This is a genomic window from Micromonospora sp. KC606, from assembly GCF_004348675.1.
In the GTDB taxonomy this organism is placed as follows: domain Bacteria; phylum Actinomycetota; class Actinomycetes; order Mycobacteriales; family Micromonosporaceae; genus Micromonospora.
In genome coordinates this window covers 1-55,485 of sequence record NZ_SMKN01000011.1, presented here as the reverse complement: position 1 = coordinate 55,485, position 55,485 = coordinate 1, and the positions used below count along the sequence as shown (strand labels likewise).

Genomic DNA, 55,485 nt, shown 5'->3' with positions numbered 1-55,485 from the left:
TCGCCCACGTCGCCCCCCCACGTTCCGACTGCACCGCTGTGACCCATCTTGGCGGACGGTGAACCAGTCGGCCCGGCGAGCGCCCGGATCACGACTCGGGCGGGCGTCCGCTCAACGACCCCGGGGCGTGATCCGGGCCAGTGGAATGTCCATCTCCCACGGCTCGGGCAGCAGGATGCCGTCGGTCATCCGCGCCTGCTCGACGTAGACCTGCTTGACCGGGTCGAGCTTGTGGGCGTGCACGACGATGCCCGCCTCGGTCTCGATCCGCCAGAAGTACGGGATGTCCGCCTCGGCGTACAGCGCGGGCTTGAGCACCCGGTCGATGCTGCGCGAGCCCTCGGAGACGATCTCGACCACCAGCAGGACCTCGTTCGGCCGATACTGCGACGGGTTGCGCACGGACGCGTCCAGCTCGGTGACCAGCAGATCGGGGATGAAGGACCGCCGTCGGGAGATCCGTACCTCGACGCCCTGGGTGACGTCGAGGTCGGCGGGGCAGGTCTCCTCCAGAGCGGCCATCAGGCGGCCGGCGATGGACTGGTGGAGTCGCGTGGGGGAGGGCGACATGAGCAGGTTTCCGTCCAGGAGCTCGGGGCGACGACGGCCGTCGTCGGGCAGGCGGTCCAGGTCGTCGGTCGTCCACTCACCCGGCGGCGGAAACTCGTCGTGCATAGCGGCGGTCATCGACGGGTCCTTTCCGGTGCGTCGTTCTCCCCGCCTGTCACCGTACCGCCGGGAAGAGCCGGGTGGTGGTCGCGCACGCCGCGGGCACAGGGCAGGATGAGCGGCATGAGCGAGCGCAGCGGTCTTCCCGGCACCGGGCTGGTGAAGGGCCTGGCGGTCACCTTGAAGACGATGACCAGCCGGTCGACCACCCAGCAGTACCCGGACGTCGCCCCCGAGCTGCCACCGCGTTCCCGGGGCGTGATCGCGCTGCTGGCGGAGAACTGCACGGTCTGCATGCTCTGCGCCCGGGAGTGCCCGGACTGGTGCATCTACATCGACTCGCACAAGGAGGAGGTGGCGGTGCCCGGCGCCGCCCGCCCCCGCCAGCGCAACGTGCTCGACCGGTTCGACATCGACTTCTCGCTCTGCATGTACTGCGGCATCTGCGTCGAGGTCTGCCCGTTCGACGCGCTCTACTGGTCACCCGAGTTCGAGTACGCCGAGTACGACATCAAGGACCTGCTGCACGACAAGGACCACCTCGGCCAGTGGATGGGCAGCGTCCCGCCGCCGCCCGCGCACGACCGCAACGGCGAGCCGGCCAAGGAGGAGGCCACCGCCGCGCGGAAGGCCGCGGCCCCCACCAGCTCCGCCGTGGCACGCCCCGGGCCCGGCCCCGCCGCTGACGGGAGTGCCACCTGATGACCGGGGCGGACGTGCTGCTGCTCGCCCTCGGCGCGGTGGCGGTCGGTGCCGGGGTGCTCGTGGTCGCCACGAAGCACCTGGTCCGGGCCGGCCTGTACCTGGTGCTATGCCTGGGCGCGCTGGCCGGCGACTACCTGGTACTCACCGCCGAACTGGTGGCCTGGGTGCAGGTGCTGATCTACGTCGGCGCGGTGGTGGTGCTGCTGCTGTTCGCGGTGATGCTGACCCGCGCCCCGATCGGCGCCTCCGACGACCTGGACCGGCCCGGTTGGCCGGCCGCCCTGATCGGTGGGGGTTCCGGGTTGGGGCTGGCCGTGCTGCTGGTGGACGCGTACCGCTGGTCCCGGGTGGAGTTGCCCGCCGCCGGCACCGCCGAGCGCCTCGGCGAGCAGGTCTTCCGCGCCTGGGTGCTGCCGTTCGAGGTGCTGTCGGTGTTGCTGCTGGCCGCCCTGGTGGGGGCGATCGTGCTCTCCCGTCCCGAGATCGGCCGCCGCCCCGACGCCGCGACGCCCGCCGGCCCGGTCGCGGGTGCCGCCGTCGACGAGGGCGGTCGCGGGTGAGGCCGGTCATCCCGTACCTCACCGCCGCGTTCCTGTTCGGCCTCGGCGTGTACGGCGTGCTGCGCCGGCGCAACGCCGTGCTGGTGCTGATGGCGGTCGAGCTGATGCTCAACGCGGTCAACCTGGTGCTGGTCACCGCCGACACCACCGCCCGGGCCGCGTTGCCGCACGGCGGGCAGGTCTTCGCGCTGTTCGTGATCGTGCTGGCCGCCGCCGAGATCGGTGTCGGGCTTGCCATCGTGCTCCAGCTCTACCGGATGCGGGCCAGTGTGGCCGTCGACGAGGTGCCGCTGGCCGAGCCGCCGGCGCCGGTCCTCGCCGGCACCGGCGCTGACCGTCCGGGCCCGGACACCGGGGCCGCCGACCGGACGGAGGGGCAACGGTGACCGGGCTGCTCGGGGTCGCGCTGCCGGCCGTACCGCTGGTCGCGGGCCTGGTCGGGCTGCTGCTGCCGCCGTCGCCGAAGGGCACGAGCACCGGGGAGGACCGGGCCCGGCGGGCAGCGATCGGCCTCGGTGTCGTCGGAGCTGCCGGTGCGTTGGTCGTCGCGCTGGCCCTGCTGGCCCGGGTCGGTGACCCGGTGGAGACCTCGACCACCTGGATCGACCTGGGTGGCCTGCGGGTCACCCTGGGCGTCCGGCTGGACGGGGTGGCCGCGCTGGTCGCGGTGGCGGTGGCGGCGGTCGCCCTGGCCGTGCAGGTGTACTCGACCGCCTACCTGCGGCGGGGCCCGCACGACGACGTCGAGATGGATCACCGTTACCCGCCGTACGCGGCGCAGATCAGCCTCTTCACCGCCGCGATGCTGTTGGTGGTGGTCGCCGGCGACCTGATTCTGCTGCTGGTCGGCTGGGAGGTGATGGGGCTCTGCTCCTACCTGCTCATCGCGCACGACCGGCGGCTGCCCGAGGCGCCGGCCGCCGCGATGAAGGCGTTCCTGGTGACCCGGGTGGGTGACGTCGGTTTCCTGCTCGGCATCGCGCTGCTCGGCGTCTCGGCGGGCAGTTTCCGGATCGCCGACGTGCTCGCCCACGACCACACCACCGGCCTGCTCACCACCGCCTGCCTGCTGTTGCTCGCCGGGGTGGCCGGCAAGAGCGCCCAGTTCCCGCTGCACACCTGGCTGCCCGACGCGATGGCCGGTCCCACTCCCATCTCCGCCCTGATCCACGCGGCCACCATGGTCGCCGCCGGGGTGTACGCGGTGACGCGGCTCTTCCCGCTGTTCGAGGCGGCCCCGGCGGCGCTGGCCGTGCTCGGCGTGCTGGGCTCGACGACCCTGCTGCTCGGCGCGCTCGCGGCCACCGCGCAGGACGACCTCAAGCGGGTGCTCGCCTGGTCGACGGTGTCCCAACTCGGCTACATGACCGGGGCCCTCGCCGTCGGGGCACCCGCCGCCGCGTTGTTCCACCTGCTCACCCACGCCGCCTTCAAGGCGCTGCTCTTCCTCGCCGCCGGCGCGGTGATCCACGCCGTGGGCACCACGCTGATGTCCCGGATGGGCGGGTTGCGCCGGGACATGCCCGTCACCTTCTGGTGCACGGTGGTCGGGCTCGGCGCGCTGGCCGGGGTGCCGCCGCTGTCCGGCTTCTGGAGCAAGGACGCCGTGCTCGCGGTCGCCCAGGCCGCCGCGCTGGACGGCACCGGGCCCGCCCCGGCCTGGGTGGGCTGGCTGGTCTGGCTGGCCGGGCTGCTCGGCGTGGTGCTCACCGCCTGGTACGCCACCCGGCTGCTGCTGCGTGCCTTCCTCGGCGAGCGCCGGCTGCCGCTGCTGCACCCGCACGACCCGCCGGCCGCGATGCGCTGGCCGGTGCTGCTGCTGGCCGTACCGGCGGCGCTGCTGGGGCTGGCCGGGTTCGTCCGGCCCTTCGCCGACCGGCTGCTCTTCCCGGTCGTGCCGGCGTTGCCACCGGGGGAGGCGCTGCTCGTGCACGTCGGGCCGGAGCTGCTGCTGCCGGCGGTGCTGCTGCTGGTCGGAGCTGCCCTGGCCTGGGCCGGCTGGCGGCGGGAGCCCGCCGCCGACCCGGCGGACGCTCTGGGTCCGCTGCGGCCGGTGTTCGCCGGTGGGTTCCGGCTCGACGACGTCCAGCACGCCCTGGTCGTACGACCGGCGACCGCGCTGGCCCGAACGGTGCGTACCGGTGACGAGGCCGGGGTGGACGGCCTGGTGGAGGGGAGCGGACGCGCGGTGCGCGGCCTCGGCGGCGCACTGGCCACGCTGCACCGGGCGGCGCTGCCCCGCGCGGCGGGCGCGGTGCTCGCCGGAGCCCTGCTGATCGGGCTGGCGGCTGTCCTGATCGGAGGGTCGCCGTGAGCGGTTTGCGAGCCCCGCAGTCGCGAACTGAGGTGGTGCCCGTGAGCGTGAGGAGTGAGCCGGGTTTGCGAGCCCCGCAGTCGCGAACTGAGGTGGTGCCCGTGAGCGTGAGGAGTGAGCCGGGTTTGCGAGCCCCGCAGTCGCGAACTGAGGTGGCACCGTGAGTCTCGGAGAGTTCCTGCTGGTCGCGGTGCTGGCGACGCCGGCGGTCGGGGCGGTGCTGGTGGCGGTGACACCCCGGGACCGGGCCGCCCGGCTGGTCGGCACGGCGGTCGCCGGGCTGACCCTGGTCGCCGCGGTGCTGCTGGTGTCCGGCGACCGCGGCTGGTCCGCCTTCGGCCCGGCGCCGGCGGTGCTGCCCTGGCACCGGCTCGACCTGCCCTGGGTGCCGGGCCTCGACCTGCGCTTCCACCTCGGCGTGGACGGTCTCTCCTGGCCGCTGGTGGTGCTGACCGCGCTGCTGACCGTGCTCTGCTGCGGCTACACGGTCTGGCGGGTGCCGGCGGGCGGCACCGGCCGGGCCCTGGTGGCGTTGTTGCTGGTGGTCGAGGTCGGCATCCTCGGCACGTTCCTCGCCCTGGACCTGGTGCTGTTCTTCGTCTTCTTCGAGGTCGTCCTGCTGCCGATGTACGCGATCATCGCCGGTTGGGGCGGCGAGGACCGGCGGCGAGCGGCCCGCAAGTTCGCCCTCTACACCCTCCTCGGCTCGGTGCTGTTGCTCGTCGGTGTCTACGTGGTGGTCGCCGAGGCCGGGACCGCCGACGTGGCCGCCCTCACCGGTGGTACGGGCCTGTCCCGGGGCACCCAACTGGCCGCGTTCACTTTGTTGGCGTTCGCGTTCGCGGTGAAGAGTCCGCTCTGGCCGCTGCATTCCTGGTTGCCCGACGCGCACACCCAGGCCCCCACCGTGGGCAGTGTCATCCTCGCCGGGGTGTTGCTGAAGATGGGCACGTACGGCCTGGTCCGGATGGCGGTCGGGGTGGCGCCGGAGGGGGCACGTTGGGCCGCCCCGGCGCTCGGCGTGCTCGCCGTCGCCGCGATCATCGTCGGTTCGCTGGTCTGCCTCGCCCAGGACGACCTGAAACGGCTCATCGCGTACTCGAGCGTCGGGCACATGGGCTTCGTGCTGCTCGGGGTGGCCACCCTGACCGCCACCGGCATCCAGGCCGCGCTGATCGGCAACATCGCGCACGGTGTGATCACCGGCCTGCTCTTCTTCCTCGCCGGGGCGATCAAGGATCGCACCGGCACCGGCGCGCTGGCGGAGCTGTCCGGGCTGCGGGAGACGGCGCCCCGGCTCGCCGGGCTGCTCGGCTTCGCTGCGGTCGCCTCGCTGGGCCTGCCCGGGCTGGCCGGCTTCTGGGGGGAGGCGTTCGCCGTGGTCGCCGCCGTCGGGCGGGGCGGTGGGCTGTGGACCACGCTGGCCGTCCTGGCCGCGATCGGCGGCGCGCTCACCGCCGCGTACTTCCTGCGGCTGTTGCGGCAGGTCACCCACGGGCGGCCCACCCCGGCGGTGGCCCGGGTCGCCCCCGGCCTGGCCGGCGCGGAGCTGGCCGCCTGGACGCCGCTGATGCTGCTGGCCCTGGCGGTGGGACTGGTGCCGGCGCTGGTGCTCGGCTTCGCCGCCGGCCCGGTGGACGCCCTGGTCGGGGTGCTGCGGTGAGCGTGAGGAGTGAGCCGGGTTTGCGAGCCCCGCAGTCGCGAGCTGGGGTGTCGCGGGTGAGCGTGAGGAGTGAGCCGGGTTTGCGAGCCCCGCAGTCGCGAGCTGGGGTGTCGCGGGTGAGCGTGAGGAGTGAGCCGGGTTTGCGAGCCCCGCAGTCGCGAGCTGGGGTGACGCGGGTGAGCGTGAGGAGGTCGGTCGCGGGCGGACCGGTGGAGGTACGGCGGAGGTGGGCGGCATGAGTCTGGTGCAGAGCGTCGACAACGTGGCGCTGCTGCCGGCGTACCTGGCGGCCGGCACCGCCGTCCTGGTGCTCCTGGCCGACCTGCTGTTGGCCCGCGCCGGCGCGACCGTGGCCGTGGCCGCCGTGGGGGCGGTCGCCACCGTGGCCGGCGCGGTGGCGGTGGGCGCGGGAGAAACCCGCCGCACCTTCTGCGTCGGGGCCGACTGCTCCTGGGTCTTCGACGGGCGGTCGGCCCTGGTCGCCGCCGTCTTCGCGCTGCTCACCCTCGGGGTGCTCGGGCTCTCCGGGCCGCTGCTGGGCAGCGGTCCGACCCCGGTGGGGGAGTACTGCTTCCTGCTCGCCTGCTCGATGACCGGCGGCGTGGTGCTCGGCGCGGCCGGTGACCTGATCACCCTGATCGTCGCGTTGGAGACCCTCACCCTCCCGTTGTACGTCCTGGTCGGGCTGCGTCGGGGCAGCCTCGCCAGCGCCGAGGCGGCGGTCACCTTCTTCGTGGTCAGCGTGGTGGCGACCACCCTCACCCTTCTCGGCGCGGCGCTGCTGTACGCGGTCACCGGTGGGCTGCACCTCGACCGGCTCGGCGCGCTCCTCGCTGACGCCCGAGACCTGCCGTTGACCACCGCAGCGGTCACGCTGGTGGTGGTCGGGCTCGCCTTCAAGGTGGCGGCGGTGCCGTTCCACGCCTGGGCCCCGGCCACCTACGACGGCGCGCCGGTGCCGGTGGCGGCGTACCTCTCCACCGCCTCGAAGCTCGGCGGGGTGGTCGCCCTGCTCGCCGTGGTGCAGCGGGCGTTGCCGGCCGACGTCACCGGCCCGGTGCTCGCCGCGCTCGCCGTGCTCACCATGACGGTCGGCAACCTGGTGGCGCTGCGCCAGCGGCGTACCGTCCGGCTGCTGGCCTGGTCGTCGGTGGCCCAGGCCGGTTACATCCTGGCGCCGCTGGGCGCGCTGGCGCTGGCCGCCGGCCGCACCGGGGACGCCCGCGCCACCGCCTTCGCGGCCGTCGTCGGGTACGCGGTCTTCTTCGTGACGTTGGAACTCGTCGCGTTCGCGGCGCTGGTGGCGTTGCGCCCGGTCGGCGCGGACGGCGGCAGCGTCGACGACCTGCGCGGCGCTGCCCGCCGGCACCCGTGGGTCGGCGCGGCGTTCGCGCTGGCGCTGACCGGTCTGGCCGGGCTGCCGCCGGGCCTGGCCGGCCTCTTCGCCAAGGTGACGGTGGTCCGCTCGGTGCTGGACGGCGGGGCGGGCTGGCTGGCCCTGGTGGTGGCGGTCAACGCGGTGGTCGGCCTCGCCTACTACCTGCGCCTCACCGCCACCCTCTACGCCTCTCCCGGCCCGGCTGCTTCGGTCCGCCAACCGGCCTGGACGGTGACGGTGACGTTGGCGCTCGCGGCCGCCTCGACCGTGGTGATCGGCTTCGCTCCCCAACTGGTCCTGGACCTCGCCGTCCGTTGACCGTGCCGGCGCGGGTTGCCGCCCTGCGCCGGGGGCGTTCAGCGGGCGCACAGCCTGCTCCAGGCAATTCCCAGTCATGAACGGGACGGTTGCGGGGTACCGGTGATGTTGTACGGGTCGGCGGGTCCCGCGCGGCCCGCGCACCGAAGGAGTGACCGTGCACCACAACCGTTTCAAGACCGCCGCGCTGCTCGGCCTGCTCACCTCGCTGATCCTGGCGGTGGGCTACTGGTTCGGCGGCAGTGGTGGCCTGGTCGTCGCCGTCGTCGCCTCGCTGCTGATGAACGGCGTCACCTACTTCTACTCCGACAAGCTCGCGCTGCGGTCGATGCGGGCGCAACCGGTCAGCGAGGCGGAATTCCCCGAGCTGTACCGGATGGTCCGGGAGTTGGCCACCGAGGCGCGGCAGCCGATGCCCCGGCTGTACGTCAGCCCGACCTCGCAACCCAACGCGTTCGCCACCGGGCGCAACCCGCAGAACGCGGCGGTCTGCGTGACCCAGGGGATCACCGAGATCCTGGACTACCGCGAGTTGCGTGGCGTGATCGGCCATGAACTGTCGCACGTCTACAACCGGGACATCCTGATCTCCAGTGTGGCCGCCGGTCTGGCCGGCATCATCACCATGCTCGCCAACATCGCCTGGTTCATCCCGTTGGGGGGCGGCGACGACGAGGACGCCCCGAACCCGGCGGTGCTGCTGCTCACGCTGATCCTCGGGCCGATCGCGGCAACCGTGATCCAGTTGGCGATCAGCCGGAGCCGGGAGTTCCAGGCCGACGCCTCCGGCGCCCAGCTCACCCGCGACCCGCTGGCCCTGGCAAGTGCCCTGAAGAAGATCCACATGGGTACGCAGGCCCGTCCGTTGCCGGCGCAGGGCCAGCTGACCAGCACCGCCCACCTGATGATCGACAACCCGTTCAAGCGGGGTGGCGGCATCGCGGCGCTCTTCTCCACCCACCCACGGATGGAGGAGCGGGTGGCCCGGCTGGAGCAGATGGCCGCCACTGGTGGACCGGTGCGGTTCCAGCGCTGACGTCCGCACGACCCGAACCCGCCCGGGACCGGTCCGCCGGTTCCGGGCGGACCAGTGTCGCGGGGATGCTCACGCCGGCCATAACCGCTTTCCGCCAGGGGTGCCCGCCGTTAGGGTCGGGAAAGCTCTCACCCATTACACCTCCGGAGGCCGACCGTGGTCGCACTGCGCCAGTATCTGGGCGTCTGGCGGATTCCCGGCGCACCGGTGCTGTTGCTCCTCGGCATCCTCGGGCGGCTCGGGATCGGCATGACGCCGCTGGCGCTACTGCTGGTGGTGGAGCAGGTGACGGGGCGATACTCGCTGGCCGCCGTCGCCGGCGGCACCTACGCACTCTCCGGCGCCGCGCTCAGCCCGGTCGCCGGGCGGATCTCCGACCGGCTCGGCCCGACCCCGGTCCTGCTGGCCACCGCCGTGGCCCACCCGCTCGCCCTGTTCGGCCTGCTGTGGGCCAGCCGCAGCGACATCGGTGACCTCGGGCTGATCTACCTCGCCGCCGGCCTGGCCGGCGCCACCTATCCGCCGTTGACCGCGGCACTTCGAGGCGCCTGGAACGACCTCACCGGCCCCGCCTCCGGTCGGTACCACCTGCGCAACACGGCTCTCGCCGCCGAGACCACGCTCTTCGAGATCGTTTTCGTGCTCGGCCCGCTGCTGGTGGCCGTTTTCGTGCTCGTCGCCAGCGCCGCGGCCGCGCTCGTCGGCGCCGCCGTGGTAACCCTGGTCGGCACCACGGCGGTGGCGCTCGGACGGGTCATGCGCGGCTGGCGGCCACACGCGCGCGAGCACCATGCCCGAGGACTCGGCCCGCTGCGGGCGGGCGGTTTCCCCGCCCTGCTGGTCTGCGTCGCGAGCCTCGGCATCGCGTTCGGGGCGGCCGGCGTGACCGTGCCGGCCTTCGCGGATGACCGGTCCATCGGCGGCGACCCGGAGAGCCTCGCCGGCCTGCTGCTGGCCGTCTGGGGCGTGGGCAGCGCCCTCGGCGGCTTCTGGTTCGGCCTGCGCAAGCCGTCAGCCGCCATGACCCGGCAGTTCGCGTGGCTGCTCGGCGCGGTCGCCAGCAGCTTCGCGGTCTTCGCGGTCATGCCCACCCCGCTGGCGCTCGGCATCGCCCTGGTGGTCGGCGGGGCCACCATCGCGCCCGCGCTCACCCTGGAGAACACCCTGGTCGGGCGAATCGCCCCGGCGAGCATGCTGAACGAGGCGTACACCTGGGTCGTCACGATGTCGGTCGCGGCGAGCGCCGTGGGCGCGGCGGTCGCGGGTCTGATCATCGACCACGGCGGCGGAGTTACCTGGGCCTTCCTGTTCGCCGGGGCGGCGGTCGCCGTCGGGGCCGGGGTCGCCGCGCTGCCAGCCGGGCCGATCGCTCGCGCAGAAGCCACCGCGGTACGCGTCGAGCAGCCGGTACCCGCCTGACAGACAGGCCGACAGGGTGTGCGGGCCGGGGTGACGGGTACCCCGGCAGGCATGTTTCTCTTCTTCTCGAACCGGATCGGCTGCCTCGGTTCGATCCTGGTCAGCGCCATCCTGACCGTGGTGCTGCTGCTGATCTTCTCGCGCTGAGCGGGCACCGCCGGCGCGCCTGCCGGCCAGCGCCGCGCCGGCCGGCAGGCGGCAGCGACACCGCCCAGCAGCGAGGCGACAGCCCGACCCACGTAGCAGCGTCGTCGACGTCGACCGCACCGCTGAGCTGACCGAACGTGACGTCCGAGTCGTCGAAGATCCGCACATCGAGCTGCACGCGACAATCCGCTGCGCCGCCCGCCAACGACCGAAGCTGGGCCAAGGTCCGTTTGACGTGTCGAGCCGAGGCGGCGGCCCGCTCTTGCTGGAGGGCGGGCCGGTGGCGTACAGGATGGCGAATCGTCTGGCAACGCGGTCGAGGCGCCGGTGCGGGTCACACGGTCCGTGTTCTGACAGGGGGGTGGACATGGAGGAGTTCCGACGGCACGCACGGTGGTGTTCCAAGGGGCTACCGCCAGGCGGCTACCGCTTGGATGTGTTCCCTGAGCATTCTGCCTTTCCGGTTTGGGAGCCGGCTGGTATGTCCTCGCCGCAGCGACTTGGGATTTCCGGGGAGCTGGCTCACAACTTGTGGGCTTGGCGCGAATGGTGGGAACGGCACAGCGAGTACGGGGGCGGCGAGGACGCGACCGTTCAAGAGCGTGAGAGCTGGCGTGAAATGGGACCGGTCCTAGCGGCACGGCTTGCGCAGGAGACCGGCGCGGACGTTGTCTGTTTGTGGCCGAACGGGCCGGAGGACAACGACCCAAATTGCCTCACTTGCAGACCTGCCAGGCGGGCGCGGTAGTCGTTGGCAGCGGCTGGGCGACTCGCTGAGTGACGACCAGCGCAAGCCGGCACGGGCGTGCATGGACGGCGGCGGATCATCCAACCAGCTCGGACGAGCTGCGGGTGCAGCTTGTCGCCACGAGACTGTTCCTTCGGGACGAAGCGATCAAGCTTGGGAGCACGCCTTCAACCACTACGCTGCCCCTCATGATCCGGGACCGAACCGCGCGCCTGCCTGCGGCCCTCCTGCTCTTCGCCATCGCCGGCTGTGGGCCCAGCGTTGGCGGTACCAACCTGGGCAGCGTGGTCCCGGCGGGGCGTGATGGTGCGGCCAATGTGACGATCGACGTCGGCACCGTGAGCGGTGAGCGTCCGGTGTACGCGGTGGCGGTCGACCGTCGGGGCCGGCACAGTCCCATGACGCAAGGATTCTTCACGGTCTCCGTCATGTGGAGCCTCAGGGGCCAAGCGCTCGACATGACCACCTGGTTGCCGGTGGTAGGGGCGACGATCCGGCTGGAGCCGGTCGGGATCGAGGTTGTCACTGGCCCTGATGGCAGCTTTCGGTTCGCCGTTGACCCGGGCCTCTATACGCTTACCGGCACTTACGCCGGCCCGCCCAGCCTCTCGGGCAGCAGTCAGCAGCTGGAGGTCGACGGTCAGGGACTGTGGTTCGACCTGTACCTGTTCCCAGAGTCCGAAAGCTGATGACCAGCACCCATCGCGGTGAGATGGGGGCCCGCTCGATGGCCCCGGCGTTCGGCGCCGGGGCCATCGTCATGCCGGCTCCGGCCGAGGATAAAACCAGGCCGGCTCAGCCTTCTTACCTGTAGTTGGTGAACTGGAGGGCGACGCCGAAGTCCTCACCCTTGAGCAGGGCGATGACGGCCTGGAGGTCGTCCTTCTTCTTGCCGGTGACCCGCAGCTGGTCGCCCTGGATCTGGGCCTGTACGCCCTTGGGGCCTTCGTCGCGGATCTTCTTGCTGATCGCCTTGGCCTTGTCGGAGTCGATGCCCTGGATCACCTTGGCGTCGATCTTGAAGATCTTCCCAGAAGAGCGGGGATCGCCAGCGTCCAGCGACTTCAGCGAGATGTTCCGCTTCACCAGCTTCTCCTTGAAGACCTCCAGGGCGGCTCGGACCCGCTCCTCGGTCTCCGCCTGGAGGCTGATCGCCTCCTCGCCCGACCAGGAGATCTCGGCGCCGGTGCCCCGGAAGTCGAACCGCGTCGCGAGCTCCTTCTCCGCCTGGCGGAGGGCGTTGTCGACCTCCTGACGGTCGACCTTGCTCACGATGTCGAACGACGGGTTCGCTGCCATGTTCATGCTCCTGCTGTCCGGCGGTCTGTGCTCGTTTGTCTCCCGCTGACCAGCGGTACGACCCTCTGACGGTACCCGGTTGCGACGGCTCCGGGGGCAGCCGCTATTCTTGTCTCCGCTGCCGCGCGAGCGCGGTGGCACGCCCTGGCGGGTTGCCCGAGCGGCCAATGGGAGCGGACTGTAAATCCGTCGCGAAAGCTACAGAGGTTCGAATCCTCTACCCGCCACCAGGCAATGGTGAGGGCCCCCTGATCTGCGGAAGCGCTGGTCGGGGGCCTTTGTCGTCCCCTGCCGTTGTTGGCCCCCTTGCTCCTGGTCGACCTACCGGTCGTATCAGGCTGGCGGGAGGGCTGGCGGCGTAGGCGAGCCTGATCAGCTGGTGCTTGCGATCGCCCGGCACCTTGAACTCGGCGCAGCCAGGTCAAAACGCGTGGTCAGGGCTCCAGGGTTCGCTTACGCTGCGCCGAATGGACCAGCCGACACCCCACACCGTTCAGTCTCTGGCGTCCGACCTGCGCACAATCGGCGTTGCTTCGGGCGACGTCCTGTTGCTGCATTCCTCGAACCGGAGTCTCGGCTTCGTTGTCGGAGGCACCCAGGCAGTCGTACAGGCGTTGCTGGATGTGCTCGGCCCCGAAGGCACCCTCGTCGTGCCGACTCACACGCCCGACAACACAGACCCGGCCGGGTGGCGACATCCGCCTGTCCCAGAGGCGTGGTGGCCGGTGATCCGCGAGCAGACTCCCGGCTTCGACAGAGCGTGTACGCCGAGCCGGTGGATGGGGGTCATCGCCGAGACGGTACGCACGTGGCCGGGCGCTCAACGCAGCGATCATCCCCAGGTTTCCTTTGCCGCGCTCGGTATGAACGCCGCGGACATCGTGGGCGGGCACCAACTCGACGACGCTTTGGGCGAGAGCTCACCGCTCGGCGCGGTGTACCGGCTCAACGGCAAGGTGCTCCTGCTCGGATGTGGTCACAGCGCCAACACATCACTACACCTGGCGGAGTGGCGGCAGGTGTCGCCACTCCGGGCAGCCACAGGCTCGTCAGTCCAACAGTCAGACGGTACGAGCGGGTGGACCACGTGGGTTGACGTGGTCGCTGATGAGAGCGACTTCGACCGGCTGGGCGCCGCTTTCGAGGCCACCGGAGCCGCAGTAACCAGTCAAGTGGGCGGTGCGAGAGCCTGCCTGATGTCCCAGCCTGTGCTGGTCGACTTCGCCACTGCCTGGATGGCCGCCCACCGCCGCCTAGAGGGCAGCGCGGGCAAGGAAGCCCTTGCCTGACGGTCAGGGGTCGGTGCTCGCATCCTCGGCGTACGACAAGGACTGATCTTTCCGGCTGTGGGTCCGTGTGGTCTCGGGGCGGCGTGTCGATGGCGAACCATCGCGGGGATGCCGTTTCGCGGTCCGGGGGCGGGCGGCTGATGCCGGCGGCGGACTGAGCCCGCCGCCGGAGGAGGGCTGGACCGGGGTCGGGGTAGCTGGTCTGCCGGCCTGACCCGGGGTGGCGGGAGGAGGTATGGTGGTCGATGTGTCGGCGGGTGGTGATCAGGTGGCGCTGCGCACACTCGTCCTTCCGCGAGGCGAGTCGTGTCGCTATGCTCGGTACCACCGGTTTGTGACCTTGGTCGTTTCTGCGGGTCCGGAGGGCTGACCGTGCCGGGATGACCTGGCCACATGGCCCATTGTCGGCAACCGGACGGCCCGCTCTCACCACGCGGGCGGTCCGACCTCGCCTGTCACGACTTCTCACGCCCGACGTGCCTGTGGCACCATCGTGGAATCTCCATCGTCCTCCCCCTGCCGACAGGAGCGCACTGATGTCTGGTCGTAGGCCCGGCCGTCTGCTCGGCATGACCCTCGCGACGCTCACCCTGGCCGCTCTCGTTGTCGGGATCAATCCCCTCGGCGGCGAGCCGATGCTGGACTACGACTGGTCGGCCGCCGTGACGCAGGCCGTCGTCAGGTGACCGTTCGTCCCTGAAGCTCCGCCCGACTCCTGCGTGGGCGGCCCGGGCGAGCCTGCGAAGGAGCGGGATGACTCGGCGTCAACCCCCGGCGCGTAGGCCGACCGATTCGGCCTGGCTGATCACGGGTCCGCTGGCCCTGATCACCGTCGCCTGTTGCGCCGTGCTTCTCGCCTTCCGGCCACCTGGCCCGGACGACGTGCTACCGGGAGCGCTTCTCCTGGTCGCGATGGTCGCCGCCGGGACCCAGGTCCTGCACTTCGTCGTACGGCGTCAGGCGTTCTCGGTCACCCTCACCGAGATTCCGCTCGTCCTCGTCTTCTACTACCTAGAGCCGGCGTCGGTCATCCTCGTCGTGACCCTCGCGGCGGGGATCGGGCACCTGCGTCGGCGGATCAACGCCGCGAAGACCTGGTTCAACGTCGCCAAGGCGGGGGCGGCGGGTTCCTTGGCCAGCCTCGTTCTGCTCGCCATGCCCCCGATCGACGGGGTGGGGCCGGTCACGTGGGGCGCGCTCTTCGTGGCGGTCGGCACCTACACCCTTTTCGCCCTGGCGGCGGTCAGCGGGGTGATCAGTCTGATCCAGGGCTGGCAGGCTGGCTGGGACATGGTCCGCACGGCGGCCCCGACGCTGCTCGCCCCGGCGGTCAACGTCGCCATCGGGATCGTCGTCCTGATCGTGCTGGACAGCAACGCGTGGGCGAGCCTGCTGCTCGCGGCGGTGGCCGTCGCGGTGACCCTGGTCTACCGTTCGTACTCGCGGTTCTTCCGCCAGCACCGGACGTTGAGCGACCTGTACGACCTGACCCGGGCGATGACCCAGAGCGGCCAGGACGGCACCCTGGTCGACGCCCTGCTCGGCCGGGTCCGCGGCCTGATGCAGGCGGAGTTCGCCACACTCTGGCTCCCGCCGCAGGGCCGGCACCCGGAGGTGCTGCTCACCGCCAGGGTGGACGACCCGGGGCTGTTGGATTTCGCGCCCGCGCCGATGGAGATCCGGGAACGGGTGCGCCAGACGGGGGAGACGGCGACCGCGGGCCGCCGGTTCGGCACCGAGGTCGACCAGCGGACGGTCGTCGGCGACAATCGCGTCAAGGAGTTGATCGTCGTTCCGCTGCGTTCGGGGCAGGCGGTGATCGGCACTCTGGAGGTGGTCAACCGACTCAGCGATACCAACCACTTCACGTCCGCCGACATCCCCGTCTTCGAGACGGTCGCCGCCCACGCCGCGGTCGCGCTGGAGAACTCCCGCCTGGTCGACCGGTTGCGGCACGACGCCTACCACGACGCGCTCACCAAGCTGCCGAACCGGCGGCGGATCACCGCGGCGCTGGCCGAGGCGGTCAAGATCAGGGCGCCCGGCGAGGTGGTGGCGCTGCTGCTGTTTGACGTGGATCGGCTGCGCCGGGTCAACGAGTCGCTCGGGCACGCCGCCGGGGACAAGATCCTCGTCGAGGTCGCCGACCGGTTGCGCGCGTTCGCGCCCGCCGGCGCCCTGGTCGGCCGGGCCGGCGGGGACGAGTTCCTGCTCACCCTCCGGCTGGAGAGCGCCGAGGCGGCCCTGGGCCTCGCCGAGCAGATCCGTGAGCAGATCCGGGACGAGATGGTCTTCGACGCGCTCACCCTGGACGTCGACACGGCCGTCGGCGTGGCGGTCCATCCGGAGCACGGCACCGACGCAGCGACGCTGCTGCAGCGGGTGGATCTGGCAGCGACGGCGGCCAAGTCGGTGCCGGGCAGCGTGCAGCTGTTCAACCCGGCGCTGGAGTCCCGGTCGCTGCGCCGCCTGGGGCTCGCCGGCGACCTTCGTCGTGCGCTCGACGAGGGAGGGTTGGACGTCTACTTCCAGCCCAAGGTGACCCTGCGGGACCGCCGTCTGGTCGGGGTGGAGTGCCTGGCCCGGTGGGAGCATCCGACGCACGGCACCGTCGCCCCGGACGACTTCGTTCCGGTGGCCGAGCACACCGGCCAGTTGGGTCGGCTGACCGAGTTCGTGCTCCGCGAGGGGTTGCGCCGCAGCCGAAACTGGGGCCACGTCGACCAGGCGCTCGCCGTGGCGGTGAACATCTCCGCCCGTACGCTCACCGACCAGCACTTTCCGGCCCGCGTGCGGGGGTTGCTCGACGAGTACGGCGTGCCGCCGCAGCGACTCACTCTGGAGATCAAGGAGTCGGGGGTGCTGGACGGCACAGACCGCCGGATCCCCACTCTCCGCCGCCTGCGTGACCTCGGTGTTCGGCTCTCGGTCGACGATTTCGGCACTGGCGACTCGTCCCTGGCCCACCTGCGTCGACTGCCGGTGCACGAGGTGAAGGTGGACCGCTCGTTCGTGCAGGGCATGGCGACCGACCCGGGCGACCTGGCGATCGTCAACGCGGTGGTCACCCTCTCCCAGCAGTTCGGGTTGACCGTGGTTGCCGAGGGGGTGGAGAGCGAACTGACGCTGGAGTTGTTGCAGGATATCGGCTGTGAGATCGGCCAGGGCTTCCTGTTCAGCCGCCCGCTGCCGTACGAGCGGCTGGAGGCGTGGTTCGGCGCACAGGTGGACCCGGAGACGCTCTCCGGCGGCGAGTTGCCGCGTCTGCGGGCGGTGCCCTGACCAGGGTCGACGCCCTGAGGAGGGAGTCGATTTCGTGCCCGGCGCAGGGCCGTGTAATGTGTCTCCTGCGCGACGCCCTCCAGGGTGATCGGGTAGGCCCCCTTAGCTCAGTCGGCAGAGCGTCTCCATGGTAAGGAGAAGGTCTACGGTTCGATTCCGTAAGGGGGCTCAGAGGGTCCGGCTGGACCCGCCTGCGGCGGTGTAGCTCAGATGGCAGAGCAAGCGGCTCATAATCGCTGTGTCGCCGGTTCAAGTCCGGCCACCGCTACTCTCGTCCTCCGGGCACACCCCGGTGGTCGTGAAACGGGCGCCAGGGGCGCCCACTTTGCATGTCCGCGCATTGTCCGCGTAGGCTGATGCGCCGTAGCTGTTACCCGTTAGCGAGGAAGGCACTCCGCCGTGGCGAAGGCGACCGATGTCCGGCCGAAGATCACTTTGGCGTGTGTGGAGTGCAAGGAGCGCAACTACATCACGCGCAAGAACCGTCGTAACGACCCGGACCGCATCGAGCTGAAGAAGTTCTGCCCCAGGGACGGTAAGCACACGGTCCACCGCGAGACCCGCTGACACTCGGCCGTCTGGCCCGGTCCCGCAACGACACCCGAACGCCGACCCGTACGGACGGCGTGGCGACAGCCGCGTCTCCCGGACGGGTCGGCGTTGGTGCTTGCGTGTAGGTTCGGCGGCATGTCCCTGGACCTGTCCTTCGCCGGCCGAATATATCCGCCGACCGCCCCTTACCAGGTGGGCCGAGAGAAGATCCGCGAGTTCGCCACCGCCATCGGCGCCACCGATGCCGCCCACCACGACCCGGCGGCGGCCCGGGCGCTGGGCCATCCGGACGTGGTCGCCCCGCCGACCTTTCCCGTGCTGATCACCATGGCCGCCTGTCGGCAGATCGTCGAGGACCCGGCGCTCGGTGTCGACTACAGCCGGGTCGTCCACGGCGACCAGCGCTTCGCGTACACCCGCCCGGTGGTGGCCGGGGACGAGCTGGTCTGCGTCAACACCATCGAGGAGGTCACCACCCGGGGCGGGCACGGCTTTCTGACCACCCGCACCGACGTGACCGACGCGGCCGGCGAGCCGGTCGTCGCCGTCTGGTCCAGGATCGTCGTGCGCGGGGAGGCCTGACATGGAGCTGCCCACTCAGACTTTCCGGGTCACCCGGGTGGACCTGATCCGCTACGCGGGCGCCTCGGGCGACTTCAACCCGATCCACTGGAGCGACCGGTTCGCCACCTCGGTGGGGCTGCCCGGGGTGATCGCGCACGGGATGTTCACCATGGCGCTGGTCGGCCGGGCCGTGACCACCTGGGCCGGCGCGCCCGACGCGGTGGTCGACCTCGGGGTCCGGTTCACCCGTCCGGTGGTGGTGCCCGACGACGACGAGGGCACCGAGATCGAGGTCACGGCAGTGGTGAAGGGGGTCACCGAGGACGGCCTGACCAGGCTCGACGTGACGGCGACCTGCCGGGGGGAGAAGGTCCTGTCGCAGGCCCGGGCAATCGTCCGGACGCCGCGCTGAGAGTGATGGGCAGGACCGGTTGGGAAAGTCGGGGCACTACCCGTACACTGGTCCGCCGTGGGGCAAGTGACCCCTGCCCGGCTGTGCAGGTCGGGCGGGGCGAGCGTTGCCGCACAGGGGTGTAGCTCAATTGGCAGAGCAGCGGTCTCCAAAACCGCAGGCTGCAGGTTCAAGTCCTGTCACCCCTGCGCCTCAGGCCTGACCGTTCCCGTGGGTCGCGCCGCCAGACGGCGGCGTCCGGCCCGTGGTGGTGGCATCGGCGGGGTGGCTCCGAGGCATCGGGCCCCCTACGTCCGGTCCGCCGGCCGCGGCCCGTCGCGGGACGGTTGGTCCGGCCGGCGTGACCAGCGCCGCGTACGCCGCACCGGCGTACGACCCGATACCCCGCGACGGAGGGCGAAGTGGCCGACAGCAAGCGGCGCGGCGAGGACGCCGGCGACGACGGTCTGCGCGACGAGGTCGTCGACGACGTGGTCGCCGACGACGTGGTCGCCGACGACGACGCCACCGGCGCGGACGAGCCGGTCTCCCGGGGCGGCACCGCGACCCGGGAGCGGGCGGCTGACAGCAGGCCGAAGACCCGCACCGACGACGACAGGGTGGGGCTCTTCGCCCGCATCGCGCGTTTCTTCCGCGAGGTGGTCGCCGAGCTGCGTAAGGTCATCTGGCCGACCCGCAAGGAGCTGCTGACCTACACGGCCGTGGTGGTGACGTTCGTCGCGGTGGTGCTGACGATCGTGGGCCTTCTCGACTTCGCGTTCGCGAAGGGCGTGCTGTGGGTCTTCGGCAACCCCAGCTGACCGGCCGACTGAGCCGATAGTGACGGAAGTGAGCGAGCGTGCCTGAGTACGACGAGACCGCCGAGACCACGGACGAGCAGTCCACGGTGGCGACGGCGGCCAGTGACGAGTCGGTCGAGGCCGCCAGCGAGCCGGAGTTCCCGACCTCCGAGCCGGCGCCGGAGGAGGACTACGACCCGGTCGCCGAGCTGCGCCAGAAGCTGCGCTACGCGCCCGGCGACTGGTACGTGGTGCACTCTTACGCCGGCTACGAGAACAAGGTCAAGACCAACCTCGAAACCCGGATCACGTCCCTCGACATGGAGGACTACATCTACCAGGTCGAGGTGCCGACCCGGGAAGAGGTCGAGGTCAAGAACGGCAAGCGCTCCCAGGTTCAGGCCAAGGTCTTCCCCGGCTACATCCTGGTCCGGATGGAGCTGACCGCCGAGTCCTACTCCTGCGTGCGCAACACTCCCGGGGTCACCGGCTTCGTGGGCGCGACGGACCGTGCCGACCGGCCCGCGCCGCTCAGCCTGGACGAGGTGCTGAAGTGGCTGGCCCCCTCGGTCGAGGCCGTGGAGAAGAAGGCCAAGCCCGAAATCAGGGTCCTCGACTTCGAGGTCGGCGACTCGGTCACCGTCACCGACGGCGCGTTCGCGTCGCTGCCGGCGTCGATCAGCGAGATCAACGCAGACCAGCAGAAGCTCAAGGTGCTGGTGTCGATCTTCGGCCGGGAGACCCCGGTCGAGCTGAACTTCAACCAGGTCACCAAGATCTGACGCGCTCGGTCGCCGGCGGTGGGCAGAGCCCTCCGCCGGCGTACTCGTTCCGGCCCCTGTCGGCGAGGCTGGACGGACCTCGACGGTCGGGGCGGTGGAGCGCTGCGCTACCCTAGAACGTCGCCGTTGTCGTACCGCGCTGACCGTGCGCGCCCGCGGCCGGTGAATATCCCAGTTCCAAGCCCCAGGAAGAGACATGCCTCCGAAGAAGAAGCTCGTCAAGACGTTCACGCTTCAACTGCCGGCGGGTCAGGCCACTCCGGCGCCGCCGGTCGGCCCCGCGCTCGGCCAGCACGGCGTGAACATCATGGAGTTCTGCAAGTCCTACAACGCGCAGACCGAGTCCCAGCGGGGCGACATCGTCCCCGCCGAGATCAGCGTGTACGAGGATCGCACCTTCACCTTCGTGCTGAAGACCCCGCCCGCCGCCCGGCTGCTGATCAAGGCCGCCGGCGTGCAGAAGGGCTCCGGCGTGCCGCACAAGGAGAAGGTCGGCTCCGTGACCCGCGCCCAGCTGCGGGAGATCGCCGAGAAGAAGATGGCCGATCTCAACGCCAACGACGTCGACCAGGCTGAGAAGATCATCGCCGGCACCGCCCGGTCGATGGGTCTCACCGTCGCCGACTGACCTCGGTCCCTGCTCTTTCCGATCAGTTCGTGGGAGGGCTCGCGGACGCCGCGGCCCGCCATAGACCACAGGAGTATTCAGAAATGCAGCGCAGCAAGAGCTACCGCAGGGCCGCCGAGGTCATCGACCGGTCGAAGCTCTACACCCCCGCCGAGGCCGTCAAGCTGGCCAAGGACACCACCAACGTCAAGTTCGACGCCACGGTCGAGGTCGCGATGCGCCTCGGCGTCGACCCCCGCAAGGCGGACCAGATGGTCCGCGGCACGGTCAACCTGCCGCACGGCACCGGTAAGACCGCCCGCGTGATCGTGTTCGCCGCCGGCGCGAAGGCCGAGGAGGCTGTCGCCGCCGGTGCGGACGAGGTGGGCACGGACGAGCTCGTCGCCCGGATCCAGGGCGGCTGGCTGGACTTCGACGCCGCGATCGCCACCCCGGACCAGATGGCCAAGATCGGCCGGATCGCGCGGATCCTGGGCCCGCGCGGCCTGATGCCGAACCCGAAGACGGGCACGGTGACCATGGACGTCACCAAGGCCGTTCAGGACATCAAGGGCGGTAAGATCACCTTCCGGGTGGACAAGCACTCCAACCTGCACCTGATCATCGGCAAGGCATCGTTCTCCGAGGCCCAGCTGATCGACAACTACGCCGCCGTCCTCGACGAGGTGCTGCGGGCCAAGCCGTCCGCGGCCAAGGGCAAGTACCTGAGGAAGGTCACCCTGACCACCACCATGGGCCCGGGCGTCCCGGTCGACCCGAACGTGGTGAAGAACCTCCAGGAGGCCGGCGCCGAGGGCTGACCAAGGCTCCCCGGAAGGGGCCCCGCCACGCTGTGGCGGGGCCCCTTCCGTCGTATCCCGTGCCGCAGGGGGCGTCGCCCTCTCGGATCGAGCGGGCTCGGGTCCGGGGTGGCGTGACCGGGGGCACGCGGAGTCGATTTGGTGCTCGCCGTCGCGTCGCGTAGCCTTATGGCGAAGTTCCACCCAGAGACCGCTGGTCACCGTGCTCCGGCACGGTCGAAGGTCCCGCGATGACGGGCGACCCGCGTAGGGCGGCAAGCGAAAATCGGCAGTGCGTGTGGTCCGCCGACCATGTTCACGTCGCCGGCCCTCGCCCCGTGCGCCCTGCGCCGGGGCTTTTCTCGTTCTCGCGTGCCTACGCCGCTGTCGGAGGGCCTGCCGGCCCGATGACGGCGACCAGCTCCGAGCAACGAGAGAGGAGGGACATGGCGGACAAGCCGATCCGGGCCGACAAGGCCACGGCCGTCGCTGAGCTGACCGAGAGCTTCCGCAACGCGGGCGCCGCGGTGCTCACCGAGTACCGTGGTCTGACGGTTTCCCAGCTCACCCAGCTGCGGCGCTCGCTCGGCAAGGAGACCACCTACACCGTCGCCAAGAACACGCTGGCGAAGCGTGCTGCGGCCGACGCGGGCATCTCCGGCCTCGACGAGCTGTTCACCGGTCCTACCGCGCTGACTTTCGTTTCGGGCGACGTCGTCGAGGCGGCGAAGGGCCTTCGCGACTTCGCGAAGGCCAACCCGAAGCTCGTCATCAAGGGCGGTGTCTTCGAGGGCAAGGCCATTTCCGCGGCCGAGGTCACGAAGCTCGCCGACCTGGAGTCCCGTGAGGTGCTGCTGGCCAAGCTGGCCGGCGCGATGAAGGGCAACCTGAGCAAGGCCGCGGCCCTGTTCCAGGCTCCGCTCTCCAAGACCGCCCGTCTGGCGGCCGCCCTGCAGGACAAGCGCGAGAAGGAGAGCGCCGAGGCGGCCTGAGGCCACCCGGCGCACCCACGTTCTTAGTTTTCACTTTCAGAAAGGACGCCAGACATGGCGAAGCTCAGCACCGACGAGCTGCTCGACGCGTTCAAGGAGATGACGCTGATCGAGCTCTCCGAGTTCGTGAAGCAGTTCGAGGAGACCTTCGAGGTCACCGCCGCGGCTCCGGTCGCGATGGCCGCCGCCGCCCCGGGTGCCGCTGGTGGCGCCGCCGAGGCCGAGCCGGAGAAGGACGAGTTCGACGTCATCCTCGAGGCTGACGGCGGCAAGAAGATCCAGGTCATCAAGGTCGTGCGCGAGCTGACCGGCCTGGGCCTCAAGGAGGCCAAGGACCTGGTCGAGGCCGCGCCGAAGGCGGTCCTGGAGAAGGCCAACAAGGAGACCGCCGAGAAGGCGAAGGCCAAGCTCGAGGGCGAGGGCGCGAAGGTCACCCTCAAGTGACCTGAGTCGGCCTCTGGTCGACTCTTGGCGCGCACCCGGCTCACGTGAGCCGGAGCACATCGCGTCGTGGCGGGCGGTGATCCGGGAACGGATCATCGCCCGCTGTGGTTGGTAGCTCACCCGGTGGCAGCGGCGTGAGCAGGACTTCCGACGCCCGGCGTGCGGTCCGAAAGAGCTGTCTGACGGTCGATCGTCGGTGGGAATGGCGACGGCGACCGCAGCCGGCCCTTGACGCGGCACCGGCCTGCCAGGCACGCTGGCACCAGCAAGACCTTCCGCGCTTGCGACGGCCTCCGTTCGGGCAATGGCAGCGGCAGCACCATCGGCCGTGGTGCCCGGGCGGTCCGGCAGGAACGACGCGTTCCGAGCGGCCCGGTGAGGCCCGGATTCCGGGTCCCGAGGCGCGTTCCGCGACGACCTGCGGGATGGGCTGGACAGCGGTTAGCCTCTCGGCTACACTGCTAGTTTGCGCTGCCTTCCGAATTGACCCCTGCTCGGAAATGTCCGTTTGTGGATATTTCTGGTGGGGTCATTGGAGTGCACGCGTACCAGCCGTTCTGCAGCACCGGTCCTCGGAAGGACGCATCTTGGCAGCTTCCCGCCCTGCGAAGACCAGTCGTACGTCGAGCGCTTTCGCGCCCCGCCGAGTTTCTTTCGGCAGGATCACCGAACACCTCGAGGTCCCCAACCTCCTCGCCATCCAGAACGAGTCCTTCGACTGGCTCGTCGGCAACGAGGCTTGGCAGGGCCGGTCGGCGGACGACCCGCACGCACGCTCGGGTCTCGCGGAGATCCTCGACGAGATCAGTCCCATTGAGGACTTCTCCGGCACCATGTCGCTCTCCTTCTCGGCTCCGCGCTTCGACGAGGTCAAGGCCTCGATCGAGGAGTGCAAGGAGAAGGACCTGACCTACTGCGCCCCGCTGTTCGTGACCGCGGAGTTCACCAACAACACCACCGGCGAGATCAAGAGCCAGACGGTGTTCATGGGTGACTTCCCGATGATGACGCCGAAGGGCACCTTCATCATCAACGGCACCGAGCGGGTCGTGGTCAGCCAGCTCGTCCGGTCCCCGGGCGTCTACTTCGACAAGCAGCCGGACAAGACCTCCGACCGCGACCTCTCCAGCGTCAAGGTCATCCCGAGTCGGGGTGCCTGGCTGGAGTTCGACATCGACAAGCGCGACACGGTCGGCGTCCGTATCGACCGCAAGCGTCGGCAGGCCGTCACCGTGCTGCTCAAGGCCATCGGATGGTCCGCGGAGCAGATCCGCGAGCGGTTCGGGTGGTCCGAGCTGATGATGACCACGCTCGAGAAGGACCACATCGCCGGTCAGGATGAGGCCCTGCTCGACATCTACCGCAAGCTCCGCCCTGGCGAGCCGCCGACCCGCGAGAACGCGCAGACCCTGCTCGACAACCTCTTCTTCAACCCGAAGCGGTATGACGTCGCCAAGGTCGGCCGGTACAAGTTCAACAAGAAGCTCCAGCTGCAGGTGCCGATCACCACCGGCACGCTCACCGAGGACGACATCGTCGCCACCGTGGAGTACCTCTGCCGGCTGCACGCCGGCGAGGAGAGCTACGAGGCCGACGACATCGACCACTTCGGCAACCGGCGCCTACGAACGGTCGGCGAGCTGATCCAGAACCAGGTCCGGGTCGGTCTGTCCCGGATGGAGCGGGTCGTCCGCGAGCGGATGACCACCCAGGACGTCGAGGCGATCACGCCGCAGACCCTGATCAACATCCGCCCGGTGGTGGCGGCGATCAAGGAGTTCTTCGGCACCTCGCAGCTGTCCCAGTTCATGGACCAGACCAACCCGCTGGCGGGCCTCACCCACCGGCGCCGGCTGAGCGCGCTCGGCCCGGGTGGTCTTTCCCGGGAACGGGCCGGCTTCGAGGTTCGCGACGTGCACCCGTCCCACTACGGCCGGATGTGCCCGATCGAGACGCCGGAAGGCCCGAACATCGGTCTGATCGGCGCGCTGTCCACCTTCGCCCGGGTCAACCCGTTCGGCTTCATCGAGACGCCGTACCGGAAGGTCGTCGAGGGTCGGGTCACCGACCAGATCGACTACCTGACCGCTGACGAGGAGGACCGGTTCGTCAAGGCGCAGGCCAACGCGCCGCTGAAGGCGGACGGCACCTTCGCCGAGGACCGCGTCCTGGTCCGTCGTAAGGGCGGCGAGACCGAGGACGTCGCGCCGGGCGCCGTGGACTACATGGACGTCTCGCCGCGGCAGATGACCTCCGTCGCGACCGCGATGATCCCGTTCCTCGAGCACGACGACGCCAACCGGGCGCTGATGGGCGCGAACATGCAGCGCCAGGCGGTGCCGCTGGTCAAGGCGGAGTCGCCGCTGGTCGGCACCGGCATGGAGTACCGGGCCGCCGTCGACGCCGGTGACGTGGTCGTCGCCGAGGTCGGCGGTGTCATCGAGGACCTCTGCGCCGACTACATCACCATCCACCAGGACGACGGCCACCGCCGGACGTACCTGCTGCACAAGTTCCGCCGCTCCAACGCCGGCTCCTGCGTCAACCAGAAGCCGGTCGTCTTCGAGGGCGACCGTGTCGAGGCCGGTCAGGTCATCGCCGACGGTCCGTGCACCGACGAGGGCGAGATGGCGCTCGGGCGCAACCTGCTCGTGGCGTTCATGACCTGGGAGGGCCACAACTACGAGGACGCGATCATCCTGTCGCAGCGCCTCGTGCAGCAGGACGTGCTCACCTCGATCCACATCGAGGAGCACGAGGTCGACGCGCGGGACACCAAGCTCGGTCCGGAGGAGATCACCCGGGACATCCCGAACGTCAGCGAGGAGATGCTCGCCGACCTCGACGAGCGCGGCATCATCCGGATCGGCGCCGAGGTCGTCCCCGGCGACATCCTGGTCGGCAAGGTCACCCCGAAGGGTGAGACCGAGCTGACGCCGGAGGAGCGGCTGCTCCGCGCGATCTTCGGCGAGAAGGCGCGCGAGGTCCGGGACACCTCGCTGAAGGTGCCGCACGGCGAGACCGGCACGGTTATCGGCGTGCGTACCTTCTCGCGGGAGGACGGCGACGAGCTGCCGCCGGGCGTCAACGAGCTGGTCCGGGTCTACGTCGCCCAGAAGCGCAAGATCCAGGACGGTGACAAGCTCGCCGGCCGGCACGGCAACAAGGGCGTCATCTCCAAGATCCTGCCGATCGAGGACATGCCGTTCCTGGAGGACGGCACCCCGGTCGACATCGTGCTGAACCCGCTGGGTGTGCCGTCCCGGATGAACATCGGCCAGGTCCTGGAGACCCACCTCGGGTGGGTGGCCAAGACCGGCTGGCAGGTCGACGGCGACGACGTCGAGTGGAAGCGCCAGCTCCGTTCGATCGAGGCGCACGAGTCCGAGCCGGACACCAACGTGGCCACCCCGGTCTTCGACGGTGCCCGCGAGGAGGAGATCTCCGGTCTGCTCGCGTCGACCCTGCCGAACCGGGACGGCAAGCAGCTGATCGGTTCCTCCGGCAAGGCGCAGCTGTTCGACGGCCGTTCCGGCGAGCCGCTGCCCGACCCGATCGCGGTCGGCTACATCTACATCCTGAAGCTTAACCACCTGGTCGACGACAAGATCCACGCTCGGTCGACCGGCCCGTACTCGATGATCACGCAGCAGCCGCTGGGTGGTAAGGCGCAGTTCGGTGGCCAGCGCTTCGGCGAGATGGAGTGCTGGGCGATGCAGGCGTACGGCGCCGCGTACGCCCTGCAGGAGCTGCTGACGATCAAGTCCGACGACGTCCTCGGCCGGGTGAAGGTCTACGAGGCGATCGTCAAGGGCGAGAACATCCCCGAGCCGGGCATCCCGGAGTCGTTCAAGGTGCTGCTCAAGGAGCTGCAGTCGCTGTGCCTCAACGTCGAGGTGCTCTCCAGCGACGGTGTGGCCCTGGAGATGCGCGAGACCGACGACGAGGTGTTCCGGGCCGCGGAGGAGCTGGGCATCGACCTGTCCCGGCGCGAGCCGAGCTCGGTCGAAGAGGTGTAGGTGGTGTGGGTTGGGGGCCAGCCGCCCCGCTCTGGGCGGTCAGGCTTGATCCCGACGCGGGTCGGCCGGCCCCCAACCCCGCCCATGATCTAGCTGTAAAGACGACGACATAGGGGACATAGTGCTCGACGTCAACTTCTTCGACGAGCTGCGCATTGGCCTCGCCACCGCCGACGACATCCGTCAGTGGTCGCACGGTGAGGTCAAGAAGCCTGAAACGATCAACTACCGCACCCTCAAGCCGGAAAAGGACGGGCTCTTCTGCGAGAAGATCTTCGGTCCGCAACGGGACTGGGAGTGCTACTGCGGTAAGTACAAGCGGGTCCGCTTCAAGGGCATCATCTGCGAGCGCTGTGGCGTCGAGGTGACCCGCTCCAAGGTCCGCCGTGAGCGGATGGGGCACATCGAGCTCGCCGCTCCGGTGACCCACATCTGGTACTTCAAGGGCGTGCCGAGCCGGCTGGGCTACCTGCTGGACCTCGCCCCCAAGGATCTCGAAAAGATCATTTACTTCGCCTCGTACGTCGTGACCAGCGTGGACGCCGAAGCGCGTCACCGTGACCTCTCGACCATCGAGAACGAGATCCTGGCCGAGAAGCGGCAGTCCGAGAACAGCCGCGACTCGGAGATCGAGAAGCGGGCCGCCAAGCTCGAGGCCGACCTGGCCGAGCTGGAGGCCGAGGGCGCGAAGGCGGACGTCCGGCGCAAGGTCAAGGAGGGCGGAGAGCGCGAGATGCGCCAGATCCGCGACCGGGCCCAGCGCGAGATCGACCGCCTCGACGAGGTGCTCGAGACCTTCCGCAAGCTCGACCCGAAGCAGCTGGTCACCGACGAGCTGCTCTACCGTGAGCTGCGGGACCGCTTCGGCGAGTACTTCACCGGCGGCATGGGCGCCGAGGCCATCAAGGCCCTGGTCCAGAACATGGACCTCGCCGCCGAGGCCGAGAGTCTGCGCGAGACGATCCGCTCCGGCAAGGGCCAGCGGAAGATCCGTGCTCTCAAGCGGCTGAAGGTCGTCGCGGCGTTCCAGAACACCCGCAACTCGCCGCTCGGAATGGTCCTCGACTGCGTCCCGGTCATCCCGCCGGACCTGCGCCCGATGGTGCAGCTCGACGGCGGCCGCTTCGCGACCTCCGACCTGAACGACCTGTACCGCCGGGTGATCAACCGGAACAACCGCCTCAAGCGGCTGATCGACCTCGGCGCGCCCGAGATCATCGTCAACAACGAGAAGCGGATGCTCCAGGAGGCCGTCGACGCGCTGTTCGACAACGGCCGTCGCGGCCGGCCGGTCACCGGACCGGGTAACCGCCCCCTGAAGTCGCTCTCCGACATGCTCAAGGGCAAGCAGGGCCGGTTCCGGCAGAACCTGCTCGGCAAGCGCGTCGACTACTCCGGCCGTTCGGTCATCGTGGTCGGCCCGAAGCTGAAGCTGCACCAGTGCGGCCTGCCCAAGCAGATGGCGCTGGAGCTGTTCAAGCCGTTCGTCATGAAGCGCCTGGTCGACCTCAACCACGCGCAGAACATCAAGTCCGCCAAGCGGATGGTCGAGCGGCAGCGGCCGGTCGTGTGGGACGTGCTGGAAGAGGTCATCGGGGAGCACCCGGTGCTGCTCAACCGTGCACCCACCCTGCACCGCCTGGGCATCCAGGCCTTCGAGCCGCAGCTGGTCGAGGGCAAGGCGATCCAGATCCACCCGCTGGTCTGCACCGCCTTCAACGCGGACTTCGACGGTGACCAGATGGCGGTCCACGTGCCGCTGTCCGCCGAGGCCCAGGCCGAGGCACGGATCCTGATGCTCTCGTCGAACAACATCCTCAAGCCGGCGGACGGCAAGCCGGTCACCATGCCCACCCAGGACATGGTCATCGGCCTGTACCACCTCACGCACCTCACGACGGGCGGGAAGGGTGAGGGTCGGGCGTTCAGCTCGGACGCCGAGGCGCGGATGGCCTTCGACAACGGCGAGCTGCACCTGCAGGCTCCGGTCCGGATCCGCCTGCGCGGCGTGACCAGTGTCGACAACGGCGCCGGCGCCGAGCCGTGGACCGCGCCCGAGGGTTGGGTCGAGGGCGATGCGCTGACCGTGGAGACCACGCTCGGCCGGGTCCTGTTCAACGAGACGCTGCCGCAGGGCTACCGCTTCGTGAACTACGAGATCCGCAAGGGCCAGCTCTCCGCGATCGTCAACGACCTCGCCGAGCGCTACCCGAAGGTGGCTTTGGCCGCCACCCTGGACGGCCTCAAGGAGGCCGGTTTCCACTGGGCCACCTGGTCCGGCGTCACCATCGGCATGGAGGACGTCATCGCCCCGCCGCGTAAGCGGGAGATCCTGGAGCGGTACGAGAAGGAAGCCGACCGGATCGACAAGCAGTACCAGCGTGGTCTGATGACCGCCGAGGAACGTCGCGGCGAACTCATCGAGATCTGGACCAAGGCGACCAACGAGGTCGCCAAGGAGATGGACACCGCGCTGCCGCAGGAGAACCCGCTGTGGAAGATGATCAACTCGGGCGCCCGCGGTAACCTGCTCCAGCTCCGGCAGATCGCGGCGATTCGTGGTCTGGTGGCCAACCCGAAGGGCGAGATCATCCCGCGGCCCATCAAGGCCTCGTACCGGGAGGGTCTGTCCGTGCTGGAGTACTTCATCTCCACGCACGGTGCCCGTAAGGGTCTCGCCGACACCGCGTTGCGGACCGCCGACTCGGGTTACCTGACCCGGCGTCTGGTGGACGTGTCGCAGGACGTCATCATCCGCGAGGAGGACTGCGGCACCGACCGCGCGATCCCGATGCAGATCGGGCAGCGGCTGGACGGCCGGCTGGTCACCCACGAGCACGTCGAGACCAGCGTGCACGCCCGTACCCTGGCCGACGACATCAAGGGGCCGGACGGCACCGTGGTCGCCGAGCGGGGCTCGGACCTCAACTCGATCCTGGTCGACAAGATCGTCGCTGCCGGGGTGGAGACCGTCCGGGTGCGCAGCGTGCTCACCTGCGAGTCGAAGCTGGGCGTCTGCGGTGCGTGCTACGGCCGCTCGCTGCCGACCGGCAAGAGTGTGGACGTCGGCGAGGCGGTCGGCATTATCGCCGCCCAGTCGATCGGTGAGCCGGGTACGCAGCTGACGATGCGGACCTTCCACACCGGTGGTGTCGCGGGTGAGGACATCACCCAGGGCCTGCCCCGGGTCACGGAGATCTTCGAGGCCCGGGTGCCGAAGGGCAAGGCGCCGATCGCCGACACCCCGGGCCGGGTCCGGATCGAGGACGGCGAGCGGTCCAGGAAGATCATCGTGGTGCCGGACGACGGCAGCGACGAGATCGTGTACGACAAGATCTCCAAGCGCGTCCGCCTGCGTACCCACGACGGCGACCACGTCGAGGTCGGCGAGAAGCTCACCGAGGGCACCATCGACCCGCACGAGTTGCTGCGCATCCTCGGCCCGCGCGCGGTCCAGGTCCACCTGACCCAGGAGGTCCAGGAGGTCTACCGCTCGCAGGGCGTGCTCATCCACGACAAGCACATCGAGATCATCATCCGCCAGATGCTCAAGCGGGTGACCGTCATCGACTCCGGCTCGACCGAGTTCCTGCCGGGCGTGCTGGTCGACCGGGCGCTGTTCGAGTCGGAGAACCGCCGACTCGTCTCCGAGGGTGGCGAGCCCGCAGCCGGTCGCCCGGTGCTGATGGGCATCACCAAGGCCTCGCTGGCCACCGATTCCTGGCTCTCGGCGGCCTCCTTCCAGGAGACCACCCGGGTGCTGACCGACGCGGCGATCAACTCCCGCAGCGACTCGCTCGTCGGCCTCAAGGAGAACGTGATCATCGGTAAGCTCATCCCGGCCGGTACGGGCATCAGCAAGTACCGCAACGTTCGGGTCGAGCCGACCGAGGAGGCGAAGGCCAAGGTCTACTCGATGACCGGCTACCCGGAGACCGACTACGGCTTCGGGCCGGCCAGCGGCCAGGCGGTGCCGCTGGACGACTTCGACTTCGGGTCGTACCGCTAAGCAGTGACCTGACGAGGCCCCCGGCACCCTGCCGGGGGCCTCGTCGCATGTACGGGCACGGAAGTCGGTGCATGATGGGGGCATGACGACCGCTCCCGGGCAGTTGCCCGTGGCGCACCAGCCGCCACGACACCCGCTCGACCCCGACCCGGCCCCCGCGACGAAAGCGCGGGCCGTCTTCGCGCTGGGGCTGATGGGGGCGCTCACCGGGCTGTTCGTCGGTGGCGTGGTACCGGCGACGGTCGCGCTCCAGCTCGCCCGGCAGGCCCGGCGCGAGGCGTACGCCTCCGGCGGCTACCTCACCGGCGCGGCCTGGCTACGGCGCGGTGAGCGGCTGGCCTGGGCTGGCCTGGTGCTGGTCGCGGTGGCCGTGGTGACCCTGGTGGTGATCGGCGTGGTCCGGTACGCCGAGGCACCCTTCGGGCGGGACTTCTCCTCGAACGTCGACTGATCCCGGTGATGACCGCCCGCGCCGCGGGTGGGCCGTGCGTGCCGACGGTAGCCTGGCCGGTGTCCGCCGCGCGGCGGTGGACCCGACTACTCCCCAGGAGGACCACGTGACGGAACCGGCGTCGCCGTCGGGAGCCGACCCGGCCGTGCCGGACCCGCAGCAGCCCGGGGCACGTCCGTGGCAGCCGGCGGTGGGGTACCCCGGGCAGTCGGGTTGGCAGTTCGGGACGCACCCGGGTGGGCGGCCGGCCGCCGGGTGGCCGCTGGCGACGCACAGCCCGCTGCCTCCGCCTCCGCGGGAGGCGCCGCGCCCGCCCAAGCGGGTCGACCCGGTCCCGGGTACGCCCTTCGGCCTGGTCCACCTCGACGTGCCCGGGGTGACCTCTGGTCCGGCGGTGGGCTCGCTGGTGGCCGGTGTGGGGTCGATCATGGTCTCCCTCGTGGTGGTCTGCTTCGGCGTCGCGGGGGCGCGGCTCGGTGGCGCCTGGGCGGCCGGGGCGTTCACCGTGCCGGGCGTGCTGGCCGGGGCCGCGGCGATAGCCGCCGGTCTCCTTGCCCGGCGGCAGATCCGCCGGGCGGCGCCGCCGCCGGCGGTTCGGTTCACCGGGCGGGGCCTCGCCACGGCGGGGATCAGCTGTGGCGCGGGGGGGCTGCTGCTCAGTCTTTCGGGCCTGGGGCTGGCCCTGCTGTTGCAGTTCGCGTGACAACGGTCGCGCCGGGGCCGGCGGGCCGCTTCGACGGGCAGCCGGTACACTTGGGTGCGTAGGTGCCCATCATGGGTGCGCAGGCACGACGCGCGGGGTGACCGGCGGGATCCGAGAACCGGCGGACCATTCCGTTTTGACCTGCGAGGCTGTGGTAGGTACTCTTTCCCCTTGTGCCCGGGCCTGCCCGGGCAACTCGTGCGTGCGCGGGATCCGGTTCGTCCGGCGATCAGGTGGCGGCACGACACAGTCAAAGACCCGGTACGCGGCCCGCCGTGCGCCGGTGGACACATCCGGCGCGGACGCGTGAGCGACAGCGCCGGGAACCGTGATCTGGGCGACACGCCCGACCGCGGGTGCTGGGGCCTCCGCAAGGTGGCCCTGGTTGGAATGTAGGAGAGCCGTCCATCAGGCCGGCTAACGAGCAGACGGCGCGGTCGCCTCGCAGCGACCGAAGGGAGCGGAGAAACCCGGTGCCCACCATTCAGCAGCTGGTCCGAAAGGGCCGCCAGGCCAAGACGACCAAGACCAAGACCCCGGCGCTGAAGGGGTCTCCTCAGCGGCGCGGTGTCTGCACCCGCGTGTACACCACCACCCCCAAGAAGCCGAACTCGGCGCTCCGCAAGGTCGCGCGTGTCAAGCTCAGCAGCCAGATCGAGGTGACCGCCTACATCCCGGGCGTGGGTCACAACCTGCAGGAGCACTCGATCGTGCTCGTCCGCGGCGGCCGGGTGAAGGACCTCCCCGGCGTGCGTTACAAGATCGTCCGCGGTTCGCTGGACACCCAGGGTGTCCGCAACCGCAAGCAGGCGCGCAGCCGCTACGGCGCGAAGAAGGAGAAGAGCTGACATGCCGCGTAAGGGACCCGCTCCGCGGAAGCCGCTGGTCGCTGACCCGGTGTACAACTCGCCGTTGGTCACCCAGCTGGTGAACAAGATCCTGATGCGCGGGAAGCGCCAGCTCGCCGAGCGCATCGTCTACGCCGCCCTGGAGGGCTGCCGCGAGAAGAGCGGCACCGACCCGGTCGTCACGCTCAAGCGCGCGATGGACAACGTCAAGCCGACCCTCGAGGTGCGCAGCCGCCGCGTCGGTGGCGCCACCTACCAGGTGCCGGTGGAGGTCCGTCCGGCCCGCGCGACCACCCTCGGTCTGCGCTGGCTGGTGACGTACTCCAAGGCCCGTCGTGAGAAGACCATGATCGAGCGGCTGATGAACGAGCTGCTGGACGCGAGCAACGGTCTGGGTGCCGCCGTCAAGCGGCGCGAGGACACGCACAAGATGGCCGAGTCCAACAAGGCCTTCGCGCACTACCGCTGGTAACACCCTGGTTCCGGCGCCGGGCCGGCGCCGGAACCGCAACCAGTTGTGTCGAGACGACGATAAGTAGGGATTGAAGTGGCCGCCGCAGACGCGCTCGCCAACGTACGCAACATCGGCATCATGGCGCACATCGATGCCGGTAAGACCACTACCACCGAGCGGATCCTCTTCTACACCGGTATCACGTACAAGATCGGTGAGGTCCACGAGGGCGCTGCCGTCATGGACTGGATGGAGCAGGAGCAGGAGCGTGGTATCACCATCACCTCCGCTGCCACCAAGTGTGAGTGGAAGGGCCACACGATCCAGATCATCGACACGCCCGGCCACGTCGACTTCACGGTCGAGGTCGAGCGGTCGCTGCGGGTGCTGGACGGTGCGGTCGCGGTCTACGACGGCGTCGCCGGCGTGGAGCCGCAGACGGAGAACGTCTGGCGTCAGGCCGACAAGTACAACGTCCCTCGGATGTGCTTCGTCAACAAGCTCGACCGGACCGGCGCCGACTTCTTCCGCTGCGTGCAGATGATGATCGACCGGCTCAACGCCACCCCGCTGGTGCTCCAGATCCCGATCGGCGCCGAGTCCGACTTCATCGGCGTGGTCGACCTGGTCGAAATGCGGGCACTCACCTGGCGCGGCGAGACCGTGAAGGGTGAGGACTACACGGTCGAGGAGATCCCGGCCGACCTCGCCGACTCGGCCGCCGAGTGGCGCGAGAAGCTGGTGGAGACCCTGGCCGACGTCGACGACGCGGTGATGGAGAAGTACCTCGAGGGCGAGGAGATCTCCGTCGAGGAGATCAAGGCCGCCATCCGTCGGTCGACCATCGCCGGCAAGGCCAACCCGGTCCTCACCGGCACCGCCTTCAAGAACAAGGGCATCCAGCCGATGCTGGACGCGGTCGTGGCGTACCTGCCGTCGCCGCTGGACGTCCCGGCGATCGAGGGCACGGCCACCGACGGCGAGACCCCGATGCAGCGCAGGCCGTCGGTCAAGGAGCCGTTCTCCGGCCTGGCCTTCAAGATCCAGACGGACAAGCACCTCGGCAAGCTCACCTACGTCCGGATCTACTCCGGCACGCTCGAGTCCGGCTCCCAGGTGGTCAACTCCACCAAGGACCGCAAGGAGCGGATCGGCAAGATCTACCAGATGCACGCCAACAAGCGGGAAGAGCGCAGCTCGGCCCAGGCCGGCGACATCATCGCGGTGCAGGGTCTCAAGCAGACCACCACCGGTGACACCCTGTGTGACCCGGCGAACCCGGTCATCCTGGAGTCGATGACCTTCCCGGAGCCGGTCATCGAGGTGGCCATCGAGCCGAAGACCAAGGCCGACCAGGAGAAGCTCAGCACCGCCATCCAGCGGCTCGCCGAGGAGGACCCGACCTTCCGGGTCAAGCTCGACGACCAGACCGGCCAGACGGTCATCTCCGGCATGGGCGAGCTGCACCTGGACATCCTGGTCGACCGGATGCGCCGCGAGTTCAACGTCGAGGCGAACATCGGCAAGCCGCAGGTGGCGTACCGCGAGACCATCCGCCGCAAGGTGGAGAAGGTCGAGTACACCCACAAGAAGCAGACCGGTGGTTCCGGCCAGTACGCCCGGGTGATCATCAGCCTGGAGCCGCTGCCGCTGGGCAACGACGCGCCGACCTACGAGTTCGCCAACGCCGTGACCGGTGGCCGCATCCCCCGGGAGTTCATCCCGTCGGTGGACGCGGGCGCGCAGGACGCGATGCAGTACGGCATCCTCGCCGGCTTCCCGCTGGTGGGTGTCAAGCTCACGCTGGTGGACGGCCAGTACCACGAGGTCGACTCGTCGGAAATGGCGTTCAAGATCGCCGGCTCGATGGTGATGAAGGAGGCGGCCCGCAAGGCCGACCCCGCGCTGCTCGAGCCGATGATGGCCGTTGAGGTCACCACTCCTGAGGAGAACATGGGTGACGTCATCGGCGACCTCAACTCCCGCCGTGGCATCATCCAGGCGATGGAAGAGCGCAGCGGCGCTCGCGTCGTCCGGGCCCTGGTGCCGTTGTCGGAGATGTTCGGCTACGTCGGCGACCTGCGGTCGAAGACCCAGGGCCGGGCTAGCTACAGCATGCAGTTCGACTCCTACGCCGAGGTTCCGGCCTCGGTGGCGAAGGAGATCATCGCCAAGGCGACCGGTGAGTGACGCTCACCTGAGCTGATCCGATGACCCGGGGCTGGCTGCGGGCAACTTCCGCCCGCGGCCACCTCGGTCGGGTTGTGTGAATCCGGGCCTGTAGGCTTCATCGCCGCAGAACCCACCAAGGCTCTCCGGCCGTCAGGCCGGAAAGGCTGTCGACAGAGTCCTAAGCGCCGACCTGGCGCACCGGGGCGAACGAACCAAGAAGTCCACAGGAGGACACCAGTGGCGAAGGCGAAGTTCGAGCGGACTAAGCCGCACGTCAACATCGGCACCATTGGTCACATCGACCACGGTAAGACGACGCTGACGGCGGCCATCACCAAGGTCCTGCACGACCAGTTCCCGGACCTGAACCCGTACACGCCGTTCGACGAGATCGACAAGGCGCCGGAGGAGAAGGCCCGCGGCATCACGATCTCGATCGCGCACGTCGAGTACCAGACCGAGGCGCGGCACTACGCGCACGTCGACTGCCCCGGTCACGCCGACTACATCAAGAACATGATCACCGGCGCCGCCCAGATGGACGGCGCGATCCTGGTGGTCGCGGCGACGGACGGCCCGATGCCGCAGACCCGCGAGCACGTGCTGCTGGCCCGCCAGGTCGGCGTGCCCTACATCGTCGTGGCGCTGAACAAGAGCGACATGGTCGACGACGAGGAGCTCCTGGAGCTCGTCGAGCTCGAGGTTCGCGAGCTGCTGTCGAACCAGGAATACCCGGGTGACGACCTGCCGGTCGTCCGCGTCTCGGCGCTCAAGGCCCTGGAGGGCGACCCGGAGTGGACCGGGCGTCTGCTGGAGCTCATGAACGCTGTCGACACCGCGATCCCGCAGCCGGAGCGCGAGACCGAGAAGCCGTTCCTGATGCCGATCGAGGACGTCTTCACGATCACCGGTCGTGGCACCGTCGTCACGGGTCGCGCCGAGCGTGGCATCCTCAAGCCGAACGAGGAGGTGGAGATCGTCGGCATCCGCGAGAAGTCGATGAAGACCACCTGCACCGGCATCGAGATGTTCCGCAAGCTGCTCGACGAGGCCCGCGCGGGCGAGAACGTCGGTCTGCTGCTGCGTGGCATCAAGCGCGAGGACGTCGAGCGCGGCATGGTCGTCATCAAGCCGGGCACCACGACCCCGCACACGGAGTTCGAGGCGACGGTCTACATCCTCTCCAAGGAGGAGGGCGGCCGGCACACCCCGTTCTTCCAGAACTACCGTCCGCAGTTCTACTTCCGGACCACGGACGTCACCGGTGTCGTCACGCTGCCTGAGGGCACCGAGATGGTCATGCCGGGCGACAACACCACCATGACCGTGAAGCTGATTCAGCCGATCGCCATGGAGGAGAACCTCAAGTTCGCGATCCGCGAGGGTGGTCGTACGGTCGGCGCTGGTCGCGTCACCAAGATCGTCAAGTGAACTGGGTAACCCCGATTAGCGTTGCCGCCGGTCGTGCGGCATACTAGTCAGGTTGCGTAACGACGGTTAGTCGCCCGCGTCCGGTGCACGCTGGACCTCCGGGAAGACCAACAGTCGCGCGTAGGGTGGTTGATCACCCCTGGTGATCAACCACCCTCGCACGGCGTCCAGATCGCTGTGATGCGATCGGCGCCTTGACCCACCGCGCGGTCAGGAGAGTCGCTCCGGAGTCCCGGGGCGGAGCCTGGTCCGAGGGCGCGACACGCCCGACCGCGGGGGTCGGCGAAGTGGGCCTGTACCAGCCGGTACAGGTGCCCGCAACACAGCGGCATCGAGAGAAGGAACAGAAGCCACCATGGCGGGACAGAAGATCCGCATCCGGCTCAAGGCCTATGACCACGAGGTCGTCGACTCCTCGGCTCGGAAGATCGTCGAGACGGTGACGCGTACCGGGGCGCAGGTCGCAGGGCCGGTGCCGCTGCCCACGGAGATCAACCGTTTCTGCGTTATCCGCTCGCCGCACAAGTACAAGGACTCGCGCGAGCACTTCGAGATGCGCACGCACAAGCGGCTGATCGACATCATCGACCCGACCCCGAAGACGGTCGACTCGCTCATGCGCCTCGACCTGCCGGCTGGCGTCGACATCGAGATCAAGCTGTAGGGACCGGACAGATGGACAGGCAAGTCAAGGGGATCCTGGGCGCCAAGCTCGGCATGACCCAGGTCTGGGACAACAACAAGGTTGTTCCCGTGACCGTGGTGCAGGCCGGCCCGTGCGTCGTCAGCCAGGTTCGTAGCGCCGAGAAGGACGGGTACTCCGCCATCCAGCTCGCCTACGGCACGATCGACCCGCGCAAGGTCAAGAAGCCGATCAGCGGGCACTACGCGAAGGCAGACGTGGCGCCGCGCCGGCACATCGTCGAGCTGCGCACCATCGACGCCACGGACTACTCGCCGGGCCAGGAGGTCACGGTCGAGGAGTTCCCGGCGGGCGTCGTCATCGACGTCACCGGCAAGACCAAGGGCAAGGGCTATGCCGGCCCGATGAAGCGGCACGGCTTCCACGGTCTGCGCGCCAGCCACGGTGTGGAGCGCAAGCACCGCTCGCCGGGCTCCATCGGCGCCTGCGCCACCCCGGGTCGCGTCTTCAAGGGCACCCGGATGGCCGGTCGGATGGGCGGCGTGCGTTACACCGTCCAGAACCTGACCGTCCAGGCGGTGGACACCGAGAACAACCTCCTGCTCGTCCGCGGTGCCATTCCCGGCCCCAAGGGGGCACTGGTCCTGGTCCGTACCGCGGCCAAGGCGAAGAAGGGCGGTGCGGCCAAGTGACCACCGTTGACGTCCGCAACGTCGAAGGCGACAAGGCCGGCTCCGTCGAGCTGCCCGCCGACATCTTCGACGTCCAGGCAAACATCGCGTTGATGCACCAGGTCGTGGTGGCTCAGCTCGCGGCGGCCCGGCAGGGCACGCACAAGGTCAAGACCCGCGGCGAGGTCGCCGGTGGCGGCAAGAAGCCGTACAAGCAGAAGGGCACCGGCCGGGCCCGTCAGGGCTCGATCCGCGCGCCGCAGTTCGCCGGCGGTGGCGTGGTGCACGGTCCGGTCCCGCGCGACTACAGCCAGCGGACCCCGAAGAAGATGAAGGCCGCCGCCCTGCGTGGCGCCCTCTCCGACCGGGCGCGCGCCGGCCAGGTGCACGTCGTCGAGGCGTTCGTCTCGGGCGAGAAGCCGTCGACCAAGGCCGCGTTGGCCACGCTGGCGAAGCTGACCGACGCCCGGCGCGTCCTGGTCGTGCTGAGCAGCACCGACGAGCTGAACTGGGTGTCGCTGCGCAACGAGCCGCGGGTGCACCTGATCGAGGCCAGCCAGCTCAACACGTACGACGTGCTGGTGGCCGACGACGTGGTCTTCACCAAGGAAGCCCTGGACGAGTTCCTGGGGCTGCCGACGGTAGTCGGCCGGGCGGCTGAGCCCGCCGAGACCACCGAGGAGGGTGGCAAGTGAGCACGATCGCCGACCCGCGGGACGTCATCGTCGCGCCGGTCGTCTCGGAGAAGAGCTACAGCGAGCTGAACCGGAACTGGTACACCTTCCTGGTGCACCCGGACGCGAACAAGACCGAGATCAAGATCGCTATCCAGCAGATCTTCAACGTCCGCGTCCTGACGGTCAACACGCTCAACCGCCAGGGCAAGCGCAAGCGGACCAAGACCGGGTTCGGCCAGCGTAAGGCCACCAAGCGGGCGATCGTGAAGCTGGCTGACGGTGACCGTATCGAGGCCTTCGGCGGCCCGGTCAGCTGAGGGGTGTAGACAATGGCTATCCGTAAGTACAAGCCGACGACGCCGGGCCGGCGTGGCTCCAGCGTCGCCGACTTCGCCGAGATCACCCGGTCGACGCCGGAGAAGTCCCTGCTGGCTCCGCTGCCGAAGAAGGGCGGTCGCAACGCCCACGGCCGGATCACCACCCGGCACCACGGTGGCGGGCACAAGCGGCAGTACCGTCTGATCGACTTCAAGCGGGTCGACAAGGACGGCGTGCCGGCGAAGGTCGCACACATCGAGTACGACCCGAACCGCACCGCGCGCATCGCGCTGCTGCACTACGCCGACGGCGAGAAGCGCTACATCATCGCGCCGAAGGACCTGAAGCAGGGCGACGCGGTCGAGTCGGGCCCGGGCGCGGACATCAAGCCGGGCAACAACCTGCCGCTGCGCAACATCCCGGTCGGTACGACGATCCACAACGTGGAGCTTCGTCCGGGCGGCGGCGCCAAGCTGGCCCGCTCGGCCGGCGTCGGCATCCAGCTGCTCGGCCGTGAGGGCGCGTACGCGACCCTGCGCATGCCGTCCGGTGAGATCCGGCGGGTCGACGTGCGGTGCCGCGCGAGCATCGGCGAGATCGGCAACGCCGACCAGTCGAACATCAACTGGGGTAAGGCCGGCCGGATGCGGTGGAAGGGCAAGCGCCCGACCGTCCGTGGTGTCGCGATGAACCCGGTGGACCACCCGCACGGTGGTGGTGAGGGTAAGACCTCCGGTGGTCGCCACCCGGTCAACCCGCAGGGTAAGCCCGAGGGCCGCACCCGTCGTAAGGGCCAGCCGAGCGACCGGCTGATCGTCCGCCGCCGTTACGCCACGCGTAAGCGCGGCTGAGGGAGATAGAGCATGCCTCGCAGCCTGAAGAAGGGCCCGTTCATCGACGACCACCTGCTCAAGAAGGTGGAGACGCAGAACGACAAGGGCTCGAAGAACGTCATCAAGACCTGGTCGCGGCGCTCGACGATCATCCCCGAGATGCTGGGGCACACGATCGCCGTGCACGACGGACGCAAGCACGTCCCGGTGTTCGTGACCGAGGCCATGGTCGGGCACAAGCTCGGCGAGTTCGCGCTGACCCGCACGTTCAAGGGTCACGAGAAGGACGACCGGAAGAGCCGCCGGCGCTGACGCCGCGGGCATACGGATAGAGGAACAAGGGGTTACAGCGATGCCAGGAAAGGGCGACGCTCCGGTGCTTCCGGGCGCGCGGGCGGTTGCGCGGCACGTGCGCATCTCGCCGATGAAGGCGCGCCGGGTGGTCAACCTCGTCCGCGGCCTGCCCGCGAAGGAGGCGCTCACGGTGCTGCAGTTCGCGCCGCAGGCTGCGAGCGAGCAGGTGTACAAGGTGCTCGCGAGCGCGATCGCCAACGCGGAGAACAACGAGCGGCTGGACCCCGACGCGCTGCTCGTCAGCGAGGCGTTCGTCGACGAGGGCCCGACCATGAAGCGGTTCCGGCCGCGGGCGCAGGGCCGGGCCTACCGGATCCGCAAGCGCACCTGCCACATCACCGTGGCGGTCGAGGCGGTCGCGCCGGCCGCGCCGAAGAAGTCGGCGAAGAAGGCCGAGCTGGCGAAGAAGGCCGAGCCGGCTGATGGGCAGAGCACGACGGAGGGTGCCGAGTAATGGGTCAGAAGGTTCACCCCACTGGGTTCCGGCTCGGCATCTCGACCGACTGGAAGTCCCGCTGGTTCGCGGACAAGCTCTACAAGGACTACATCGGCGAGGACGTCAAGATTCGCCGGATGATGTCCAAGGGGCTCGAGCGTGCCGGCATCTCCAAGGTCGACATCGAGCGCACCCGGGACCGCGTCCGCGTGGACATCCACACCGCCCGGCCGGGCATCGTCATCGGCCGTAAGGGTGCGGAGGCCGACCGGATCCGCGGTGAGCTGGAGAAGCTCACCGGCAAGCAGGTCCAGCTGAACATCATCGAGGTGAAGAACCCCGAGTCGGACGCGCAGCTGGTCGCCCAGGGCGTCGCCGAGCAGCTCTCCAGCCGGGTCAGCTTCCGTCGGGCGATGCGCAAGGCGATGCAGTCGGCGATGAAGAACCCGGTCTGCAAGGGCATCCGGGTTCAGGTCTCGGGTCGCCTCGGCGGCGCCGAGATGAGCCGGACGGAGTTCTACCGCGAGGGCCGGGTTCCGCTGCACACGCTGCGGGCCAACATCGAGTACGGCTTCTTCGAGGCCCGTACCACCTTCGGCCGGATCGGCGTGAAGGTCTGGATCTACAAGGGCGACGCCGTCCCGGGCCGGGAGGCTCCGGCCGAGGCCGGTCCGTCCCGCCCGCGCCGTGACCGCGGCGACCGCCCCGAGCGGCCGCGCCGTGGCCGGTCGGGTTCGTCCGGCACGACCGCCGGTGGCACCGAGGCTGGCCGGGCTGCTGCGACCACCATCGCGCAGCAGGCCGAGACGCCGAGCGGCGAGCCGGTCGACAGCGGTGCTGTCGCCGCGGCCGCGTCCGCTCCGGCCGACACTCAGCCGGCAGAAACGCAGCAGGAGGGCTGACAGATGCTGATGCCGCGCAAGCCCCCGAAGGGCTTCCGCAAGCCGCACCACCCGGACCGCAGCGGCGCGTCCAAGGGTGGTAACCGGGTGGTGTTCGGCGAGTTCGGGATCCAGGCTCTCGAGCCGGCGTACGTGACCAACCGCCAGATCGAGTCGGCGCGTATCGCGATGACCCGCCACATCAAGCGTGGCGGCAAGGTCTGGATCACGATCTTCCCGGACCAGGCCCTGACCAAGAAGCCGGCGGAAACCCGGATGGGTTCCGGTAAGGGCTCGCCCGAGTGGTGGGTCGCCAATGTCAAGCCGGGGCGGGTTCTCTTCGAGATGTCCTTCCCCAACGAGCAGATCGCGCGAGAGGCGATGCGTCGCGCGATCCACAAGCTCCCGATGAAGTGCCGCATTGTGACGCGCGAAGTGGGTGAATCCTGATGGCAGCGGGCGTCAAGCCTTCCGAGCTGCGTGAGCTCTCCGAGGAGGAGCTGGTCACGAAGCTGCGCGAGGCCAAGGCGGAGCTGTTCAATCTCCGCGTGCAGGCTGCAACCGGGCAGCTGGACAACAACCGGCGGCTGCAGGTCATCCGTCGGGAGATCGCCCGGATCTACACGATCATGCGTGAGCGCGAGCTGGGTCTCTCGGCCGCGCCGACTGAGGTGACTGCATCATGACCGACGAGAACACCACCGCCACCGTGCGGGCTCGCCGCAAGGTCCGTGAGGGCCTGGTGGTCAGCGACAAGATGGAAAAGACCGTCGTGGTCGAGGTCGAGGACCGGGTCAAGCACGCGCTGTACGGCAAGATCATGCGCCGGACCAGGAAGCTGAAGGTGCACGACGAGCAGAACTCGGCCGGCATCGGCGACCGGGTCCTGATCATGGAGACCCGGCCGCTCTCCGCCACCAAGCGGTGGCGGCTCGTGGAGATCCTCGAGAAGGCCAAGTAGCGAAGGCTCGAGCTCGGCCGGTATCGGTCGGGCGCAGGTTCCGCCAGGCTCCGGCCGCCCCACAGGCGGCCGGAGAACCGGCAGACATAGGAGATAGACGTGATTCAGCAGGAGTCGCGACTGCGCGTCGCCGACAACACGGGTGCCCGGGAGATCCTGTGCATCCGGGTTCTCGGTGGCTCCGGTCGGCGCTACGCGAGCATCGGCGACGTCATCGTGGCCACGGTCAAGGACGCGATCCCGGGTGCCGGTGTGAAGAAGGGCGACGTCGTCAAGGCCGTCGTCGTCCGCACCGCCAAGGAGAAGCGGCGGCCGGACGGCTCGTACATCCGCTTCGACGAGAACGCCGCCGTCATCATCAAGGACGGCGGGGACCCGCGCGGTACCCGTATCTTCGGCCCCGTCGGCCGCGAGCTGCGGGACAAGCGGTTCATGAAGATCATCTCTCTCGCGCCGGAGGTGTTGTGACCGTGAAGGTCAAGAAGGGCGACACGGTCGTCGTCATCGCCGGCAAGGACAAGGGCGCCAAGGGTAAGGTCATCGCGGCCTACCCGCGGCAGGACAAGATCCTGGTCGAGGGCGTGAACCGGGTCAAGAAGCACACCCGTATCAGCACCACCCAGCGTGGCGCCAAGACCGGTGGCATCGTCACCCAGGAGGCCCCGATCCACGTCTCCAACGTGCAGGTCCTGGACTCCGACGGGAACCCGACCCGCGTCGGGTACCGGTTCGACGAGAACGGCCAGAAGGTCCGCATCGCGCGTAGCACCGGTAAGGACCTGTGATGACCACGGCTATCGAAACCAAGACCATGCCGCGCCTCAAGGAGCGGTACCGTAACGAGATCGTGGCCGAGCTGCAGAAGCAGCACAGCTTCGCGAACCCCATGCAGGTTCCGCGGCTGGTCAAGATCGTCGTCAACATGGGTGTCGGCGAGGCTGCTCGCGACGCCAAGCTGATCGACGGCGCGGTCCGTGACCTGGCCATCATCACCGGCCAGAAGCCGCAGGTGCGGCGCGCGACCAAGTCGATCGCGCAGTTCAAGCTGCGCGAGGGCATGCCGATCGGCGCGAAGGTCACCCTCCGCGGCGACCGGATGTGGGAGTTCCTGGACCGGCTGCTGTCGATCGCGCTGCCGCGTATCCGTGACTTCCGCGGCCTGGACGGGCGCAAGCTCGACGGGCACGGCAACTACACGTTCGGTCTGACCGAGCAGTCGGTGTTCCACGAGATCGACCAGGACAAGATCGATCGCCAGCGGGGCATGGACATCACGGTGGTCACGACCGCCACGACCGACGACGAGGGCCGGGCGCTGCTCAAGCTCCTGGGCTTCCCGTTCAAGGAGAACTGAGCGAATGGCCAAGAAGGCGCTGATCATCAAGGCGGCCGCGAAGCCGAAGTTCTCGGTTCGCGCCTACACCCGCTGCCAGCGGTGCGGGCGTCCGAAGGCGGTCTACCGCAAGTTCGGTCTCTGCCGGGTGTGCATCCGGGAGATGGCCCACCGCGGTGAGCTGCCCGGCGTGTCCAAGGCTTCCTGGTAATAGCCCGGCGCGCTTCGCGCGTCAGCTGAACTGTCTCTTCGCCGTAGGCCCCGGGCCCTGCCCGGGGAACCCCGGCGAGAAAGGTTGACGAATTTCATGACGATGACCGACCCGATCGCAGACATGCTCACGCGTCTGCGTAACGCCAACCAGGCGTACCACGACCGGGTGACGATGCCGTACTCCAAGATCAAGGCCAACATCGCCGAGGTCCTGAAGTCCGAGGGTTACATCGCCACCTGGTTGGTCGAGGAGCCCGAGGAGGGCGCCGTCGGCAAGCGACTGGTCGTCGAGCTGAAGTACGGCCAGAACCGCGAGCGCAGCCTGGCCGGCATCAAGCGTGTGTCCAAGCCCGGTCTCCGGGTGTACGCCAAGTCGGACGGGCTCCCGCGGGTGCTCGGCGGGCTGGGCGTGGCGATCATTTCGACGTCCCAGGGGCTGCTCACCGACCGGCAGGCCCGCAAGCGGAGCGTTGGCGGGGAAGTCCTCGCCTTCGTCTGGTAACGGGAGACAGGTAGAAATGTCGCGTATTGGACGTAAGTCGATCCCGGTACCGGCCGGCGTCGATATCACGATCGAGGGCCAGACCGTCAAGGTCAAGGGCCCCAAGGGCGAGCTGTCCCACACGCTCGCGGAGCCGATCACGGCGGAGCGGGGCGAGGACGGCCAGCTGCACGTCAGCCGGCCCAACGACGAGCGCAAGGCCAAGGAGCTGCACGGCCTGAGCCGTACCCTGGTCGCCAACATGATCGTCGGGGTGACCGAGGGCTACCGTAAGAGCCTGGAGATCGCCGGCACCGGTTACCGCGTCAGCGCCAAGGGCAAGGACCTCGAGTTCGCGCTCGGGTTCTCGCACCCGGTGCTGGTGCCCGCCCCGGACGGCATCACCTTCACGGTGGAGAGGCCGACGCTGTTCCACGTGGCCGGCATCGACAAGCAGCAGGTCGGCGAGGTCGCCGCCAACATCCGGAAGATCCGCCCGCCGGAGCCCTACAAGGGCAAGGGCGTGAAGTACCAGGGCGAGGTCATCCGCCGTAAGGCTGGAAAGGCGGGCAAGAAGTGACCGCGATCGCTAGCACCATGGCGAGGTCGTCCGCCGGCTGCAAGGCCATTCGAAAGGCAGGTAAGAAGTGAGCGCCACGCTGCTCAAGCGCCGCCGCGGCGTCGCCGCCAAGCGTGCCGTCGGGCGTGCGCGCCGGCACTTCCGGGTCCGCAAGAACGTCAGCGGCACCGCCGAGCGCCCCCGCCTGGTGGTCACCCGCTCCCTGCGGCACATCGTCGCCCAGATCGTGGACGACACCAAGGGTCACACCCTGGCGTCGGCCTCGACCCTGGACGCCTCGCTGCGCGGCGCGGAGGGCGACAAGAGCGCCCTGGCCGGCAAGGTCGGTACCCTGCTCGCCGAGCGGGCCAAGGCGGCCGGCGTGTCCAAGGTCGTCTTCGACCGCGGTGGCAACCGGTACGCGGGGCGGGTCGCCGCGCTCGCCGACGCCGCCCGCGAAGCCGGGCTCGAGTTCTAGAAACCCCGTCACGAGAGAGAAGGAAGGCTGCTGATGCCAGGTCAACAGCGCCGTGGCGGCGGGTCCGGTGGCAACGAGGGTGGTCGCCGCGACAACCGCCGTGAGGGCGGCCGCGGAAACGCGCCCGTCGAGAAGACCCCGCACCTCGAGCGGGTCGTCGCGATCAACCGTGTCGCCAAGGTCGTGAAGGGTGGTCGTCGTTTCAGCTTCACCGCCCTGGTGATCGTGGGCGACGGCGACGGCACCGTCGGCGTGGGCTACGGAAAGGCCAAGGAGGTGCCCGCGGCGATCGCCAAGGGTGTCGAGGAGGCCAAGAAGCACTTCTTCAAGGTGCCGCGGATCGGCCAGTCGATCCCGCACCCGGTGCAGGGCGAGGATGCCGCCGGTGTGGTGCTGCTCAAGCCGGCATCGGCCGGTACGGGTGTCATCGCCGGTGGTCCGGTGCGTGCCGTGCTGGAGTGCGCGGGTATCCACGACGTGCTCTCCAAGAGCCTCGGCTCGTCGAACCCGATCAACATCGTGCACGCCACCGTGGCGGCCCTGAAGGGGCTCGAGTCCCCGGAGCAGGTCGCGGCTCGTCGTGGCCTGCCGGTCGAGGACGTCGCGCCGGCGGCCATGCTGGCGTCGCGGGCGGGGGTGGCGTCCTGATGGCACGCCTGAAGGTCACCCAGGTCCGGTCCGAGATCGGGACCAAGCAGAACCAGCGCGACTCGCTGCGTTCGCTCGGTCTGAAGCGGATCAACGACGTGGTGGTCAAGGAGGATCGTCCGGAGATCCGCGGCATGATCTTCGCGGTCAACCACCTCGTGAAGGTCGAGGAGGTCGAGTAATGACGATCAAGGTCCACCACCTGCGCCCGGCGCCCGGTGCCAAGACCGCGAAGACCCGGGTGGGTCGCGGTGAGGGCTCCAAGGGCAAGACCGCCGGTCGCGGTACCAAGGGTTCCAAGGCCCGCAAGAACATCTCGGCGGCGTTCGAGGGTGGTCAGATGCCCATCCACATGCGCCTGCCGAAGATGAAGGGCTTCAAGAACAAGTTCAAGGTCGTCTTCCAGGTGGTCAACCTGGACCGGCTGGCCGAGCTGTTCCCGAACGGCGGCCAGGTCGGCCCGCAGGAGCTGGTCGACGCCGGCGCGGTCCGCAAGGGCCACCCGGTGAAGGTCCTCGGCACCGGCGACCTCGGCGGTGTGGCCCTCCAGGTGTCGGCGCACGCGTTCAGCGCGTCGGCCAAGGAGAAGATCACCGCTGCCGGTGGCTCCGCCACCGAGCTGTAAAGGCATGGATCCGTGGCGCCCGCTCAGTTTTCCTCAACTGGGCGGGCGCCACGGTCTACCGGGCGCGTGTGCGCCGGGTAACATCGGATTCGTTTTATGTAGCCGGGCACATCTGCCCGGACCGGGATCGGGCTGTTAGAGTCCCATCCCAGCTATGGATATCGGGCGCTCGCCCGGCACCCACCCCGACCCGCCAGGGATCACCGGCGGCCCGCCTCGCGCAGGAGGAAGAAGTTGCTGTCCGCCTTTCTCAGTGCGTTCCGTACGCCTGACCTGCGCAAGAAGCTGCTGTTCACAGTAGGCATCATCGCGGTCTACCGGCTGGGCGCGACCCTGCCCAGCCCGGGCGTCTCGTACGGCAACGTGCAGCAGTGCCTCGACAAGATCCAGAGTGGCGGCAGCACCGGTGTGCTGAACCTGCTGGATCTCTTCTCCGGTGGCGCGTTGCTGCAGCTGTCGGTCTTCGCGCTGGGCATCATGCCCTACATCACCGCGTCGATCATCCTGCAGCTGCTGACGGTGGTCATCCCACGGCTGGAGCAGCTCCGCAAGGAGGGCCAGGCCGGGCAGGCGAAGATCACCCAGTACACCCGCTACCTGACCCTCGGCCTGGGCATCCTCCAGTCCTCGGCGTTCGTGGCGCTGGCCCGCTCCGGGCAGCTCTTCAACAACCAGTGCGACGAGTTCCCGATCGTGCCCGAGGGCACCGGCCTCCCGAACTGGCTCACCCTGAGCATCCTGGTCATGACGATGACCGCCGGCACCGGCATGGTGATGTGGCTCGGCGAGCTGATCACCGACCGCGGCGTCGGCAACGGCATGTCGGTCCTCATCTTCACCTCGATCGCCGCCCGGCTCCCCAGCGAGGGCTGGAAGATCAAGACCAACGAGGGCTGGGCCAAGTTCGCCCTGGTGCTCGCCCTGGTCCTGCTGGTCATCACCGCGGTCTGCTTCATCGAGCAGGCGCAGCGCCGGATCCCGGTACAGTACGCCAAGCGGATGATCGGCCGGCGGATGTACGGCGGCACGTCGACCTACATACCGCTGAAGGTCAACCAGGCGGGTGTCATCCCGGTCATCTTCGCCTCGTCGCTGCTCTACCTGCCGCAGCTGGCCCTGCAGTTCTTCGACCCGAACGACCCCGGCAAGGTCCAGGCCTGGATCCAGAACCACATCGTCAAGGCGACCGCGCCCGAGCACATCATCATCTACTTCCTGCTCATCATCTTCTTCACGTACTTCTACGTGTCGATCACGTTCAACCCGACCGAGGTCGCGGACAACATGAAGAAGTACGGCGGCTTCGTGCCGGGTATCCGCCCGGGCAAGCCGACCGCGGAGTACCTCGACTTCATCCTCAGCCGGATCACCCTGCCGGGTGCGCTCTACCTGGGTCTCGTCGCGGTCCTGCCGAACTTCTTCTTCATCTGGCTGAACAGTGAGCAGTTCCTCAACTTCCCGTTCGGCGGCACCGCTGTGCTCATCATGGTCGGCGTCGGTCTGGAGACTGTTAAGCAGATCGAGAGTCAACTCATGCAGCGGAACTACGAAGGGTTCCTGCGCTAGATGCGACTCGTTCTGGTTGGCCCGCCGGGCGCGGGCAAGGGCACACAGGCGGAGTTCATCGCCGCGCACCTCGCGGTGCCGAAGATCTCGACCGGGGACATCTTCCGGGCGAACGTCTCGCAGGGCACGCCGCTGGGCGTCGAGGCCAAGCGTTACATGGACGCCGGCAAGCTCGTCCCGGACGAAGTCACCATCAACATGGTCCGGGACCGGCTCGCCGAGCCGGACGCCGCTGACGGCTTCCTGCTCGACGGCTTCCCGCGGACCACGCCGCAGGCCGCCGCGCTGGACAAGCTCCTCGCCGACCTCGGCAGCGCGTTGGATCTGGTACTGGAGCTCGTCGTCGACGACGACGAGGTGATACGGCGCCTGTCCGGGCGGCGTACCTGCCGCGGCTGCGGCAAGATCTGGCACGTCGAGTTCGACGCCACCACCCGCGAGGGCATCTGCGACCGCTGCGGTGCCGAGCTGTTCCAACGGGACGACGACAAGCCGGAGACGATCGCGGCCCGGCTGCGGGAGTACGCCGACAAGACCGCGCCGCTCGTGGACTACTACGGCGCCCAGGGCAAGCTGGTCGGCATTGACGCCACCGGCCCGGTGGAGGACGTCACGGTCCGCGCCATCGACGCCCTGCGCTCGTACGGCGGATGACAGCACGCCCTGGCCGGCGGATAGAGTAGGAACAGCGGGGTACGTGCGACGTGCCCCGCTGTTCGCTGTCCGGCAACGAAAGGTGATTGCTCGATGCGCCGTCCCCAGCTGGACATCCAGCTGAAGACCCCCGACCAGATCGGCAAGATGCGGGCCGCCGGCCTGGTGGTCGCCGAGGCCCTGCGCCGGATGCGGGAGGCGGTCGCTCCCGGGGTCAGCACCGCCGACCTGGACGCGATCGCCGAGGCGACGATCCGTGAGGCCGGGGCGGTCCCGTCGTTCAAGGGCTACCACGGCTTCCCCGCCTCGATCTGCTCCTCGGTCAACGAACAGGTGGTGCACGCCATCCCGTCGTCGCAGCAGGTGCTCCGCGACGGTGACCTGGTCTCCATCGACTGCGGGGCGGTGCTGGACGGCTGGCACGGCGACGCGGCGATCACGGTGGGCGTGGGTGACGTGGACCCGGCGCTGCTGACGATGGCCGCCGTCGCCGAGGACGCCATGTGGGCCGGCATCGCGGCTGCCGCGCGTGGTGTCGCCAGCGGCAAGGGCCGGCTGACCGACATCTCCCACGCGGTGGAGGTCGCGGTCCGCAAGGGGGGCCGATACGGCATCGTCGACGGCTACGGCGGGCACGGGATCGGCACCGAGATGCACCAGGACCCGCACGTGCTGAACCATGGCCGCCCGGGCAAGGGCCCACGGTTGGTCCCCGGCATGGCGTTGGCCATCGAGCCGATGATCACGATGGGCTCGCCGCGTACCGTCGAACTGGCCGACGGCTGGACGGTCGTCACCCGGGACGGCTCGATGGCGGTGCATGTCGAACATTCCATGGCGTTGCTGCCGGACGGGGTCTGGGTGCTCACCGCGTTCGACGGTGGTCGGTCCCGACTCGGCGACCTGGTCACCGCCCGCCCGCCAGCCAACTCCCCGGCGGCCTGAGCGCGCGTCCGCCCCCTGGAACCGATAGCGGTATCAGGTGGAAGAGGCTGCCGGCGGTTCGCCCACGTCCCCTCGCCTGGGCCGGCCTCTGGGTCGTGCCGGTCGGCCTGGACGGCACCGCGCGCCCCCAGCACTGACTAGTGCACTTGAGTGCAGAAACGGTTCACCGGTCGCGTTCGGGCCGAAACGCGACCGGGGGCCAGCATCTGCCGGACGCGTCTGAGTTTCCGGTCCGCTGTCCGTCACCGGCCCCCACCCCCGGCCGCCCTCCCGGCCCTGGCTCTCGCCCCTCGGACCTCACCGGCCCCAACGCGGCTGTAGGAAGGCGGTGGCCCGTGAGTGAGGCGGTGGGGTGGGCGGAATCCTCCGCCCGGGTGACCGACCGGGTGGCCGGTTTGGCGAGCGGCCGCAGGCGGGCGTAGACTTTCTGATCGGCGCACAGCGTCCACTCCGGCATGCCCACCAGCGCTTCGGTGGGAGTCGGAGCCGCGGCTGGCTCGGGCCTCCGATCATGGTCGGACGCCCGTGTAAGACGTTGTGGGCCGTCCGGAGTAACCGACGTCAGGACAGCGGAGGACATGCCGAAAAAAGACGGAGCCATCGAGATCGAGGGTCGGGTCATCGAGCCCCTGCCGAACGCCATGTTCCGGGTGGAGCTCGCGAACGGCCACAAGGTGCTGGCTCACATCAGCGGCAAGATGCGGCAGCACTACATCCGTATCCTGCCGGAAGACCGGGTCGTCGTCGAACTCTCGCCGTACGACCTGACCCGCGGGCGCATCGTCTACCGCTACAAGTAAGCCTGACGACGGCCGGGACGTCCCCGTGTCCGTCTTCGACGTCCGGCGTCGCGCATCGTCGCGACTCCGGGCCAGATGGGAAGTAAGGCAACCGTGAAGGTCAAGCCGAGCGTCAAGAGGATCTGCAACAAGTGCCGGGTGATCCGCCGGCACGGCCGGGTCATGGTCATCTGCCAGGACCCGCGCCACAAGCAGCGCCAGGGCTGAGCCGTTCCCGCCGACCGTGACGAGCGGCGGCGGAACGTCGCCCGGGTCGCAGATTCTTACCGCACACATCACCAGCTCGTCCCAGCCGCGGGCGGTACGCAGGGCGTACTCGAACGTGGCCGACCCCCGGTCGGAGGCCGGGGCCCGCTTGGGCAGCGACCACTCCCGGTCGCCGGCGCCGATGGCGCCGGAGGGACAGGGTGGTCGGTAGCGGGGTGGGACGGGTCCACACCTCCGCCACAACATCACGAGGAGTACGCCCGCACATGGCACGTCTAGTCGGCGTCGACCTCCCCCGCGAGAAGCGGATGGAGATCGCGCTCACCTACATCTTCGGGGTCGGTCGTACCCGCGCCCTGGAGACGCTCACCGCCACCGGCATCTCGCCGGACAAGCGCGTTCGGGACCTCACGGATGAGGAGCTGGTCCAGCTCCGCAACCACATCGAGGGCAACTACAAGGTTGAAGGCGACCTGCGCCGCGAGGTCGCCGCTGACATCCGCCGCAAGGTCGAGATCGGCTGCTACGCCGGCATCCGGCACCGCCGGGGCCTGCCCGTGCGTGGCCAGCGGACCAAGACCAACGCACGGACCCGCAAGGGCCCGAAGCGGACCGTCGCCGGCAAGAAGAAGCCCGGCAAGAAGTAACTAGGAGCGCACAGACTTATGCCACCGAAGGCTCGTGCCGGAGCCGCCGTCAAGAAGGTCCGGCGCAAGGAACGCAAGAACGTCGCCCACGGGCAGGCGCACATCAAGAGCACCTTCAACAACACCATCGTGTCGATCACCGACCCGACCGGTGCGGTCATCTCCTGGGCCTCCTCCGGCCAGGTGGGCTTCAAGGGCTCGCGCAAGTCGACTCCGTTCGCCGCGCAGCTGGCCGCCGAGGCCGCCGCGCGTCGGGCGATGGAGCACGGCATGCGCAAGGTCGACGTGTTCGTCAAGGGCCCCGGCTCCGGCCGGGAGACCGCCATCCGTTCGCTGCAGGCAGCCGGGCTCGAGGTCGGTCAGATCGCCGACGTCACCCCGCAGCCGCACAACGGTTGCCGTCCGCCGAAGCGTCGCCGGGTCTGAGAGGTTAGAGAGAGATGGCTCGTTACACCGGTGCTGACTGCCGCCGTTGCCGGCGGGAGAAGATGAAGCTGTTCCTCAAGGGCAGCAAGTGCGATGGTCCGAAGTGCCCGTTCGAGTCCCGGCCGTTCCCGCCCGGGCAGCACGGCCGCGGCCGCACCAAGGAGACGGAGTACCTGCTCCAGCTCCGTGAGAAGCAGAAGGCCCGTCGTGTCTACGGCGTGCTGGAGAAGCAGTTCCGCGGCTACTACGAAGAGGCCGTGGGCAAGAAGGCCAAGACCGGCGAGGTCCTGCTGCAGATCCTCGAGTCGCGGCTGGACAACGTGGTCTACCGGGCCGGCTACGCCAGCTCGCGTGACCAGGCCCGCCAGCTGGTCAAGCACGGCCACTTCACCGTGAACGGCAAGAAGGTCGACATCCCGTCGTACCGCGTCAAGGAGCACGACATCATCGAGGTCCGGGGCAAGAGCAAGGAGCTCACCCCGTTCCTGGTGGCGCAGGCTCAGGCCGGTTCGCGGTCGGTTCCGGCGTGGCTGGAGGCCATTCCGAGCCAGATGAAGATCCTCGTGCACTCGCTCCCGGCCCGCCAGGTGATCGACACCCAGGTCCAGGAGCAGCTGATCGTCGAGCTCTACTCGAAGTAGGGGCTCGTTGCGGTGGCCCGCCCCCCCCGGGGGCGGGCCACCGGAACAGTTTTGTCGTGGGCGTCATATAGCGGGCGTCCCGGAAGAGAAGAGAAGAAATGCTCATCAGTCAGCGACCGACCCTCTCCGAGGAGTCGATCAACGAGACCCGGTCCCGGTTCACCATCGAGCCGCTGGAGCCCGGCTTCGGCTACACCCTGGGCAACTCGCTGCGCCGTACGCTGCTGTCGTCCATTCCGGGTGCGGCGGTCACGTCGATCAAGATCGACGGTGTGCTGCACGAGTTCACCACCATCCCCGGGGTCAAGGAGGACGTGGTCGAGCTCGTCATGAACATCAAGGAGCTCTGCGTCAGCTCCGAGCACGACGAGCCGGTCAGCATGTACCTGCGCAAGCAGGGCCCCGGCGACGTGACCGCGGGTGACATCCAGCCCCCGGCCGGCGTCTCGGTGCACAACCCGGATCTCAAGCTCGCCACCCTCAACGGCAAGGGCCGGCTCGACATGGAGCTGACCGTCGAGCGGGGGCGCGGCTACGTCACGGCGGCGCAGAACAAGCAGGCGGGTGCAGAGATCGGCCGGATCCCGGTCGACTCGATCTACTCGCCGGTGCTCAAGGTGACCTATCGGGTCGAGGCGACCCGGGTCGAGCAGCGGACCGACTTCGACCGGCTGATCATCGACGTCGAGACCAAGCCGTCGATGGGGCCGCGTACCGCGCTGGCCTCTGCCGGCTCGACGTTGGTGGAGCTCTTCGGTCTGGCCCGGGAACTGGACGAGACCGCCGAGGGTATCGACATCGGGCCGTCCCCGCAGGACGCCCAGCTCGCGGCGGACCTGGCCCTGCCGATCGAGGAGCTGGACCTTACCGTCCGCTCCTACAACTGCCTCAAGCGCGAGGGCATCAACTCCGTTGGTGAGCTGATCGGGCGCACCGAGGCCGACCTCCTCGACATCCGGAACTTCGGTCAGAAGTCGATCGACGAGGTCAAGATGAAGCTCGCCGGGATGGGTCTGGGGCTGAAGGACTCGGCTCCGAACTTCGACCCGGCGCACGTCGTGGACGCCTTCGGCGAGGCCGACTACGACACCGACGACTACCGCGAGACCGAGCAGCTCTAGTCCGCGCTGCCGCCACACCTGAGGAGCACCAACAATGCCCACGCCCACCAAGGGCCCCCGCCTCGGCGGCAGCCCCGCGCACGAGCGGCTGATGCTGGCCAACCTGGCCACCGCGCTGTTCCAGCACGGCAAGATCCAGACCACCGAGACGAAGGCCCGGCGGCTGCGACCGCTGGCCGAGCAGCTCATCACCAAGGCCAAGCGTGGCGACCTCGCGTCGCGGCGGCGGGTGCTGGGCGTCGTCAAGGACAAGGACGTGGTCTACGCCCTGTTCGACCAGATCGCGCCCCGGTACGCCAACCGCAACGGTGGCTACACCCGGATCGTGAAGACCGGTCCGCGCAAGGGTGACGCCGCTCCGATGGCGATCATCGAGCTGGTCGAGGAGCTTCAGGTCGCCGAGCCCAAGGCGAACAAGAAGACCGCCGCCCGCAAGGCCGCGCAGCAGGACAAGGTCGAGGCGCTCGCGCCGGCGGAGGAGACCCCGAAGTCGACCGACGACGACCAGGACGCCGAGCCTCCGATCTCGGCGTCGGGCGACACCGCCGCGGCCCGCGAGGACAGCGACCTCGCCGTCGAGGAGAACAACGAGCAGAACAAGGCCTGACCAAGGTCTTCGTCGGGCCCGGCATCCCTGTGGGTGCCGGGCCCGACCCATGACTGGAGGTACGAGGTGGACGAACGGATCCGACTGCGGCTGGACGTGTCGTACGACGGCACCGACTTCTCCGGCTGGGCGGCCCAGCCGGCCCGCCGAACGGTCGCCGGGGTGCTCACCGAGACGCTGGACCTGGTGCTCGGGACGGGCACCGTGACGGGCCTGACCGTGGCCGGCCGGACCGACGCCGGAGTGCACGCCACCGGGCAGGTCTGCCACCTCGACCTGCCCGCCACGGTGTGGCGGGAGCACGTGGGGCGGCTGCTACGCCGGCTGGCCCGGCTGCTCCCCGGCGACGTGCGGGTCCGGGCGATGACCGAGGTGCCTGCCGACTTCGACGCCCGGTTCTCGGCGACCTTCCGCCGCTACGAGTACCGGGTCACCGACGCGGTCTGGGGCGCCGAGCCGCTGCGCCGGCGGGACACCCTGGCCTGGCCCAAGCCGCTGGACCTTGCCGCGTTGAACGCGGCGGCGGCCGGTCTGGTGGGGGAGCACGACTTCGCCGCGTACTGCCGGCGCAAGGAGAACGCCACCACGCTGCGCGAGGTGACCCGGTTGGACTGGCGGCGCGACCCCGACGGCATCCTGGTCGCCACCGTGCAGGCCGACGCCTTCTGCCAGAACATGGTGCGCAGCCTGGTCGGCGCGATGCTGGTCGCCGGGGACGGTCGTCGCCCGGTCGAGTGGCCGGCCGGCCTGCTGACCCGGCGGGAAAGATCCAGTGAGGTGACCGTCGCGCCGGCGCACGGGCTGGCCCTGATCGAGGTCGGCTACCCGGCCGACCCGACGGAGTACGCCCGCCGCGCCGACCTCACCCGCCGGCTGCGGGTGCCCACCGAGGTGTGAACGGGCGAGGCCCGGCC

The 55,485-nt window shown here is 69.4% G+C and carries 64 protein-coding genes and 4 tRNA genes (1 of these 68 only partly in view); 65 read left to right on the top strand and 3 right to left on the bottom strand.

Annotated features, from left to right (window positions below; genetic code table 11):
• Together E1193_RS04700 and E1193_RS04695 are read right to left on the bottom strand one after the other, a co-directional pair.
• A protein-coding gene (locus tag E1193_RS04700) for a glutathione S-transferase C-terminal domain-containing protein (protein WP_132180585.1) crosses the window boundary here: on the bottom strand, positions 1–47 show its 5' end (the start). It extends 1,018 nt beyond the left edge of the window; the window shows 47 of its 1,065 coding nt (coding positions 1–47); its start codon is at positions 45–47; its stop codon lies off the left edge, out of view.
• Positions 48–111: 64 nt separating this feature from the next.
• On the bottom strand, positions 112–687 hold the full coding sequence (locus E1193_RS04695) for a Uma2 family endonuclease (protein ID WP_132180583.1): 576 nt from the start codon (positions 685–687) through the stop codon (positions 112–114).
• Positions 688–783: 96 nt separating this feature from the next.
• Between E1193_RS04695 and E1193_RS04690 the strand changes: the two genes are divergently transcribed.
• From E1193_RS04690 to E1193_RS04650, 9 genes are all read left to right on the top strand, one after another.
• Complete coding sequence (locus E1193_RS04690; RefSeq protein WP_132180581.1) at positions 784–1,371, top strand: NADH-quinone oxidoreductase subunit I; 588 nt, start codon at positions 784–786, stop codon at positions 1,369–1,371.
• Positions 1,371–1,934 carry an NADH-quinone oxidoreductase subunit J gene (locus E1193_RS04685; RefSeq protein ID WP_243707281.1) on the top strand — a complete coding sequence of 188 codons (564 nt, stop codon included), beginning with the start codon at positions 1,371–1,373 and terminating at the stop codon, positions 1,932–1,934. The genes E1193_RS04690 and E1193_RS04685 overlap by 1 nt, the downstream gene beginning before the upstream one ends.
• A complete protein-coding gene (gene nuoK / locus E1193_RS04680; RefSeq protein ID WP_243707280.1) occupies positions 1,931–2,320 on the top strand; it encodes an NADH-quinone oxidoreductase subunit NuoK in 390 nt (129 codons plus the stop codon). Before E1193_RS04685 ends, nuoK begins: the two co-directional genes overlap by 4 nt.
• Positions 2,317–4,248 (top strand): NADH-quinone oxidoreductase subunit L, encoded by a 1,932-nt coding sequence (locus E1193_RS04675; RefSeq protein ID WP_132180579.1) that lies wholly within the window; start codon positions 2,317–2,319, stop codon positions 4,246–4,248. The genes nuoK and E1193_RS04675 overlap by 4 nt, the downstream gene beginning before the upstream one ends.
• A 160-nt stretch (positions 4,249–4,408) precedes the next feature.
• Positions 4,409–5,911 (top strand): NADH-quinone oxidoreductase subunit M, encoded by a 1,503-nt coding sequence (locus tag E1193_RS04670; protein ID WP_132180577.1) that lies wholly within the window; start codon positions 4,409–4,411, stop codon positions 5,909–5,911.
• A 235-nt stretch (positions 5,912–6,146) separates the two neighbouring features.
• Positions 6,147–7,607 (top strand): proton-conducting transporter membrane subunit, encoded by a 1,461-nt coding sequence (locus tag E1193_RS04665; RefSeq protein ID WP_132180575.1) that lies wholly within the window; start codon positions 6,147–6,149, stop codon positions 7,605–7,607.
• Between the two features lie 157 nt (positions 7,608–7,764).
• The gene (htpX, locus tag E1193_RS04660) at positions 7,765–8,643 is read left to right on the top strand and encodes a zinc metalloprotease HtpX (protein WP_132180573.1); all 879 of its coding nucleotides are present in this window, start codon (positions 7,765–7,767) and stop codon (positions 8,641–8,643) included.
• A gap of 156 nt (positions 8,644–8,799) precedes the next feature.
• Positions 8,800–10,062 carry an MFS transporter gene (locus E1193_RS04655; protein WP_132180571.1) on the top strand — a complete coding sequence of 421 codons (1,263 nt, stop codon included), beginning with the start codon at positions 8,800–8,802 and terminating at the stop codon, positions 10,060–10,062.
• A gap of 1,083 nt (positions 10,063–11,145) precedes the next feature.
• Positions 11,146–11,646 (top strand): hypothetical protein, encoded by a 501-nt coding sequence (locus tag E1193_RS04650; protein WP_132180569.1) that lies wholly within the window; start codon positions 11,146–11,148, stop codon positions 11,644–11,646.
• Between the two features lie 115 nt (positions 11,647–11,761).
• Here the strand turns inward: E1193_RS04650 and E1193_RS04645 are convergent, their stop codons facing one another.
• The gene (locus tag E1193_RS04645; protein WP_132180567.1) at positions 11,762–12,256 is read right to left on the bottom strand and encodes a YajQ family cyclic di-GMP-binding protein; all 495 of its coding nucleotides are present in this window, start codon (positions 12,254–12,256) and stop codon (positions 11,762–11,764) included.
• 146 nt (positions 12,257–12,402) lie between these two features.
• Here E1193_RS04645 and E1193_RS04640 point away from each other — a divergent pair.
• The 56 genes from E1193_RS04640 (at position 12,403) to truA (ending at position 55,468) form a co-directional block, all read left to right on the top strand.
• Positions 12,403–12,486 (top strand) — tRNA-Tyr (locus E1193_RS04640).
• A 237-nt stretch (positions 12,487–12,723) separates the two neighbouring features.
• Complete coding sequence (locus E1193_RS04635; RefSeq protein WP_132180564.1) at positions 12,724–13,545, top strand: AAC(3) family N-acetyltransferase; 822 nt, start codon at positions 12,724–12,726, stop codon at positions 13,543–13,545.
• A gap of 536 nt (positions 13,546–14,081) precedes the next feature.
• Positions 14,082–14,231 (top strand): hypothetical protein, encoded by a 150-nt coding sequence (locus tag E1193_RS31720; RefSeq protein ID WP_165945634.1) that lies wholly within the window; start codon positions 14,082–14,084, stop codon positions 14,229–14,231.
• A gap of 67 nt (positions 14,232–14,298) precedes the next feature.
• Positions 14,299–16,827, top strand: a complete 2,529-nt coding sequence (locus E1193_RS04630; RefSeq protein WP_132180562.1) for a bifunctional diguanylate cyclase/phosphodiesterase — start codon at positions 14,299–14,301, stop codon at positions 16,825–16,827.
• Positions 16,828–16,923: 96 nt separating this feature from the next.
• Positions 16,924–16,996: transfer RNA gene (locus tag E1193_RS04625), tRNA-Thr, on the top strand.
• Positions 16,997–17,022: 26 nt separating this feature from the next.
• Positions 17,023–17,095: transfer RNA gene (locus E1193_RS04620), tRNA-Met, on the top strand.
• 131 nt (positions 17,096–17,226) lie between these two features.
• Positions 17,227–17,394 carry a 50S ribosomal protein L33 gene (gene rpmG / locus E1193_RS04615; protein WP_013288652.1) on the top strand — a complete coding sequence of 56 codons (168 nt, stop codon included), beginning with the start codon at positions 17,227–17,229 and terminating at the stop codon, positions 17,392–17,394.
• Positions 17,395–17,514: 120 nt separating this feature from the next.
• Entirely contained in the window at positions 17,515–17,961 is a 447-nt protein-coding gene (locus E1193_RS04610) for a MaoC family dehydratase N-terminal domain-containing protein (protein ID WP_132180560.1), read from the top strand.
• Position 17,962: 1 nt separating this feature from the next.
• A complete protein-coding gene (locus E1193_RS04605) occupies positions 17,963–18,355 on the top strand; it encodes a MaoC family dehydratase (RefSeq protein ID WP_132180558.1) in 393 nt (130 codons plus the stop codon).
• A 115-nt stretch (positions 18,356–18,470) separates the two neighbouring features.
• Positions 18,471–18,543 (top strand) — tRNA-Trp (locus tag E1193_RS04600).
• A gap of 213 nt (positions 18,544–18,756) precedes the next feature.
• Positions 18,757–19,155, top strand: a complete 399-nt coding sequence (gene secE / locus E1193_RS04595) for a preprotein translocase subunit SecE (RefSeq protein ID WP_132180556.1) — start codon at positions 18,757–18,759, stop codon at positions 19,153–19,155.
• A 38-nt stretch (positions 19,156–19,193) separates the two neighbouring features.
• The gene (gene nusG, locus E1193_RS04590) at positions 19,194–19,916 is read left to right on the top strand and encodes a transcription termination/antitermination protein NusG (protein ID WP_132180554.1); all 723 of its coding nucleotides are present in this window, start codon (positions 19,194–19,196) and stop codon (positions 19,914–19,916) included.
• 196 nt (positions 19,917–20,112) lie between these two features.
• The gene (gene rplK / locus E1193_RS04585; protein WP_046567238.1) at positions 20,113–20,544 is read left to right on the top strand and encodes a 50S ribosomal protein L11; all 432 of its coding nucleotides are present in this window, start codon (positions 20,113–20,115) and stop codon (positions 20,542–20,544) included.
• Positions 20,545–20,627: 83 nt separating this feature from the next.
• Positions 20,628–21,344 carry a 50S ribosomal protein L1 gene (gene rplA, locus E1193_RS04580; RefSeq protein WP_132180552.1) on the top strand — a complete coding sequence of 239 codons (717 nt, stop codon included), beginning with the start codon at positions 20,628–20,630 and terminating at the stop codon, positions 21,342–21,344.
• Positions 21,345–21,769: 425 nt separating this feature from the next.
• Positions 21,770–22,315, top strand: a complete 546-nt coding sequence (gene rplJ / locus E1193_RS04575) for a 50S ribosomal protein L10 (RefSeq protein WP_132180550.1) — start codon at positions 21,770–21,772, stop codon at positions 22,313–22,315.
• A 54-nt stretch (positions 22,316–22,369) separates the two neighbouring features.
• On the top strand, positions 22,370–22,759 hold the full coding sequence (rplL, locus tag E1193_RS04570; protein WP_132180548.1) for a 50S ribosomal protein L7/L12: 390 nt from the start codon (positions 22,370–22,372) through the stop codon (positions 22,757–22,759).
• A gap of 587 nt (positions 22,760–23,346) precedes the next feature.
• Positions 23,347–26,778, top strand: a complete 3,432-nt coding sequence (locus E1193_RS04565) for a DNA-directed RNA polymerase subunit beta (protein ID WP_132180546.1) — start codon at positions 23,347–23,349, stop codon at positions 26,776–26,778.
• Between the two features lie 121 nt (positions 26,779–26,899).
• Positions 26,900–30,787: a DNA-directed RNA polymerase subunit beta' gene (locus E1193_RS04560; protein WP_132180544.1), complete on the top strand. Its 3,888-nt coding sequence runs from the start codon at positions 26,900–26,902 to the stop codon at positions 30,785–30,787.
• A gap of 82 nt (positions 30,788–30,869) precedes the next feature.
• On the top strand, positions 30,870–31,238 hold the full coding sequence (locus tag E1193_RS04555; RefSeq protein WP_132180542.1) for a hypothetical protein: 369 nt from the start codon (positions 30,870–30,872) through the stop codon (positions 31,236–31,238).
• Positions 31,239–31,518: 280 nt separating this feature from the next.
• Complete coding sequence (locus tag E1193_RS04550; protein WP_132180639.1) at positions 31,519–31,941, top strand: hypothetical protein; 423 nt, start codon at positions 31,519–31,521, stop codon at positions 31,939–31,941.
• Between the two features lie 473 nt (positions 31,942–32,414).
• Positions 32,415–32,789 carry a 30S ribosomal protein S12 gene (gene rpsL / locus E1193_RS04545; protein ID WP_007465318.1) on the top strand — a complete coding sequence of 125 codons (375 nt, stop codon included), beginning with the start codon at positions 32,415–32,417 and terminating at the stop codon, positions 32,787–32,789.
• A 1-nt stretch (position 32,790) separates the two neighbouring features.
• Positions 32,791–33,261, top strand: coding sequence for a 30S ribosomal protein S7 (gene rpsG, locus E1193_RS04540; RefSeq protein WP_091242043.1), 471 nt, complete (start codon positions 32,791–32,793; stop codon positions 33,259–33,261).
• Between the two features lie 75 nt (positions 33,262–33,336).
• Positions 33,337–35,433: an elongation factor G gene (gene fusA / locus E1193_RS04535; RefSeq protein WP_132180540.1), complete on the top strand. Its 2,097-nt coding sequence runs from the start codon at positions 33,337–33,339 to the stop codon at positions 35,431–35,433.
• A gap of 219 nt (positions 35,434–35,652) precedes the next feature.
• Positions 35,653–36,846, top strand: coding sequence for an elongation factor Tu (gene tuf / locus E1193_RS04530; protein WP_132180538.1), 1,194 nt, complete (start codon positions 35,653–35,655; stop codon positions 36,844–36,846).
• A gap of 355 nt (positions 36,847–37,201) precedes the next feature.
• Positions 37,202–37,510 (top strand): 30S ribosomal protein S10, encoded by a 309-nt coding sequence (gene rpsJ, locus E1193_RS04525; RefSeq protein WP_007073037.1) that lies wholly within the window; start codon positions 37,202–37,204, stop codon positions 37,508–37,510.
• Between the two features lie 11 nt (positions 37,511–37,521).
• Entirely contained in the window at positions 37,522–38,181 is a 660-nt protein-coding gene (gene rplC, locus E1193_RS04520) for a 50S ribosomal protein L3 (RefSeq protein WP_132180536.1), read from the top strand.
• Positions 38,178–38,855, top strand: coding sequence for a 50S ribosomal protein L4 (gene rplD, locus E1193_RS04515; protein ID WP_132180534.1), 678 nt, complete (start codon positions 38,178–38,180; stop codon positions 38,853–38,855). The genes rplC and rplD overlap by 4 nt, the downstream gene beginning before the upstream one ends.
• Positions 38,852–39,154, top strand: coding sequence for a 50S ribosomal protein L23 (gene rplW / locus E1193_RS04510; protein WP_067301418.1), 303 nt, complete (start codon positions 38,852–38,854; stop codon positions 39,152–39,154). The genes rplD and rplW overlap by 4 nt, the downstream gene beginning before the upstream one ends.
• A 12-nt stretch (positions 39,155–39,166) precedes the next feature.
• Positions 39,167–40,006 carry a 50S ribosomal protein L2 gene (gene rplB / locus E1193_RS04505; protein ID WP_046567215.1) on the top strand — a complete coding sequence of 280 codons (840 nt, stop codon included), beginning with the start codon at positions 39,167–39,169 and terminating at the stop codon, positions 40,004–40,006.
• 12 nt (positions 40,007–40,018) lie between these two features.
• Positions 40,019–40,300: a 30S ribosomal protein S19 gene (rpsS, locus tag E1193_RS04500; RefSeq protein WP_088647003.1), complete on the top strand. Its 282-nt coding sequence runs from the start codon at positions 40,019–40,021 to the stop codon at positions 40,298–40,300.
• Between the two features lie 40 nt (positions 40,301–40,340).
• Complete coding sequence (gene rplV, locus E1193_RS04495) at positions 40,341–40,796, top strand: 50S ribosomal protein L22 (RefSeq protein WP_132180532.1); 456 nt, start codon at positions 40,341–40,343, stop codon at positions 40,794–40,796.
• Positions 40,796–41,680 carry a 30S ribosomal protein S3 gene (gene rpsC, locus E1193_RS04490; RefSeq protein ID WP_132180529.1) on the top strand — a complete coding sequence of 295 codons (885 nt, stop codon included), beginning with the start codon at positions 40,796–40,798 and terminating at the stop codon, positions 41,678–41,680. Before rplV ends, rpsC begins: the two co-directional genes overlap by 1 nt.
• Before the next feature lie 3 nt (positions 41,681–41,683).
• On the top strand, positions 41,684–42,109 hold the full coding sequence (rplP, locus tag E1193_RS04485; protein WP_007465292.1) for a 50S ribosomal protein L16: 426 nt from the start codon (positions 41,684–41,686) through the stop codon (positions 42,107–42,109).
• Positions 42,109–42,345, top strand: a complete 237-nt coding sequence (rpmC, locus tag E1193_RS04480) for a 50S ribosomal protein L29 (RefSeq protein ID WP_013288628.1) — start codon at positions 42,109–42,111, stop codon at positions 42,343–42,345. Before rplP ends, rpmC begins: the two co-directional genes overlap by 1 nt.
• The gene (gene rpsQ / locus E1193_RS04475; protein ID WP_132180527.1) at positions 42,342–42,620 is read left to right on the top strand and encodes a 30S ribosomal protein S17; all 279 of its coding nucleotides are present in this window, start codon (positions 42,342–42,344) and stop codon (positions 42,618–42,620) included. Before rpmC ends, rpsQ begins: the two co-directional genes overlap by 4 nt.
• 99 nt (positions 42,621–42,719) lie before the next feature.
• Complete coding sequence (gene rplN / locus E1193_RS04470) at positions 42,720–43,088, top strand: 50S ribosomal protein L14 (RefSeq protein ID WP_007073026.1); 369 nt, start codon at positions 42,720–42,722, stop codon at positions 43,086–43,088.
• Positions 43,085–43,405 carry a 50S ribosomal protein L24 gene (rplX, locus tag E1193_RS04465; RefSeq protein ID WP_207922564.1) on the top strand — a complete coding sequence of 107 codons (321 nt, stop codon included), beginning with the start codon at positions 43,085–43,087 and terminating at the stop codon, positions 43,403–43,405. The genes rplN and rplX overlap by 4 nt, the downstream gene beginning before the upstream one ends.
• Complete coding sequence (gene rplE / locus E1193_RS04460; protein ID WP_132180523.1) at positions 43,405–43,974, top strand: 50S ribosomal protein L5; 570 nt, start codon at positions 43,405–43,407, stop codon at positions 43,972–43,974. Before rplX ends, rplE begins: the two co-directional genes overlap by 1 nt.
• 4 nt (positions 43,975–43,978) lie before the next feature.
• Positions 43,979–44,164: a type Z 30S ribosomal protein S14 gene (locus E1193_RS04455; RefSeq protein WP_007465272.1), complete on the top strand. Its 186-nt coding sequence runs from the start codon at positions 43,979–43,981 to the stop codon at positions 44,162–44,164.
• A gap of 96 nt (positions 44,165–44,260) precedes the next feature.
• On the top strand, positions 44,261–44,668 hold the full coding sequence (gene rpsH / locus E1193_RS04450) for a 30S ribosomal protein S8 (protein WP_132180521.1): 408 nt from the start codon (positions 44,261–44,263) through the stop codon (positions 44,666–44,668).
• 16 nt (positions 44,669–44,684) lie between these two features.
• Positions 44,685–45,227, top strand: a complete 543-nt coding sequence (gene rplF, locus E1193_RS04445; RefSeq protein ID WP_132180518.1) for a 50S ribosomal protein L6 — start codon at positions 44,685–44,687, stop codon at positions 45,225–45,227.
• Between the two features lie 67 nt (positions 45,228–45,294).
• Positions 45,295–45,684 carry a 50S ribosomal protein L18 gene (gene rplR / locus E1193_RS04440; protein ID WP_132180516.1) on the top strand — a complete coding sequence of 130 codons (390 nt, stop codon included), beginning with the start codon at positions 45,295–45,297 and terminating at the stop codon, positions 45,682–45,684.
• A gap of 33 nt (positions 45,685–45,717) precedes the next feature.
• Complete coding sequence (gene rpsE / locus E1193_RS04435) at positions 45,718–46,332, top strand: 30S ribosomal protein S5 (RefSeq protein ID WP_091290339.1); 615 nt, start codon at positions 45,718–45,720, stop codon at positions 46,330–46,332.
• Complete coding sequence (gene rpmD / locus E1193_RS04430; RefSeq protein ID WP_007073018.1) at positions 46,332–46,514, top strand: 50S ribosomal protein L30; 183 nt, start codon at positions 46,332–46,334, stop codon at positions 46,512–46,514. Before rpsE ends, rpmD begins: the two co-directional genes overlap by 1 nt.
• Positions 46,514–46,957, top strand: coding sequence for a 50S ribosomal protein L15 (rplO, locus tag E1193_RS04425; protein ID WP_132180514.1), 444 nt, complete (start codon positions 46,514–46,516; stop codon positions 46,955–46,957). The genes rpmD and rplO overlap by 1 nt, the downstream gene beginning before the upstream one ends.
• A 234-nt stretch (positions 46,958–47,191) precedes the next feature.
• A complete protein-coding gene (secY, locus tag E1193_RS04420; protein WP_132180512.1) occupies positions 47,192–48,523 on the top strand; it encodes a preprotein translocase subunit SecY in 1,332 nt (443 codons plus the stop codon).
• Positions 48,524–49,177 (top strand): adenylate kinase, encoded by a 654-nt coding sequence (locus tag E1193_RS04415; protein ID WP_132180510.1) that lies wholly within the window; start codon positions 48,524–48,526, stop codon positions 49,175–49,177.
• 93 nt (positions 49,178–49,270) lie between these two features.
• The gene (map, locus tag E1193_RS04410) at positions 49,271–50,122 is read left to right on the top strand and encodes a type I methionyl aminopeptidase (protein WP_132180508.1); all 852 of its coding nucleotides are present in this window, start codon (positions 49,271–49,273) and stop codon (positions 50,120–50,122) included.
• 578 nt (positions 50,123–50,700) lie between these two features.
• Positions 50,701–50,922 (top strand): translation initiation factor IF-1, encoded by a 222-nt coding sequence (gene infA / locus E1193_RS04400; protein ID WP_007073013.1) that lies wholly within the window; start codon positions 50,701–50,703, stop codon positions 50,920–50,922.
• Positions 50,923–51,015: 93 nt separating this feature from the next.
• Entirely contained in the window at positions 51,016–51,129 is a 114-nt protein-coding gene (gene rpmJ / locus E1193_RS04395; RefSeq protein WP_073834917.1) for a 50S ribosomal protein L36, read from the top strand.
• A 266-nt stretch (positions 51,130–51,395) separates the two neighbouring features.
• Entirely contained in the window at positions 51,396–51,776 is a 381-nt protein-coding gene (gene rpsM, locus E1193_RS04390) for a 30S ribosomal protein S13 (RefSeq protein WP_091079342.1), read from the top strand.
• 18 nt (positions 51,777–51,794) lie between these two features.
• Complete coding sequence (rpsK, locus tag E1193_RS04385; RefSeq protein WP_020513613.1) at positions 51,795–52,202, top strand: 30S ribosomal protein S11; 408 nt, start codon at positions 51,795–51,797, stop codon at positions 52,200–52,202.
• Between the two features lie 14 nt (positions 52,203–52,216).
• On the top strand, positions 52,217–52,843 hold the full coding sequence (gene rpsD, locus E1193_RS04380; RefSeq protein ID WP_088960269.1) for a 30S ribosomal protein S4: 627 nt from the start codon (positions 52,217–52,219) through the stop codon (positions 52,841–52,843).
• A 98-nt stretch (positions 52,844–52,941) separates the two neighbouring features.
• Complete coding sequence (locus tag E1193_RS04375) at positions 52,942–53,964, top strand: DNA-directed RNA polymerase subunit alpha (RefSeq protein WP_013735931.1); 1,023 nt, start codon at positions 52,942–52,944, stop codon at positions 53,962–53,964.
• A gap of 34 nt (positions 53,965–53,998) precedes the next feature.
• Positions 53,999–54,571: a 50S ribosomal protein L17 gene (rplQ, locus tag E1193_RS04370; protein ID WP_132180504.1), complete on the top strand. Its 573-nt coding sequence runs from the start codon at positions 53,999–54,001 to the stop codon at positions 54,569–54,571.
• A gap of 66 nt (positions 54,572–54,637) precedes the next feature.
• A complete protein-coding gene (gene truA, locus E1193_RS04365; protein WP_132180502.1) occupies positions 54,638–55,468 on the top strand; it encodes a tRNA pseudouridine(38-40) synthase TruA in 831 nt (276 codons plus the stop codon).
• Positions 55,469–55,485 lie beyond the last annotated feature (17 nt).

Excerpts from the sequence above, each read along its gene's own strand:
- rplB (WP_046567215.1), top strand. The coding sequence starts at position 39,167 with ATGGCTATCCGTAAGTACAAGCCGACGACGCCGGGCCGGCGTGGCTCC.
- rplE (WP_132180523.1), top strand. The coding sequence starts at position 43,405 with ATGACCACGGCTATCGAAACCAAGACCATGCCGCGCCTCAAGGAGCGG.
- E1193_RS04415 (WP_132180510.1), top strand. The coding sequence starts at position 48,524 with ATGCGACTCGTTCTGGTTGGCCCGCCGGGCGCGGGCAAGGGCACACAG.
- infA (WP_007073013.1), top strand. The coding sequence starts at position 50,701 with ATGCCGAAAAAAGACGGAGCCATCGAGATCGAGGGTCGGGTCATCGAG.
- E1193_RS04635 (WP_132180564.1), top strand. The coding sequence starts at position 12,724 with ATGGACCAGCCGACACCCCACACCGTTCAGTCTCTGGCGTCCGACCTG.
- rpsH (WP_132180521.1), top strand. The coding sequence starts at position 44,261 with ATGACGATGACCGACCCGATCGCAGACATGCTCACGCGTCTGCGTAAC.
- rplO (WP_132180514.1), top strand. The coding sequence starts at position 46,514 with ATGACGATCAAGGTCCACCACCTGCGCCCGGCGCCCGGTGCCAAGACC.
- rpsE (WP_091290339.1), top strand. The coding sequence starts at position 45,718 with ATGCCAGGTCAACAGCGCCGTGGCGGCGGGTCCGGTGGCAACGAGGGT.
- E1193_RS04645 (WP_132180567.1), bottom strand. The coding sequence starts at position 12,256 with ATGGCAGCGAACCCGTCGTTCGACATCGTGAGCAAGGTCGACCGTCAG.
- E1193_RS04695 (WP_132180583.1), bottom strand. The coding sequence starts at position 687 with ATGACCGCCGCTATGCACGACGAGTTTCCGCCGCCGGGTGAGTGGACG.
- rpmC (WP_013288628.1), top strand. The coding sequence starts at position 42,109 with ATGGCAGCGGGCGTCAAGCCTTCCGAGCTGCGTGAGCTCTCCGAGGAG.
- rplQ (WP_132180504.1), top strand. The coding sequence starts at position 53,999 with ATGCCCACGCCCACCAAGGGCCCCCGCCTCGGCGGCAGCCCCGCGCAC.
- rplL (WP_132180548.1), top strand. The coding sequence starts at position 22,370 with ATGGCGAAGCTCAGCACCGACGAGCTGCTCGACGCGTTCAAGGAGATG.
- E1193_RS04690 (WP_132180581.1), top strand. The coding sequence starts at position 784 with ATGAGCGGCATGAGCGAGCGCAGCGGTCTTCCCGGCACCGGGCTGGTG.
- rpsJ (WP_007073037.1), top strand. The coding sequence starts at position 37,202 with ATGGCGGGACAGAAGATCCGCATCCGGCTCAAGGCCTATGACCACGAG.
- E1193_RS04555 (WP_132180542.1), top strand. The coding sequence starts at position 30,870 with ATGACGACCGCTCCCGGGCAGTTGCCCGTGGCGCACCAGCCGCCACGA.
- rplV (WP_132180532.1), top strand. The coding sequence starts at position 40,341 with ATGCCAGGAAAGGGCGACGCTCCGGTGCTTCCGGGCGCGCGGGCGGTT.
- rplC (WP_132180536.1), top strand. The coding sequence starts at position 37,522 with ATGGACAGGCAAGTCAAGGGGATCCTGGGCGCCAAGCTCGGCATGACC.
- rpsM (WP_091079342.1), top strand. The coding sequence starts at position 51,396 with ATGGCACGTCTAGTCGGCGTCGACCTCCCCCGCGAGAAGCGGATGGAG.
- rplJ (WP_132180550.1), top strand. The coding sequence starts at position 21,770 with ATGGCGGACAAGCCGATCCGGGCCGACAAGGCCACGGCCGTCGCTGAG.
- rpsC (WP_132180529.1), top strand. The coding sequence starts at position 40,796 with ATGGGTCAGAAGGTTCACCCCACTGGGTTCCGGCTCGGCATCTCGACC.
- rplP (WP_007465292.1), top strand. The coding sequence starts at position 41,684 with ATGCTGATGCCGCGCAAGCCCCCGAAGGGCTTCCGCAAGCCGCACCAC.
- rplA (WP_132180552.1), top strand. The coding sequence starts at position 20,628 with ATGCAGCGCAGCAAGAGCTACCGCAGGGCCGCCGAGGTCATCGACCGG.
- E1193_RS04650 (WP_132180569.1), top strand. The coding sequence starts at position 11,146 with ATGATCCGGGACCGAACCGCGCGCCTGCCTGCGGCCCTCCTGCTCTTC.
- rpsS (WP_088647003.1), top strand. The coding sequence starts at position 40,019 with ATGCCTCGCAGCCTGAAGAAGGGCCCGTTCATCGACGACCACCTGCTC.
- rpmD (WP_007073018.1), top strand. The coding sequence starts at position 46,332 with ATGGCACGCCTGAAGGTCACCCAGGTCCGGTCCGAGATCGGGACCAAG.
- E1193_RS04665 (WP_132180575.1), top strand. The coding sequence starts at position 6,147 with ATGAGTCTGGTGCAGAGCGTCGACAACGTGGCGCTGCTGCCGGCGTAC.
- rplF (WP_132180518.1), top strand. The coding sequence starts at position 44,685 with ATGTCGCGTATTGGACGTAAGTCGATCCCGGTACCGGCCGGCGTCGAT.
- map (WP_132180508.1), top strand. The coding sequence starts at position 49,271 with ATGCGCCGTCCCCAGCTGGACATCCAGCTGAAGACCCCCGACCAGATC.
- E1193_RS04610 (WP_132180560.1), top strand. The coding sequence starts at position 17,515 with ATGTCCCTGGACCTGTCCTTCGCCGGCCGAATATATCCGCCGACCGCC.
- rpsK (WP_020513613.1), top strand. The coding sequence starts at position 51,795 with ATGCCACCGAAGGCTCGTGCCGGAGCCGCCGTCAAGAAGGTCCGGCGC.
- rpsG (WP_091242043.1), top strand. The coding sequence starts at position 32,791 with ATGCCGCGTAAGGGACCCGCTCCGCGGAAGCCGCTGGTCGCTGACCCG.
- E1193_RS04375 (WP_013735931.1), top strand. The coding sequence starts at position 52,942 with ATGCTCATCAGTCAGCGACCGACCCTCTCCGAGGAGTCGATCAACGAG.
- rpsD (WP_088960269.1), top strand. The coding sequence starts at position 52,217 with ATGGCTCGTTACACCGGTGCTGACTGCCGCCGTTGCCGGCGGGAGAAG.
- E1193_RS04685 (WP_243707281.1), top strand. The coding sequence starts at position 1,371 with ATGACCGGGGCGGACGTGCTGCTGCTCGCCCTCGGCGCGGTGGCGGTC.
- E1193_RS04630 (WP_132180562.1), top strand. The coding sequence starts at position 14,299 with ATGACTCGGCGTCAACCCCCGGCGCGTAGGCCGACCGATTCGGCCTGG.
- E1193_RS04605 (WP_132180558.1), top strand. The coding sequence starts at position 17,963 with ATGGAGCTGCCCACTCAGACTTTCCGGGTCACCCGGGTGGACCTGATC.
- rpsQ (WP_132180527.1), top strand. The coding sequence starts at position 42,342 with ATGACCGACGAGAACACCACCGCCACCGTGCGGGCTCGCCGCAAGGTC.
- rplK (WP_046567238.1), top strand. The coding sequence starts at position 20,113 with ATGCCTCCGAAGAAGAAGCTCGTCAAGACGTTCACGCTTCAACTGCCG.
- E1193_RS31720 (WP_165945634.1), top strand. The coding sequence starts at position 14,082 with ATGTCTGGTCGTAGGCCCGGCCGTCTGCTCGGCATGACCCTCGCGACG.
- E1193_RS04455 (WP_007465272.1), top strand. The coding sequence starts at position 43,979 with ATGGCCAAGAAGGCGCTGATCATCAAGGCGGCCGCGAAGCCGAAGTTC.